Below are 45,250 nucleotides of genomic sequence, written 5' to 3'. Positions count from 1 at the left end.
TCAATTTAAACAATAAATTATCTCCTTAGCGTGGTTTTTTACATGATTGACCGTCAAACCCCACTGAGGACTGCGGCCTATCCATCGAAATCTGTTGGGTAATAAATTATGGGATATGTCTTAAGTAGTAGTTTAGAGCAAGCGGAGTGTCAATGTCGTGCTATATAAAAATTTCTTATGAATCACGGCGAAAGAGGAATCGTTAGATAAGTGGAATGGCAAAAAAAAGGCTTAACGCTGGCGTTAAGCCTTTGGTGGGTTATTGAACCGCAGCGAACGCTTTGGCGACGCGTACGACGTTGCCCGAATTCAGACCTGCAACACTCATTCTGCCGCTGGCGATCAGATAAACACCAAATTCGTCGCGCAGGTGATCTACCTGTAGCGGGCTGAAACCGGTGTAGCTAAACATGCCGCGCTGTGTCAGCAGGTAGTCAAAATTGCGCGTTGGCAATTCTGCTTTCAGAGCATCCACCAGCGCTTTACGCATGGCGAGAATACGTGAACGCATTTCTTCGACTTCCGTTTTCCACTCCGCATTGCGTGCTACATCATTCAGCACGTTAGAAACCACCTGAGCACCGTAATTCGGCGGTGTTGAGTAGTTACGACGCACTGTGGCCTTCAACTGCCCCAACGCGCGCTGTGCGCTTTCGGCATCTTCGCACACCACGGAGAGCCCACCCACGCGTTCACTATAAAGAGAAAAAATCTTGGAGAAGGAGTTGGCTATCAGGGCTGGAACGCCCGCGCTGGCAAGCTTTCCAGTGTGGCAACCATGCCATCGAAATTTACGCCCAGCGTTTGTGCATCAAAATAGGGGTAATTGTGTACCTTAAATCCGGCACCGGCAAAAATAGCGATGTGGTTTTCCCAAGTCGGATCGCTGACCCATACCTCGGATTCAGGGAAATAGTGTTTCAGGAAGTCAGCACCCACTTTCAGTGCGCCGGAACCGCCCAGCGTCTGGATAGTGGCGATGCGGTTTGCAGCCAGCGCCGGGTGTTCTTTGCCAAACAGCAGCGTCTGAATAGCGGAACGATAGGGCTGGAAACCTTCCATGGGCAAATAGGAGGAAGCCGCTTTGGGCTGCGCTTCAAGTACATCAACGGCACTGCTCACGGCGCGCAATTGCGGGATGATATTCTGTTCGTTGTAATAGAGCACGATACTGAGATTGATCTTATCTGCGCGCGGATCCTGCTTGTATTTTTCCATCAGAGACAGGATAGGATCTCCGGCATAGGCGTCGACATGTTGGAACACGGTTTTTCTCCTGAAATAATTATCTGCCACGCTTAACGCGCAGCGCGCAACCCCTGGGCGATCATTTAGACCGTATAACGCCCCGGGCGGTGATTCATCGCAATGATTAAGTTAAGAATCACGGCACCTAATACGGAAACCACCAGCATAGGTATGCTTACCACAAACAGTGAAGCCAGCACAATCACCACATCAACCGCCATTTGTAACTTGCCAGCGCGTATGTCGTACGGATCCTGAAGGTAGAGCGCCAAAATATTCACGCCACCCAGACTGGCCTTGTGGCGAAACAGAACAATAAAGCCTAGCCCAATGATTATGTTGCCAAACAGCGTGGCATAGAAAGGCTGAAGTCTATCGAAGTGAATAAACAGCGGATGCACGTCTGACAGCAGGGAAACCAACCCGACGGCACAGAAGGTCTTGATGGTGAAATGCCAGCCCATGCGGCGAACGGCCAGATAATAAAACAGCAGGTTGATCAGAAAGAAAATGGTGCCAAATGAAATATGCGTGATGTAGTGCAGCAGGAATGCTATCCCTGCTGTGCCGCTGGTGAGTGCGCCAGATTGACGTAACAGGATGATCCCAAAAGACACCATCAATGAGCCAATCAACAGCGCCAGAACATCTTCCAGCAGGGTGTGTTTAAGATTTTCAGTTGCAACAACGTTATCCATGGTGTGCTCAATGGCAGAAAAAATCAAAATGTGACGCAAGCAAAGCAAAAAGTGCACCAAAAATGGCGCTGAAAGTGGAGAGGTTGGCGAATTAACGCGGGTAATAAGTATAAGTTATTGAAATACAGTTATTACCATCTGCATGAAAAGTTCATTAAGCTTAGTTTTTTTGCGTGATATGACGGTGTCCATGCACTAAAAGGAAGCATCTTGCCCTAATAGGGTGCAAGCCTTCAGTTAGGCTGCATCAATCCATTTTCTTTCAGGCGATTCAGCACAACTGAGGTCTTCAGGTGAGAGACGCTTTTATTCTGCGACAAGATGTGACTGCTCAGATCGCTCAGTCCTTGCAGATCGGCTACCGCAACTTTCAGTAAATAGTCGGCATCGCCGGTGGTTTTGTAGGCATCAATGATCGCATCTACCTCTCCTAACATCTGGTGAAAGCGCTCCACGTAGTCGGCGGTATGGTTGATCAGGCGCACTTCGATCAAACCAAGACACTCCAGACCGATGGCATTGGGTGCCAGGCGGGCGTGGTAGCCCAGGATCTGCTTAGCCTGCTCAAGCACAACGCGACGGCGCGAACACTGCGATGCGGATAACCCGATCAGTTCGCTTAACTCCTGATTGGTCAAGCGGCCGTTGGTTTGCAGTAAGGTCAGCATTTTCAAATCATAATCGTCTATCTGGTACATAGTGCTTTATCCGCATGATGTATCGGGAGATAAAACAGACTAACAGCTTTTTATCACTGCGTGCCGCTTCTTTTCACATCCCCGTTCTCGGGGGGATTGCACAACCAATGGGCATGCACCATGTTGGCGCAATATCGTGCGTACAGTGATGCAATTAAGGGCATTTTGTGCATGCGGTTGCCTGTTTATGCATCAATCTGTTTTGTGCTGCCATTGAGTATCCCGCAACGTGATAATAAAAATAATTAATATATTCATGGTATTAGTTTCATTTATGGCCGGAATTCGTCGTGGCCTTGCTGAGGTTGGCCTGATTGTTGCTATGAGATTGCCAACACAACATCTTGTTCGGGGAATGTCATGGATACGTCGCAGACAACGGATCAGCTTAAAAGAGGGTTAAAAAACCGCCATATCCAGTTGATTGCATTAGGGGGCGTGGTAGGCACCGGGCTGTTTTTGAGGATTGCGCAAACCATCAAAATGGCCGGGCCATCGGTATTGTTGGGCTATGCGATTGCCGGGATTATTGCTTTTTTCATTATGCGTCAGTTAGGGAAAATGGTGGTGGAAGAGTCCGTGGCCGGTTCCTTTAGCCATTTCGCCAATAAATACTGGGGCAGCTTTGCCGGTTTTATGTCCGGTTGGAACTACTGGGTGCTCTATGTGCTGGTCAGCATGGCTGAGCTTTCTGCGGTCGGGATTTACATTCAATACTGGTTTCCCGATGTGCCGACCTGGGTTTCGGCGGCCGTTTTCTTCCTGCTGATTAACGCCATCAACCTCACTAACGTGAAGGTTTACGGCGAAATGGAATTCTGGTTTGCCATCATTAAAGTGGCGGCGATTATCGGCATGATTGCGTTCGGCTGCTATCTACTGATAAGCGGGAGTGGCGGGCCGGAGGCCAGCGTGGCTAACCTGTGGCAACACGGTGGGTTTTTCCCCAATGGTTTTGGTGGCATGGTGATGGCGATGGCGGTCATCATGTTCTCCTTTGGAGGTCTTGAACTGGTCGGGATCACTGCCGCTGAGGCCGATCGGCCAGAAAAAAGTATTCCGCGTGCCACCAATCAGGTTATTTATCGCATTCTGCTGTTTTATGTGGGTGCGTTGGCGGTGTTGCTGTCGCTGTACCCCTGGAAGAAAGTGGTGGAAGGCGGCAGCCCGTTTGTGCTGATTTTCCACGCGCTGGATAGCAACGTGGTGGCAACCGTGCTGAATCTGTTGGTGCTGTCTGCGGCGCTCTCGGTGTACAACAGCTGCATCTATTGCAACAGCCGTATGCTGTTTGGCCTGGCTAAACAGGGCAACGCACCTCGCGCACTGTTGAGCATCAACAAACGCGGTATTCTGCTGAACGCGCCGGGCGTATCGGCGCTGACAACCGGGCTGTGCGTGGTGTTGAACTACCTGATGTCGGGCAAAGCGTTTGAGCTGCTGATGGCGCTGGTGGTGTCCGCGTTAGTGATCAACTGGGCGATGATTTGCATTACACACCTTAAGTTCCGCCATGCGATGCAAGTGGCCGCAAAGGAAACGCGTTTCAAAAGCTGGGGCTATCCGGTGACTAACGTAATTTGCCTGCTGTTTCTGGCGGGTACTCTGGTGATCATGGCAATTACGCCCGGTATCCAGATCTCGGTGTGGTTGATTCCTGTGTGGCTGGTGGCAATGACTGTGGCTTATCGGGTGAAGAATCGTAACCGCACGCCAGAAGATATCGTAGTCAGTGACGTGTAATTGATGGGAAGGGCGTACCTTGCGGTACTCCTTTCTTACGCATTAATCGTCGAGGTACTCCAACGCCAGGCGTTGTGTCACACGGGTAATCAGCTCGTAAGCGCTTATCTTGGTGTGTGCGGCGATCCGCTCGACGGGCAGTGCATCTCCCCACAATATCACCTCATCGCCCACCTGCTCCTGTGCATCGGGTCCCAGATCGACCGTCAACATATCCATCGATACGCGTCCCACCAATGGTACTTCACGGCCATTGACCAGTACGGGTGTACCAAACGGTGCTGAGCGCGGATAGCCATCGCCATACCCCATCGCGACCATGCCGAGCAGGGTATCGCGCTCGCTGGTCCAGATACAGCCGTATCCCTCGGCTTCGCCCGCTTTGTGCTCGCGCACCGCGATCAGATGTGAGGTGAGCGTCATGGCCGGTTGCAGTCCAAAATGTGCGGCAGTTTCGGTGGCCAGTGGTGATACGCCGTAGAGAATAATCCCCGGTCGTACCTGATTGCGGTGCGCCTGTGGCCACAGCAGAATACCGCCGGAAGCCGCGATAGATTGCGCGCCCGGTTTTCCCTCAGTGAAGGCATCAAAGCAGGCGATCTGTTTCAGAGTGGTATTGAACTCAGGCTGATCGGCGCGGCAAAAATGGCTCATGATATTCACCGGTTGCACCACATTGCGGCACTGGGTCAGCCGTTGATAAAACGCTTCTGCCTTATCAGGACGGACACCCAAACGGTGCATGCCAGTATCCAGCTTCATCCACACGGTAAGGGGATGCGGTAAATCAGCCTGCTCCAATGCTTCCAACTGTTCGACGCTGTGCACCGCGGTTTCCAATTGATGCTGTGCCAGTAAGGGGAGGTCATCGGCAGAGAAAAACCCTTCCAGTAGCAGGATAGGTTTGGTGATGCCCGCTTGGCGCAGTGCCAACACCTCCGTGAGTCGGGCGACGCCGAAGCAGTCGGCATTATGAAGGGTGGTGGCGCATTCCACTGCGCCGTGGCCGTATGCGTTGGCCTTGACGACGGCGACCAGCCGACTGTTAGGCACTAACTGGCGCACGCGCTGCATATTGTGACGCAATGCGCGGCGACTGATGACGGCGGTTGCCGTTTTCATTTCTACTGTCCTTAGCGCTGCCCGCTCAGGTGCGCTATTTATTCATCATCGTATTGTGGACCGGCGTAATTATCAAAACGCGACCACTGCCCGTTGAAGGTCAACCGAACGGTACCGATAGGGCCGTTACGCTGTTTCCCCAAGATAATCTCAGCGATGCCTTTCAAATCGCTGTTTTCATGATAAACCTCATCACGATAGATAAAGATAATCAGGTCGGCATCCTGCTCGATAGAGCCGGATTCACGCAGGTCGGAGTTGACCGGGCGTTTATCCGCTCGCTGCTCCAGACTACGGTTAAGCTGAGAGAGTGCGACCACAGGTACTTGCAATTCTTTTGCCAATGCTTTGAGAGAACGGGAAATTTCGGCGATTTCAAGGGTTCGGTTATCCGAAAGGGCAGGCACTCGCATCAGTTGCAGGTAGTCGATCATGATCAGGCTGAGGCCATCATGCTCACGGAAAACGCGGCGCGCGCGGGAACGTACTTCCGTGGGCGTCAAGCCGGAAGAGTCATCGATATACATGTTCTTCTTCTCAAGCAGAATGCCCATGGTGCTGGAGATGCGCGCCCAGTCCTCATCATCCAACTGCCCGGTACGGATACGGGTTTGATCCACGCGTGACAGCGAGGCCAGCATACGCATCATGATCTGTTCGCCGGGCATTTCCAGACTGAAGATCAGCACTGGCTTTTCTTGCATCATGGCGGCGTTTTCGCACAGGTTCATGGCGAACGTGGTTTTCCCCATTGAGGGGCGCGCCGCGACGATGATCAAATCCGATTTTTGCAGCCCGGCGGTTTTTTTATCCAGATCCTGATAGCCGCTGGAAACGCCGGTTACCCCGTCGTGAGGACGTTGATACAACTGCTCGATGCGTGAGAAGGTATCTTCCAGAATGCGATCGATACTTTTTGGGCCTTCATCCTTGCTAGCGCGGTTTTCGGCGATCTGAAACACGCGCGATTCTGCCAGATCCAGCAGATCTTCACTGCTGCGACCTTGTGGATCGTAACCCGCATCGGCGATTTCATGGGCAACGGCGATCATCTCACGCACCACCGCCCGTTCGCGCACGATATCGGCGTAGGCACTGATATTGGCGGCGCTGGGGGTGTTCTTCGCCAGTTCTGCCAGATAAGCAAAACCGCCGACCGTGTCCAGTTCGCCTTTTTGCTCCAGCGACTCGGACAGGGTGATGAGATCGATGGGCTTGTTCAATTCCAATAGCCGCTGCATTTCGCTGAAAATCAGACGGTGGGCGCGGTTGTAGAAATCGTTGGCGACGACGCGTTCTGCGACGTTATCCCAGCGCTCGTTGTCGAGCATCAAGCCGCCCAGAACCGACTGTTCCGCTTCCAGCGAGTGGGGCGGAAGCTTTAACCCTTCTACCTGTTGGTCGCGGGGCTGTTTCGATGGGGGGGCGGTGCGCTTTTCTGCCATGGGATTACGTTCTTTATTGGTTGATTTGTCATTCCATAAGGAGGCATTGTATACGAAACTGACGTGATAAAAACGCGCCCGTGTGTTTATCGCACCGGACTGCATCAGGAGAAAACATGGCGAAACGCATTCAATTCAGCGCCCACGGCGGCCCTGAGGTGCTGGAGTACGTTGATTTTACCCCGCGTGAACCGGCTGTGGGTGAAATACAAATTGAAAACCGTGCTGTCGGGATCAACTTTATCGATACCTACGTGCGCAGTGGGCTTTATCCGGTACAGGCCTTCCCATCTGGGCTGGGCACCGAGGCGGCGGGTGCTTGGGCGACCATCAGCTATCGCAGCGAGAACATCGCACAACGGGTACTGGAATTAACCGATGGGCAGAAAGTGCCGGTGGTGTACGACTCGGTGGGTAAAGACACCTGGGAAGCCTCGCTCGATAGCCTGCAACGTCGCGGTTTGATGGTGAGCTTCGGTAACGCTTCCGGCCCGGTGACCGGCGTGAACCTGGGCATTCTGAATCAGAAAGGGTCGCTTTACGTGACGCGTCCGTCGCTGTTTGGCTATGTGACCAATCGTGCAGAACTGGATAAAGCGAGCAGCGAGCTGTTTTCGCTGATTGCCAGCGGTGCAATCAAGGTAGATGTTTCTGCCAATCAGATCTTCGGGCTGTCGGAAGCGCAAAAAGCGCATCGCGCACTGGAGAGTCGTCAGACGTACGGTTCCTGCCTGCTGATCCCAGGACGATAAGTGAGCCGCTGTAGTTTGTCCTAAAATGGTAGGTAAGCGTAAAAAGTAAGGGCCCCAAACGGGGCCCTTGTTGCTGCATTATTTTTGATATTTCATACATGCTGTATGTAGGGTAAAGCGTGGCGAACGTCAGCGCATCGAGGCGTAATTTTTTTGGATGATGATGCTCTGACGCGGATGAAATCATTTTTTATTGATTCGCGCAGGCCGCGTGTCCTGTGCGTGTTACCGGTTACGCAAACCGCCTTGCTACATGGAGGCAGTCATAGTGACCAAGAGCCGCCATCCTAACAGCGGCTTAGGGGAAAAAATATCTGCTGGCGCACAAAATTGGCGTAAATTACTGGGGATCGTGGTGCTCAGAAGCGGTATTTGCAGCTGCCGTCACAACGCGTGGCATCAGCGGTAATCACGCAGCGGTTTTTGCTGCCAGTAACGCCACAACCAGACGATCGCCATCGCCAGCAGCAGCCAGGGCAGCACTTTGATGGCGGTAACAATCAGCCCACCCTCCAGCATGACCACTGCAGCAATGACCAGTACGCCCAGTACGCCAATCAGTGAAATTCCGGTGACCATTAACATCACGAAAAAGCCCACAACGAACAAAAACTCCAGCATGATTTCTCTCATCAATCAGGTGTGCTGTACTAACGGCGCGTTCTGCGGGAGGTATTACAATAAGTATGCCAACCTTCCTCTTCTGATAACGTATTGATTTATCAGAAGGGAATGCCAGTGTGGGCAATAGCTTGTGGCTATTTTGACTAACAGTTGGTGTTTTTTATACTGTGCGATTGCGTACCAGCGCTAGCGCCGCTTCCACCACCGGGATGCCTGCACCGGGTTTATGAGCATTTTCGCTTAAATGACGACGCCATTGGCGCGCGCCGGGAATACTTTGGAACAAGCCCAGCATATGGCGGGTGATATGGCCCAAATAGGTTCCGTTGGTCAGTTCACGTTCCATGTAAGGGTACATTGCTTCCACCACGCTAAACCGGCTGACGGCGGGCGCATCAATACCGAACAGTTGCGAATCGACATCCAGTAGCAGGCCGGGATTTTGATAGGCTTCGCGCCCCATCATCACCCCATCGAGCTGAGCCAAATGGGTTTTTGCCTTTTCCAGCGTTTTTACCCCGCCGTTAATGGCGATGGTCAATGCCGGGAAATCGCGCTTGAGCTGGTAGACGCGCGGATAATCCAGCGGCGGGATCTCGCGATTCTCTTTTGGACTCAGGCCCGAAAGCCAGGCTTTGCGCGCATGGATAATAAAGGTATCGCACTGGCCGCGCTCGGCCACGGTGTGAACAAAATCGCACAGAAAAGCGTAGCTATCCTGATCGTCGATGCCGATACGGGTTTTCACCGTAACGGGGATCGATACCCGATCGCGCATCGCTTTGATGCAATCCGCCACCAGTTCGGCTTCTGCCATCAGACAGGCACCGAAGCGTCCATTCTGCACGCGGTCCGAAGGGCAGCCAACGTTGAGATTGATCTCATCGTAGCCGCGCTGCTCTGCCAACTGCGCGCACTGCGCCAACGCGGCAGGATCGCTGCCGCCCAACTGCAACGACACCGGATGCTCGGTATCACTGTAAGCCAGATAATCTCCCTTGCCGTGAATAATGGCGCCGGTCGTGACCATCTCGGTGTATAACAGCGTTTGACGGGTCAGTTGGCAGTGGAAATAACGGCAATGGCGATCGGTCCAATCGAGCATCGGCGCGATGGAGAAGCGATTCAGGCTAAAACCATCACTGTTCTTAGTTATTACGCTGTTTGTAGGGATTTTTACTTCTGTCATTTTCTCGAGCATTTCTATCGGGTTCTTTTTCTTCTTGTACTCACTGGGCACCATTTTTTTGGTGTCCTGATCGGTGAGGACAATAACGAAATGGCCTGTTTTACCATTGCTGAACGCCCCCGCGCAGATGAGGCTGTTATATACCGCTGCAAAGTGGGAGTGCAGCAGCAGGGTAAACACCTTTACCGTGAAAGTAAAACGTTTGGAAAATGGCGTTGATAAAAACATGGGGTAAACGTCGAGCTGTCGGACGTGAAGGCGTGGTGTCCCGTCCAATTCAGATGCAAGCCAAATACGCGTGCAGCAACCATTGATGACGTATATCAATAATCCGGACTTATGTGGTAAAGCCGGACGAACAAGCTGTTATGTGCACCACATGCTGGTGGACTGTGATCTTGCGAAGATAAAACCGACTGACTTGTCCATCAATGATGTGGTTGAGCATGGGCGCTTGTGGGACGGTGTAGGCTGAACCTGCCAGGTTCCTACTCTTTGAGTTATCTGTCTTTCGCTAAACCCATTTTGGGTATTGATTACACAGAAAACCCAGTATCAGATGCGCGGATTATTCTGGTAAATATGACTATGATTAGCTAATCGCGGCGCCGCATCGTTTAGGCTACTATCAAGAGAAGAGAGAGATTTCAGTGTGATAGTTTGTCAGGTGAAGTATGATCGAATGTAAAGCCCGTACTGCAATTATTGTGGATGATCACCCTCTTGCTCGGATGGCGATTCGTGGTGTGTTGGAGAAACAGCACATAACCGTGATCGACGAATATGAAGATGGTACTGCTGCTCTGAAAACACTTATGAACACGACAGAAAATATTGTCATCATCGACATTGAGATCCCTGGAGTAAACGGCGTTGAGCTTGTTGAGAGGCTCAGGGCACGGCAATTTCCGGGCGTGTTGATTGTTGTGTCAGCGAAGAACGATCGTTATTACAGTAAGCGCTGTGCACAGGTGGGAGCTAATGCGTTTATCAGCAAAAAACAGGATATGGAGAATGTACTGGCCGCCATCAATGCGGTGCAGAATGGCTACAGCTACTTTCCTTTTTTTCTGGAAACACCTTCAAATGTCATCACAGATACGCAACGCTTGGAATCACTCTCTGAGCAAGAGATGAAAGTTATGGGCTATGTTCTGTGCGGCCTCGATAATTCGCAAATTAGTGAACTAATGCATATCAGTAGCAAAACGGTCAGCACTTATAAAACACGATTAATGGAAAAGCTACGCTGCAAAACGTTAATCTAGCTGCTCTCTTTTGCCCACCAAAATAAGCTGATCTGATGATGACGCTGAGGCTCGTACTCATGCTCACGTTTTTGCTAATAACCGGGCATGTTGCCTACGCGCAGGATGAGCCGCCAGTTGAGCTTGAGTTATCAGGGAATAAATACGTTACGTCGGTGCCGGTTTATCTGACTAAGGATGACAAGCGCTGGTTGCAACAGATAAAAACGCTCAGGGTTGCTGTTTATCAATCTGAGGTATCCCCGCTAGCACAGACAACGGTAACTGGACGTTATCGTGGAATGAATGCAGATTATCTGGCGCTTATTCAACATTCTCTTAATATCCGCTTGCGTGTGATGGCATATAAAAACCAGGCAGTTGCGCTTGAGGCGTTAAAAGCGGGTGAGGTTGACATGATGTTGACCGGCCTGGAGAGTAGTCCTCTAAGTGAAGAAGGAATCAATGCCTCGCTGCCACTGGTGCACTCCTGGCCTAATCTAGTGACATCGCTAGCCAATGTTATGTCTCCGTTGCAAAGTGCGCAAAGCACCCGTATTGCGATTGTTAATAACTATCCCGGAGCAGACTTTATTCGCCAGACATTTCCCAATGCGGAGATTGCTAACTATTCCAACTATCAAGAGGCACTAAGCTCCGTAGCCAACGGAAAAGAGCAGTGGTTTATGGGCGATTCGCTTACCACCAGTACATGGCTTTCCCAGGAATTCAGTCTGGCACTAACTACTGTTAAATACTGGACAGAGCCGCAAAAAAAGAGTTTCTTTTTATTTTTGCCCAGCCAGGAACGCCTGCTGACAATTGTGAATAACACGCTTGGCAGGATTGATGAAAATGTTCACGGACAAATTGCCCTGTCGATGATCGACAAAAGCAATCTGTCATTTCTGATTGAACCATTGAATCTGACGCCACGCGAAAAACAGTGGTTGAATGATCATAAAGTGCTACGCGTCATCACAAATCCGTGGTTCGCCCCTTATACAATGGTCGATAGTAATCAGGAAATGCGTGGTATCGCGGATGATATACTGAATTTAATTAGCCTGCAAACCGGTATACGGCTTGAGACTGTTATCGTTAAATCGAATGAAGAAATGATTTCAGAGATTAAGAAAGGCGACTGGCATATTGTGCCAGCCGCGACCTATAATATGAGCCGGAAAAATTACATCTCTTTTGCCCATCCTTTTATTACCACGCAAGTTGTTATTGTTGTCAGAAAAGCGGAGAGCCAGGAGAACACATTACAATCGGGGTCGCATGTGGCGATAAGCGTTGATCATTCGTTACTGGCGAGGCTGAAGTCACAATATCCGGGTATTCATTGGAAAGAGGTGGAAAACGCCAGTGTGGCATTAAATCTTGTGGCTACAGGGAAGGTAGACGCCGCAATTTCGAATCAGTTAACCGCCCGCTACCTAAGCGAGCATTATTACCCTGACCAACTCACTTGGCTTGGGCTTCCTGGCGAAGAACCGGCTGCAATCAGTTTCGCTGTTCCTCGCTCTGAACCAGATTTACGGCAGATACTGGACAAAGCGCTGGCCGATATTCTGCAAAAAGAGATCTTACAGATCGTCAGTAAATGGATACGTCTGCCGGATGTCAAAATAGAGACATGGGAGCTGTATAACAGCCGTTTCTATCTAGTGGCGGCGTTGGCAATATTTTTGGTGGTGAGCACCTCATTGTGGGCTGTGTATCTGGTCTGGGAAGTCCGTAGCAGAAAACGATCTCAACTTCTGTTGGAAGCTGAGCGGAACAGGGCCCGACGAGCCAATGAAGAGAAACGAGAATTTCTCTCCCATATGAGTCATGAAATCCGTACCCCGATCAGCGCCATTATGGGATTTCTGGAATTCCTGCAACTCTCTCCGGCGCGCTTCAGCCACGAAGATAAAGCATCGATTGACCAAGCGGCCCTTGCATCACGCTCACTGTTAAAACTGATTGGCGAAATCCTCGATCTTGAGAAGATTGAATCGGGTCTGTTGGATGTTGTTCCACAGTGGGTGTATGCAGATGTTCTGATAAAAGAAAAGATAACGCTGTTCAACGCGCTAGCCGTACAAAAAGGGATCGTGCTGGATTATGACGCTCATTTAGAGCAGAAAGAAGCAATACGACTGGATCCACAACTGTTGGGACAGGTACTCACCAATCTCATCGGTAATGCGGTGAAATTTACGCAGAACGGATACGTGCAGGTTTCGGCGATAAAGCACAACGATACGTTGATTATCTCTGTGCGTGACTCAGGACCGGGTATAAGTGCCGAAGAGCAGAAACGGTTATTTATGGCCTTCAGCCAAGGGAAAGTAGGTGAGCATCATCATGGTTCGGGCTTGGGACTGGCAATCAGCCGAGCACTAATGACGCAAATGGGCGGAGAGATTGCTCTGCAAAGTGAAGTCAATAATGGAACCATCGTGACGCTGAGCTTGCCAGTGCAGGCTTCCTTTGATGTCATTCCCGATGCTGTTGATGTTAGCCCATCTGCACCTATCTTCCAAGGGACGCTACGGGTGTTGATTGCTGATGATCATCCCTCCAGCCGACTACTCCTGAAACGACAGCTCGCGGTGTTGGGTATCGTGGCGGATGAAGCCGACAACGGGGAAGTGGCGCTACGTTATGTGCGGCGAGGTGATTATAATTTACTCATTACCGATCTTAACATGCCGGTAATGGATGGCCTTGAATTGACCCGGCAGGTGAGGAAATTTAATGGCGCACTTGCCATCTGGGGGCTGACCGCCACCGCGCAGGAGCATGAGCGTGAACGTTGTCTGGAAGCGGGCATGAATGTTTGTCTTTTCAAACCGATTACGCTTACGCAAATCTCTCACTTACTCTCAGGGGTGAGATACAGACAACAACATGTTTGATATCGAAAAACTTGCGATGTTGGCGCAAGGAAATCGGTTGCTAATGCTTACGGTATTGAAAGATGCACAACGAGAAAACCGTCGCGATTTATTGGCGGCCAAACAGGAAGGCGGCGACGGTGATCGGCAAACGGTAAAACACCATATCCATCGCATCAACGGGACCGCTCAGTTACTGGACATTAAGTCTCTCATGGCCGCCGCACAATCGCTGGAAGCTAAGCTATCAGGAACTATTTCTTCTTCAGAGCTTGTAAGGGAGCTTGAACACATGGAAACGTTACTGAATGAACTCGATCAGGCGATTAATAATTTCATTCCATAACCTTCCTACAGATGTAGGCGGTACCTGACAAAAAAATAAGGTACCGCTGATATTTTTTTGTTGTGAACCAAGTAAAATTAGCCTCGTTCTAACGGAAAAGATTTTGTTAATAAATCTTGGTATTTTACCTAAGAAAAATCCGTTTTTTCATTTAATTCAAGTTTTGACTATCAAACCTAGTTAGATCATTAAGCTGAACCTATTTAATGACTCGGTCTTAAATATTGTTTTTGTTTCTACTGTTGGTTTTTAACCCTGATCTAGCCATTTAAAATCGGATTATTATTCTTTTGTCTATAAAAAGACAGGAGAAATGATTATTTTTATTAAGGTGCCCTAAATGTATTACTTCAATGATGCCATTTGGAGTTATTTTCTGTTAATTTTACCGCGGATTTGAGGTGAATCACTGAGGCTAAAAAAATAAAGAAGATATGCCGAAAAAGGAAGCTTTATGGGTTTGTCAGACTCTGTTTTTTCTGATAATAATTTTTTCATCGTCGGCATCCAGGCGTTATTAACGTCGAAGTTGATTGATAAAAATTACTACATAGTGGATGTTGAGGCGATAAATCTTAAACAGATTAGAGAGCATTTCTTCCCGAGTAGAAAGATCATTGCATTTATCACCAATGATCTTGATTATTATGCGTTAAGACATATATATAACATCACATTTATTGATAAGCGATGTCGGTTGAATGAAATTTTGTCTTGTTTGTCAAAGATTCACAGTATAGATATAGGGTGAAATTCAGACTCTCTCTACGAGAAAGTGAAGTGCTCTCGTGTATGCAGAAAGGGCTTGATGCAAATGAGATTGGTCAGCGATTAGGCATGACGGTCAAAACATTCTATACCCATAGGCGCAGTTTGATATTGAAACTGCAACTCGGCAATCGTATCTCTTTATACCGAAATCTTGCACGAGTAAGGATTTATAAAAAACTTGCTGACAATCTACATTGTCGTAATCGAACTCTTTAATTATCCGGGGGGGTGACTTACTGGAGTAAATGAAAAAATTAGTCATAACAGTTAAAAATATTATCACGTAAATATTTATCTAGATGGTTGAATTTATATATGAAAAAAAATGTACTGATCTCTGCGATTTTATCTGTCTCTGTCTCTGTCTCTGTCTCTGTCTCTGTCTCTGCGCTGCAGACTGCCTATGCCGGTGATGGCGCAATTAACTTCACCGGCAATATTACTGGTACAGCATGCGTGGTGGATCCGTCTGCTATTGCTCAACCAGTCGACCTGGGAAATGTTGCAACAACCGCATTTTCAGGAGGTAGCGGCGCTACCGCGGCCTCCAGACGTTTTAATATTGTGCTTAAATCGTGCCCGGAAGGTATCTCCAGCGCCAGCATTCGTTTTGATGGAACGACCAATGGCACTAACTTATCGATTCTGGCACTTACGGCCGGTCAAAACGCGACAAATGTGGGAGTGGCGATTTATAAGCAGGATAATGCGACGCTGATTCCAATTGGTTCACCCTCAGCCAATGTAACGCTGCTGGAAGAGGTCTATAATACGTTGACCTACTTTGCAAAGTACATAACGACTGGCACCGTGGGGGGGCTGGCACAGCAAACGCTTCAACGTCGTTTACCGTGATTTACCAATAAAAGCAGGGCCATGCATGGCCCTGAGTAATTTTTGAGATTCTATTATGTTGCAGAAGGTATATAAATCAGTTGCCGCTGGATTATTATTTATCTCCGTCGCCGCAATCAGCGGTGTGGAAATAGGGGGCACTCGACTTATCTATAATGGTAACTCGAGTCAGGCAGCGATAAGTGTTAACAACCCGGACAATAAGCCATATCTTATTCAGTCATGGGTGAGTAAAAATGAGAACAGTGATGATGACAATGATTTTTCCACAACACCACCGCTGTTTAAGCTAAATCCGCATACGCAAAATTCTGTTCGTGTCATGTTAATTGATAAAAATTTACCAACCGACAGAGAAAGCGTTTACTGGTTGAATATAAAGGCGATTCCCTCATCATCTCCGGACGCGAAAAATGAATTGCTAATCGCGGTGAAGAGTAAGATGAAATTATTTTACCGTCAGCAGGGATTAAAAGATGATCCATCATAGGCATACCAGCAGCTGAAATTCTCGAGTGAAGCTGGAAAGCTGCATATTCATAATCCGTCACCCTTTAGCGTATCGCTTTATGAATTGAAAGTTAATGGAAAAAAGTTATCAAAACCTCCAATGGTTTTGCCATTTCAAACGGTCTCACTATCTCAGCCAACGGTAATGGGTGACGATGTGTCGTGGCGTGCGATCAATGACTTCGGAGGTGTAACGACTGAACAAAAAATCAAAATGTAGGCTAATTATTTATGTTGCATTTCGACACTATTTCAAACTGTGCAAAATTAACGAAATTATCTGCCCTTATTTATCTGTGTACTCATACTCCAGCTCTATTGGCTGAAGACTATTTCTCACCAGACTTTATTGAAACACGTGAAAATATTCCGTGCGATATTGATTTATCTCGTTTTAGCAAGACGGACGGACAGTTGCCTGGGATCTACCATGTCGATGTTTATCTAAACGAAAAATATATCGAGTCACGTGATATCTCCTTCATCGGCAATATGAATGCATTGGCTCCGGTATTGACACCTGCAGATTTCGTGAAGTGGGGCGTTAAGAGCAACGCGAAACCTGACTGGATGACTATGGTAGAAACGGATAACGTAAAAAAATATTAGTGAGTTACTTCCAGATAGCCAACTTAATTTTCAGTTTGATAAAATGAGACTGGATCTTTACGTACCGCAAGAGTATATGCAGCGCGATCCACAGGGGGCTGTACCGCCTGAACAGTGGGATGATGGACTGAATATGCTGTTTATGAATTACAACTTCTCTGCCGCCAATAGCCACGGCAACGGGGACTCGCGTAATGACAGCTATTTGAATCTGCGCAGCGGGATCAACGTTGGTCCTTGGCGGTTACGTAATTATTCAACCTATAACAAAAACGATGGTGCTGCACAGTGGAACACCATTAATACGTCATTAGAACGCGATATTAAGGTCCTGAAAAGCCAGTTCAGTATGGGCGATGGCTATACGCAGGCCGGCGTATTCGACAGCGTCAACTTTCGCGGCGCGCACCTCTATTCGGATGACGCTATGCTGCCGGAAAGCGTACGCGGATTCGCTCCGGTGGTCCGCGGTATTGCGCAGAGCAACGCGCAGGTGACCATTCGTCAGGGTGGCAACATTATCTGGCAATTCTATGTTCCGCCAGGTCCGTTCATCATTAACGATCTCTATCCAACTGCCGCCAGCGGCGATCTGGCGGTTGCGGTGCGCGAAGCGGACGGCTCGATGCATCAGTTTATTCAGCCATTTTCAGCGGTGCCGGTCATGCAGCGTGAAGGTCAGTCGAAGTATTCGCTGGCGGCAGGGAAATATCGCGCGTTAAACAGTAGAGACAAGGAACCGGAATTCCTCTAAGCCACAATGAGCTACGGGTTGCCATGGGATACTACTGTCTACGGCGGTATGCTGGCATCGGGCGATTACCAGGCAGGCGCATTGGGTATCGGCAAAGGGTTTGGTGATTTCGGCTCACTCTCTTTTGATACGACTTTTGCCCATGCGCAGATTCCGGACAAGACAGAAGAAGGTATTTCGTTTCGCGCGCAGTACGCTAAAGATTTTGCGTCGACGGGCACCTCAATGAGTTTGATGGGCTATCGCTATTCCTCTTCCGGCTTTCGCGATTTCCAGGAAGCGAACGGAGACGTGAATAAGTATCGCATTGGAAGCGACAATGTGCAGGAAGGTGGTAACTGGCGGTATGTGCGGAATAAACGCAGTAAAGCGCAGGTAACGCTGAACCAACGCCTCGGCAACTGGGGTAATGTGAATATCTCCGCCTGGCAGCAGGACTACTGGGGCGGCGATACCGAGCGCAACGTCAACCTGGGTTACAACACCAGTCTCAGCCATATTACCTACGGCCTGAATTACAGCTACTCACGTGGCCCCTGGCAAAATGAGAACGATCATGTTGTCTCCTTTATGATGCAGATCCCGTTCTCTCTCTTCCTGCCAGACAGTTGGATGACGATATCCGTAAATAGCAATAAAAAAGGCGATACCACTTCTCAGGTGGGGCTACCCGGTTCAGCGCTGGAAGATAAAAACCTAAGTTGGAACCTACAGCAAGGTCACAACAGCAGAGGTTCGGACGTGATGGGCAGCGCTTCGGCGAATTATAAAGGGCCACACGGAGAGTATCAGTTTGGCTATCACTACTCCCGCGACAACCGTCAGGTATCCGTCGGCACGATGGGCTGAGTGGTGGTCCATCCTTATGGCGTCTCAGCCACTCAGCCCCTTGGCGAAACGATGGCGCTGGTGAAAGCGGACAATGCAGGGGCAGTAAAGGTGGCGAATAACAGCGGTATCTATACCGACAGCAGAGGCTTTGCCGTTGTGCCGTATGTTACGCCATACTGGCAGAACAGCCTGTCTCTTGATACTGCATCGCTGAACAGCAACACCGATGTGCTGAATGACACACTCACTGTCATACCAACCAAAGGGGCGCTGTCGCTTGCTGATTTCCCAACCGTCATTGGCTACAAAGTTATGTTGCAGTTAACCGGGAAGGAGATCCCCTTTGGCGCGACGGCAAGCATCAAAAATCACAGCAATGTTCCTGAAGGCATTGTTGACGATCGCAATTGTGTCTGGCTCAACGGGGCCCCAGAAAACGGATCGGTGGAAGTGAGCTGGGCCGGGGGAAGCTGTCAGGCAACCTATCAGTTAATGCAAATTTCTGACAAAACACATAACGTCTCAGCGCAATGCCATTGAGCCGGAGAGAACGAAAATGTATCGCATTTTATTAAGTTTAGTTTTAGCTGCGCTGGGTCTGTTTTCACAAACAGCGCTGGCGTGGGATTGCACGACAGTGACCCCGTCGACCACCGTATCGCCGCAGAATCTTACCATTTCGCGGGATCTGCCTGTTGGCGCAGTTATTGGCACACAGATTGTGACGCCGACGATTAACGCGTTTAGCTGTTGGAACTCTGACGAGGGCATTATTAACAATCAGACGCTGGGCGTTAAGGCGAGCGGCACATTTGATTCCATGTTGAATGGTCGACGAGTCTATAAAACCAATGTCGATGGTATTGGCTATGCCATTTCCGGCTCAACTACAGCATGTGCAGGGGAGAATGCTGCCGTTACGGGCAGTAATACGATGTTCGGCAACAGTAACACCGCCACACTCTTCCAGAATACAAGCGGAATAATAAGTCCCATGTTGAATGGTTCTGTCACCGTAACGTTTTATAAGACGGCACCAGAAACCGGATCCGGGACGATAGCGGCACAAACGGTTGGGGCGTTGGTGCTGTTGAGCAACAGTGTCTTATGGCAATCTCCGGAGGCTAGCGTCAATATCAACGCCTTCACGATCACTACACCGGCCTGTAAGCTGACGACGGCATCGATTGCTGTTGATATGAAAGATGTGGATAAAAAAGAGTTTAATGGCAAAGGTTCCACACCGGAGGATGCCTATACTCAGTCCTTCAACCTGCCGATGACTTGCAATGCCGGAACCCAGGTCAGCGTTAAGATGGAAGGTGATATATATGATGCCCCCAGAGGTGTGTTCAATACCACCAGCGGGAATAACGTCGCTACAGGCGTTGGGATCCAGTTACTTTATAATAACCAGCCAATGGCGTTGGGTTCCGATGTTACGATCGGCACTTCCTCTGCTGGGGGCGGGTTTACTGTGTCGCTTAAGGCACGCTATTACCAGACTGGCGATCGTATTACCACCGGGACGGCGAATGGGATGTTGTCATTCACTATGACGTATCAGTAGCTCTGGATATTTATGAACTAACACAGCAAAAGAGATGCTCGAACAGTTTTTCCAGTAACGTAAGCCTTTAATCGCTAGCTTAACGATGGCGAAAGGTTGTGTGTGGAAACGGTGCTGAGTATCAGAATATGGGGGCATAGGTCTTACTGTATCTGGTCAATAGTGCTCCCAATGCAGGGAAATCTGAGTACTGTGTATCATTGAAAGCCGGTGTCTTCGACATGGGCTTGATGTTACAGACAACCCCACCTAAAGTCGTCATTCCCACCCATCACCGTCATTCCCGCGCAGGCGGGAATCTCTTGCAGGTGAAACACGTTTCTTCTCTCAGAGATCCCCGGCTTTCGCCGAGGATGACGAGGGGAAAAGTGGCTTGCACGTTGTGAATGCCGCTTACGCAGCGAAGCCGCCGATTTTAACCTGCAAAAAGGCGCGCCACGCATCGATATTTCCCAGAAATTCGACTGTCTGGACAATCTCTCTGTTACCGTCGGCGGTTTCCATCACGAAGGTGGGGAAGCCGTGTCCGCCCACTTTCGCCAACAATGCACGGCTCTCCTTGAAATGTTGCTCCAGTCCATCAGCGTTAACGAAGGCATACTCATTAGCAAAGGCAACTGGGTCCAGCCCGATTTCACTGGCGCACTGTGTCAATACGTCGACATCAGCGATTTTTCTGCCCTGTTCATAATGCGCACGTTGCACATGGTGCAGCACTCATAGCCTTTGTTAGCCATACGCTCTGCCGCGATAACGGCTGCTGTCGGCGGCGCAGAGTCCAGTACGACGCTGGTATCGCGCAGCAGCTTATCGAAGTAAGGCTGGCCAAAAGGCTGGCCGGTCAGTTCTGCGATACGCTGGTCATGAGGCAACACGTAGTCATGCCACTGCGGGGTGACCTGATGGCGGTTGCTGCCCGTCATCATTCCGCCACTGTGCAGCACCACATTGACGCCTGGCATTGGATGCGCTGCCTGCACCAGTGGCGCGGCGCCGTAGCACCAGCCACACAGCGGGTCATAAATATAGTGTAGGGTTACTGCGGCCATTTCATTTCACCTTTAAGCACTTTGGCACCCAGTTCCAGGCTGGACTCTTCGTGCAGGTCGGGGTACTACTTCTTCATGGTATCGATCAGCGCAGCAGAATCTTTACTGGTAGCCAGCGCTTTTTTCAGCGTGTTCAGGTATTGCAGGCTGAACGTGACGCTGCTCAGTCTGTAATCCATCGGCGGCAGGAAGTGACCCGGCACCACTTGTTTCGGTTTTAACTGCTCAATCTGTTGTAACGTCTGACGCCAGTCAGCGCGCGATTGTGGCGTTTGGGTATCGGCAATCCACAGGTGGATATTAGCGGAAACCGGAATCCCTCCCACCACGGTGCTCATCGACGGGATCCACACGAAAGTGCGATCCGGCGTAGGCCCTGTCAGACCTTTCACTTCCAACTTCTGACCGTCAACGGTAAAGCTGTCACCCTTCAATGGCGTTGGCACGATAATTTTTTGCGGCGCATTCTCTTTCATTATCGGGCCCCAGTAGGCCACTTTACCCGCCTGGCTGGCTTCGAGCGCCGCGATAGTTGCTGGGGTGGCAATCACTTTTGCGCCCGGGAAGGCGGCCTTGATCACATCCAGACCGAAGTAATAGTCCGGATCGGAATGGCTGATATAAATGGTTTTCAGCGGCTTGCCAGTGGCTTTAATGCGGCCCACCAACGTTTGTGCATCGTTACGTTGGAATTGGGCGTCAATCAGTGCCACTTCATGTTCACCAACAATCAGCGAGGATGATACCGGGAAAATACTGGCTTCACCGGGGTTAAACACTTCAAGCTTCAACGGAGAGGCGGCGTGAGCCACGGTAGTCATACTCAGGATGGCGGCAGCAACCAGCGTTAAGGTAGATTTTTTCATAGCAGAAATTCCATTCATTATTCGTTAAAAGTTCGATTCGTTTAAAAGTACGCAACGGGGGCTATATTAAGTTGCAATTATCGTAATAAAAATGGCTAAATTGTGGCTTCTCTGTTGCATAAATCGAGCTAATAATGGATCGCATCACTGCTGCTGAAGTGTTTGTCGCTATTGTTGAACGAGGGAGCATGAGCGCTGCCGCTGAGCTATTGGATATGTCGCGCGCTATGGTGAGCCGCTACCTGAATGAAATGGAAACCTGGGTGCAGGCTTGTCTGCTGCATCGCACCACGCGTAAATTGAGTTTAACCGATGCGGGGGAGAAAACCTTGCAACGCTGTCGTGAGATGCTGGCACTGGCGGGAGATATGCGAGTGGAAAATGCCTCGGATGTGGCATCTATCGACGGGCTGCTGCGCGTCAGCTGCTCGCAATCCCTTGGGCAAACGGCGCTGGGCGTGGCGGTCACGGCATTTTTGCAACGCCATCCGCGCGTGGCGGTGGATATGCAGATGAATAACCGTGCGATCAATCTGGTAGAAGATCGCATCGATCTGGCCCTGCGCATCACCAATGCGCTCGATCCCAACCTGATTGCTCGCCCGCTCGGCCAGTGTGCCTCCGTGCTGTGCGCTGCGCCCGCTTATCTGGCAAAACAGGGAATGCCGCGTCAATTGAGCGATCTTTCGCTGCACAACTGCCTGACCTACACCTACTTTGGCAAAAGTCTGTGGAATTTTACCCATGAAAATGAGCCGGTTACTGTACCCGTGAGCGGCAATTTGAGCGGCAACGAATCGCAGGTGTTGTTATCCAGCGCGCTAGAAGGTGCCGGTATCACGCTGCAACCACGCTACTCGGTTCAACGCTATCTTGCCAGCGGTGTGCTGGTGCCGCTGCTGACAGAGTACCGACCGCAGGATATGGGTATCTACGGCATCTACGCGTCTCGTCAACATATGCCGCCCGCGCTGGGTGCGTTGCTGGACTTCTTGGTGCACTGGTTCGCCCATGAGCCGCGCTGGTTGGCTCTGCAAGCGGAATAGTGGGCCACTCATCGTACCAGCACCGCCTCCAACTGCTCGGCAATGCCTGCCGTATAGCGTGTTAGAAGGGTAATGACGGTATCTACCAACACGGAGGCTGGGCGGTGCAGCGGGCGAATCAGGCTGACGGTAAAAGGCACCGCGACGCTGAACGGGCGCACCACCACGCCGGAGGCGGCGTAATCCAAAGCGGTGAGCGGATTGACGATAGAAATGCCGACACCGGCGCGCACCATGGCGCACACTGATGCCGCACTGTGGGTTTCCAGCACCATATCACGCGCTATCCCGGCGCTATCAACAGCTTGTCCAGCAGTTGGTGATAGCTATCGCTGCTTGAAAGGCTGATAAATCGCTCATGGCGAAAATCTTCTGGCGTCAGTATCTGGCGCGCGGCTAAACGGTGCCGTGCGGGAAGCACGCACACTTCGTTCAACGTGAGCAGGGTATGACGCTCTGTGCCCGCAGGCGTCACGCTGTTCTCCGTCAGCCCCAGATCGTGGCGCTGTGCTGACAGCCACTATTCCAGCAGCGGTGATTCCTGAGGTATGACGTGCAGGCTGAGCGAGGGATAGCTGTCCAGCAACGGTTTGCATACGTTGGGCAACAGAGACTGAGAAAACACTGGCAGGCAGGCGATAGAAAGCTGTGCTTGTTCAAAACGCCGAATGTCGCGCGCGGCATTGATGATGCGATCCAATTCGTAGTAGGAACGTTGCACCTCTTCGAACAGTTGCAATCCCTGCGCCGTCGGGTGAAGGCGTTCGCGTACCCGCTCGAACAACGGTATCTGGACCAGATGCTCGAAGCGTGACAACTCACGGCTGACGGTGGGTTGCGAGGTATTGAGCAACGCGGTGGCCTCGGTGAGGTTACCGGTGGTCATGACGGCATGAAAAATTTCAATGTGGCGCAGTGAAATGGTCGGCATCGTGGCCTCGGTCGTGGTTGCCTCGCTAACCAATATCATAAATGAATAGCTTGGCCGGAATTTATTTATTTTTTCACCAAATGCGGAGGGAATCGCGCTTGGTGGCTGCCCAATCAATCGCGAAGCACATTTTCTGCGGTTAATGTCACATGACGGTAATGTTATCGCTGTGGTTCACGGCCTCTGAATGGATGAAGCCATGAGGCTGAACTATCATCGGGTTACTGCACTTCATGCAGGCGTATTTCACCAGAATCAAACACCGATATCGCGCAATGTGCACCATGACGGGGAATATCGTGGCTGGCGCGATGGGTATGCTCTTGCCCCACCTTGCGCTGACATGCGGTTGTCATACACCCGACATATAACTTTCATCCCGCTGTTCTGAATTGGCGTAGTTATTGCTGGCTAAGACCAGCGTCGCGAACCTATAAAATCAGGAGCATCATGATGAAGAAATTGTTGTCTTCCGTGTTAATCAGTAGCGCACTGTTCTCCTCAATCGCCTTTGTTTCCGCCCCGGTGTTGGCACAGGATCTGGCAGCACTGGAAAAAGCCGCACGGGCTGAAGGCGCGGTAAACAGCGTAAGGATGCCGGACAGTTGGGCCAACTGGAAAGACACCTGGCAGGATCTCTCTACCCAATACGGTTTGAAGTACAGTGATACCGATATGTCTTCCGCGCAGGAAATCGCCAAGTTTGCGGCTGAAAAAGAGAATGCCAGCGCCGATATCGGTGACGTAGGTGCCGCGTTTGGCCCGATTGCGGCGCAAAAAGGTGTAATCCAGCCCTACAAACCGACCACCTGGGAACAAGTGCCTGACTGGGCTAAAGATAAAGACGGACACTGGGCGCTGGCTTATACCGGAGCTATCGCCTTTATTATTGATAAACAGCAGGTGAAAGAGATCCCGCACAGTTGGGCCGACCTGCTTAAAGGCAATTACGTCGTGACCATTGGTGACGTTAACTCCGCGTCGCAGGCGGTAAGCGGCGTACTGGCAGCTAACTTTGCGCTGGGTGGTGACGAGAAAAACCTGAAACCGGCGTTGGAGTTCTTCGGCAAGCTGGCGAAAGCCGGGCGTCTTGGCGTTACCGATCCGGTTATTTCAAATATCGAAAAAGGGGAAGTGCAGGTTGGTGTGGTGTGGGATTTCAACGGCCTGAATTACCGCGACAAAATCAACAAAGATCGCTTTGAAGTGCTGATCCCTTCCGATGGTTCGGTGATCTCCGGTTATACCACCATCATCAATAAATACGCCAAAAACCCCAACGCGGCCAAGCTGGCGCGTGAGTACATCTTCTCTGATGCCGGACAGATCAATCTGGCGCGTGGTTATGCGCGCCCGATCCGCGCGCAGCACCACGCTGCCAGATGATCTGAAGGCTAAACTGTTGCCGGAAGAACAGTACAAAAGTGTGCGCCCGATTGCTGACGGCGAGGCCTGGGATAAAACGGTGAAAACGTTGCCGCGTCAGTGGCAAGAGCACGTGATTATCAACATGAAACAGTAAGGCCTGTTCCTGTGCGCCCCCTGTCCGGATACGGTTAGGGGCGTGCAGGGCGTATTGATCCACGCCGCAGAGGGAGGATAACGCGTGAAAAAAACTGGCTGGTCGCAGGGATCCTGTTGCCGTTTTTTGCCGTCTTTTTTGCGTTCCAGATAGCGCCGCTTATCTGGATCCTGGTGAACAGCTTTTACAGCCAAACGGAAGAGGCGTGGGGGTTGGAGAACTATACCGATATCCTTTCTTCTCCTTTTTACCTTCAGGCGATCCGTTTTTCACTGGATATCTCGTTTTGGTCCAGCTTCTACGGCGTCATTATCGCCCTGATTGGCGGCTACTCGTTGCGCCAACTGGGGACGGGGCGTTTGCAACGCTTCGTGTTGTCGTTTGCCAATATGACCAGTAACTTTGCGGGTGTTCCGCTGGACTTTGCCTTCGTGATTATGGTGGGGCTGAACGGCTTTTTTACCTTATTACTGAAAAAATATGGCGTGATCGACGGGTTCAACATCTACTCCCGCGACGGTTTGATCTTGATATACACCTATTTTCAGATCCCTCTGGGGATATTGCTGCTCTATCCTGCATTTGACGGGCTGCACACGGAGTGGCAAGAGTCGGCGGCGTTGCTGGGCGCACCGCGCTGGCGCTTCTGGCTGCATATCGGCATTCCGGTGTTGACCCCTGCGCTGCTCGGCACCTTTGTTATCCTGCTTGCTAATGCGCTCGGGGCTTACGCCACCATTTACGCTCTCACAACGGGTAACTTCAACGTGGTGCCGATACGCATTGCTGCGCTGGTCGCCGGGGATATCACCCTGGATCCTAATCTTGACAGCGCGCTTTCCGTGCTGCTGGTACTGCTGATGACGTTGATTACCGTTGTTCACCAGTGGTTGCTGCGGCGGAGCTATCTCCATGCCGCGCCGTAATCCCCTGACTGGAGGCTGCCATGTCATCCTTTGAACGGCGCTACCATCAGACGGTGGTATTACTGGTGCTGCTGATTTTGCTGTTACCGCTGCTCGCCACCTTGGGCTATGCGCTGGCGACAGAGTGGGGAGCCACCATTCTGCCCAACGGCGTGACGCTGAAGTGGTTTATTGCGCTGTGGGGCGATAGCCGGTTTTTGGTGGCGCTGGGCCACTCACTGCTGATTTGCTTTGGCGCACTGCTGTTTTCGCTGCTGCTGGTGTTGCCCGCGATGTTTGTCATCGCCTGGCGGTTTCCGCGTTTGGACGGGGTAATGAACGTGCTGATTCTGCTGCCGTTCTCGGTGCCGCCGGTGGTCTCTTCCGTTGTATTGTTGCAGCTCTATTCCTCAGGCCCGCTCGCCATTACCGGCACGCCCTGGATTCTGATTGGCTGCTACTTTGCTATCGCCCTTCCTTTTATTTACCGTGCCATTTCCAACAACATTCAGGCGATTAACCTCAAAGAACTGCTCGATGCGGCGCATTTGCTGGGTGCCAGTACCTGGCAGGCGGCGCTGTGGGTAGTGCTGCCTAATCTGCGTAAAGGCGTGATGATCGCGGTGTTGCTCTCGTTCTCTTTCCTGATTGGCTAGTTTGTGTTTGCCAACCAGCTGGTAGGCACCCGCTTTGAAACGTTGTAGGTGTATCTCTACAACAAACGTAATGACAGCGGGCACTTTACCAGTGCGCTGGTGATCTCCTATTTCCTCGTCGTGCTGCTGGTGACCTGGCTGGCCAATATTCTTAACCGGGAGAAATCCTGATATGCCCTATCTCGATGTAAAACAGCTCAATAAACACTACGGGTCGACCAAGGTGTTTCACAATATCGATTTCTCTGTGGCAGAAGGGGAGTTTGTTACCCTGCTGGGGCTGAGCGGCTGCGGCAAATCGACGCTGTTGCGTTGTCTGGCGGGCCTGACGCCCGTGGACAGCGGACAGATCCTGTTATAGGGGCAGGATATCGTGCCGGTGTCTCCGCAAAAGCGCGGCATTGGTATGGTGTTCCAGAACTACGCGCTGTTCCCCAACATGACGGCAGAAGGGAACGTAGCGTTTGGGTTAAAATGCAGAAGCTCGGCGCAGGGGAGATTCGCCAGCGGGTGGCCGAGGTGCTGGTGGAGCTGAATGAATTTGCCCACCGTTACCCACATCAGCTTTCCGGCGGTCAGTGTCAGCGCGTGGCGCTGGCGCGTTCGTTGGTTACGCGCCCACGTTTGCTGTTACTGGACGAGCCGCTTTCCGCGCTGGATGCCCGTATTCGTCGCCACCTGCGTGAACAAATCCGTCGCATTCAGCGTGAACTGAACCTGACGGCCATCTTTGTTACCCACGATCAGGAAGAGGCGTTGACGCTCTCCGATCGTATCGTGCTGATGAACAACGGGGAAATCGTACAGGATGGCGATGCGGTATCGCTGTATACCCAGCCTGCCAATCTGTTTGCCGCCAGCTTTATCGGCAGCTATAACCTGCTGAGTGCCGCGCAGGCGCAACAGTTGACGGGAGAACACTTCACCGGTCAGGTGGCACATCGTCCTGAATCCATCACGCTGGGTACGCCTGAACAGGGCATCGCTGGGAAGATCCTCAACCACAGCCTGTTAGGTAAAGTGGTGCGGTACCGTATCGTGGTTAACGGCGTAGAGCTGGCTGTGGATGTACTGAATCGTGCACCGGGCGATCTGCTTCGTGCAGGAAGCACGATAGAGGTGCATATTACCACCGATGCGCTGCGCGAAGTGGCTTAGTTAAGCCATATCATGGATGAATAGAATATGCGAGAATCGATATTTGTTTAAATCGTTGCAGCCCGTTACCGTGTGGTCATTGCTCCCCTTTTGTTGCACGGAAACCCTATGCCGCACGATCTGAATGACCTTACCCACGCGCTTAACGCGCATAGTCTGCGCGAATTACCCGCTCGTTTTGGATGCCCGGTGTGGGCCTATGATGCGCACACCATCGTGGCGCGTATTGCACAACTCCGTCAGTTTGACACCATCCGTTTCGCGCAAAAAGCCTGCTCTAACACGCATATTCTGCGTCTGATGCGCGCACAAGGTGTAAAAGTGGATTCGGTATCGTTGGGGGAAATTGAGCGCGCCCTGGTGGCCGGGTTTGTACCGGGTACGGCAGATCACGAGATTGTGTTCACCGCCGACATGCTGGATATGCCGACGCTGGCGTGTGTGGTGGAACTGAATATTCCAGTTAATGCTGGTTCCGTGGATATGCTGGCCCAGTTGAGGGCAGCTCAGCCGGGGCACCCGGTGTGGCTGCGCGTCAATCCGGGATTTGGTCACGGCCATAGCCAGAAAACCAACACCGGCGGTGAGAACAGTAAACACGGTATCTGGTATACCGATTTACCGCTGGCGCTGGCGCAAATTCAACGCTACTCCCTGAAGCTGGTCGGCATCCATATGCATATCGGTTCCGGCGTGGACTACGACCATCTGGAGCAGGTGTGTGATGCCATGGTGTGTCAGGTGGTTGAGTTTGGTCTGGATGTTGAAGCCATTTCCGCTGGCGGCGGGCTTTCTATTCCTTATCGCGTGGGCGAGCCAGTGATCGATACCGAGCACTACTTTGGCCTGTGGCACGCAGCGCGTTAGCGTATTGAGACACACCTTGGTCACCCGGTGACACTGGAAATCGAACCGGGACGTTTTCTGGTGGCGGAGTCTGGCGTGTTGGTGGTGCAGGTGAGTGCGGTCAAAAACATGGGCAGCCGCCACTTCGTGTTGGTGGATGCCGGGTTTAACGATCTGATGCGCCCCGCCATGTACGGCAGCTATCACCATATTTCGCTGTTGCCGGCAGATGAGAGTTCTCTTGCTGGCGCACCGTTGCGCGATACCGTAGTGGCAGGGCCATTGTGTGAATCCGGTGATGTGTTTACGCAACAGGCTGGCGGAGGCGTGGAAACCGTGGCGTTACCTGCGGTGCAGGTTGGCGATTATCTGGTGTTCCACGATACCGGGGCTTACGGTGCCTCCATATCCTCTAACTACAACAGCCGCCCACTTCTGCCGGAAGTGTTGTTTGAAAATGGCGAAGCGCGCCTGATTCGCCGCCGTCAAACCATCGAAGAATTACTGGCGCTCGAGGTGCTGTAACCGTTCCTTATGGTTGCAGACAAACAGCCCTACTCCCACCGTCATTCCCGCCAAGGTGGGAATCTCTTGCTGGTGAAACGCGTTTCTTCTGGCTGGGATCCCCGGCTTTCGCCGAGGATGACGAGGTAAAGTGACTTTGTCATCAGTCTGAAGCCGACCCTCCTCCCTGCAATGTGATAAACCTCTCGCTTTCTTGTTCTGCAACACAAAAATATTTATACAAATTCCCAATTTTTTCGTGTTGCAACACATAGGTTATTTTATTGCCAAGTCATAGAATAATTCTCAATTCATAAGAGCATGTGATAAGGAATTATTTATCGATTCTAATTTTTTCCCAAAGAAAGCTATTTAGAACGGAGTGATTTATTACCACATTAAATAATGCAGATTCCACCAGGAATGTATTTGTATTAGCACCCTATTGTCGAAGATATATAAAATATAAGAGGTCTCATTATGCATACCATAGAACCCTTGGCATGGTACGGGGCGTTGATTGGTCTTTTTATTGCCATTGCGTTCATCCTGAAAAAAATTAATCCGGTGTACTCCTTGTTCCTCGGTGCCATTCTCGGCGCGGTGATTGGCGGTGGCAACCTTGAGCAGATCATCGGGCTGCTGACATCAGGCACGCAGAGCGTGATGGGCACGGTGATCCGCGTGTTGGCCGCCGGTGTACTGGCTGGCGTGATGATGGAGTCGGGCGCGGCAGAAACTATCGCTCAGGCCATTGTGAGGAAGATGGGGGAGAGCAAAGCGATTTTAGCGCTGACGCTGGCCACCATGATCATTACCGCAGTGGGTGTATTTATTCCCGTTGCAGTATTAATTGTTGCACCCATTGCGTTATCGGTGGGTAATAAAATGGGGATTTCCAAACTGGCATTATTACTGGCGCTTTCCGGCGGCGGTAAAGCCGGTAATATTGTATCGCCGAACCCCAATACCATTGCCGCAGCAAACGGTTTTCACCTGAATTTAAGTGATGTAATGATCGCTGATTTTATTCCTGCCGTATTCGGTTTGATTATTACTGTCGTTGTCGCTTCGATGTTGAAAAATAAAGGGATCATGGTAAGTGGTGAAGAAGCAGCCGCTGCTTATGGCACCCAGAGCGCTAAAAATGACAAAACCTACCCAACGCTGGGTAAGGCTATCGTCGCGCCAGCGGTTGCCGTTATCTTATTGATGATTAACCCGATTGGTTCTATTTTCCACATCAGCGCGCTGACCCCGTTCAAACTGGATGCGATGTATGTACTGCCGATCGCCGGTATCGTTGGGCTGATTGCCATGGGGCAAAAGCACAAGGTGATTACCTATACCGCTTCAGGTCTGGAAAAAATGACCGCTACCGTACTGATTCTGATTGGTGCGGGTGCGATTGCGGGCCTGATTGCCGCATCTAACCTGTCGGCTCAGGTGGTGCAACTGATTAACGTCATGGGCATTTCCGGCACCTTCCTGGCACCAATCTCCGGTATTTTGATGGCGGCAGCCACGGCTTCCACTTCCACTGGGACCATTCTGGCGACCGGTACCTTCGGTAACGCCATAGCCACTATCGGCATTGCGCCGATTGCCTCTGCGGTCATGGTACACACCGGGGCCACCGTTATCGACTCCTTGCCGCAGGGCAACTATTTCCACGTTACAGTGCAGAGCATGAACATGACCATCAGACAGCGTATGGACTTGCTGCCTTACGAAGCGATTGTCGGCGGCACCATGACCCTCGTCGCTACCGTGCTGTACGGCCTTATTCTTTAGTTTGAGACAATCCACAATGAAAAAAGAAACGTTTGTATTAGCGCCCGATTCATTTAAAGAGAGCATGACGGCGAAAGAAGTGTGTAACGCGATGGAAAAAGGGTTGCGTAAGGTATTCCCCGAAGCGAATTTCGTGCACGTTCCCATGGCAGATGGCGGTGAAGGCACCACCCAATCGCTGATCGATGCCACCGGAGGTACGCTGTATGCGTTGAACGCGACCGGACCGTTGGGAGAAACGGTTGAGGCCAGCTATGGCATCATGGGCAACAGTGAGATTGCCGTGATTGAAATGGCGTCTGTCAGCGGTATTCAATTTGTTAACCGCGACACCAAAAAACCATTGGTGACCACCACCTACGGCACCGGTGAACTGATCCGCGCCTGCCTGGACAAAGGCATCAAGAAAATCATTCTGGGTATCGGTGGCAGCGCAACCAATGATGGCGGCGCGGGCATGGCAGAAGCGCTGGGCGTGCGTTTTTATGATGAAGCGGGCAATACGCTGCCGCGCGGCGGCGGCGCGCTGGATCGTTTGCACCACATCGATCTTTTCGGGCTGGATAGCCGTCTGGCACACGTGGATATTCAGGTGGCCTGTGATGTTACCAACCCATTGTGCGGCGAGCAGGGTGCATCAGCGATTTTCGGCCCGCAGAAAAGGGCAACGCCGGAGATGGTCGCACAGTTGGATAACAATCTGGCGCATTACGCGGCGGTGATCCGCAATCAGTTAGGCAAAGATATTGCCACTGTGCCGGGTGCCGGTGCGGCGGGCGGTCTGGGCGCGGGGCTGATGGCTTTCACCCAATGCACACTGCGTCGTGGTATTGATATTGTTGTCGAATTCAGTGGGCTGAGTGACAAGCTGGTTGGTGCGGATTTTTGCTTTACTGGTGAAGGGCGTATCGACTACCAAACCAAGTTCGGTAAGACCCCTTACGGCGTTGCCAGAACCGCCAAAGCGCAGGGTGTACCGGTTATTGCAGTATCTGGCTGCGTTGGCGAAGGTGTTGAAGTACTCTATGGTGAAGGTATCGACACCATTTTCGGCATTATTCCACGTGCAGACAATATTGAAGCGCTGCTGAAAGATGGCCCGATTAATATGGAACGTGCGTGCGAGAATATTGTCCGCCTGTTGAAAAAAGCGGCAGCATAATTAAGCGCCAGTAATAAAAAGGGAAAGAATATGACTGAAACTATTCGGCGCACCAAGATTGTTGCTACCCTCGGTCCGGCAACCGATCGTTATAATAACCTGGAAAAAATAATTAGCGCAGGCGCTAACGTAGTCCGCTTTAATTTCTCGCACGGTGCGGCAGACGATCATATTGCTCGTGCGGAACAGGTACGCGCAATTGCCCAACGCTTGGGTAAGTCAGTGGCTATTTTGGGTGATTTGCAAGGGCCTAAAATTCGGGTATCAACCTTTAAAGAAGGTAAAGTATTTTTGCACGTCGGAGATACCTTTATTCTGGATGCCTTATTGGAAAAAGGCTTGGGCGATAATACTCAGGTTGGCATCGATTATAAGGTGCTGCCGCGCGATGTGGTGCCGGGTGATATCTGCTGCTGGATGATGGACGTATTCAACTGCGTGTCGTGCGCATTGACGGCGAAAAAATCATCACAGCCGTCACCGTAGGCGGAACCCTCTTCAATAACAAAGGCGTCAACAAACTCGGTGGCGGGCTTTCCGCCGAAGCGCTGACGGAAAAAGACAAGGCAGATATTCTGCTGGCAGCCAGAATGAAGGTAGATTTTCTGGCGGTCTCATTTCCACGCACTGGAGACGATTTACGCTATGTGCGTCGTTTGGCGCGCGAAGCGGGCTGTCAGGCGGCCATTGTTGCCAAAGTGGAGCGCGCGGAAACCGTTGCCACGCCAGAAAACATGGATGACATGATTCTGGCTGCGGATGTCATCATGGTAGCGCGTGGCGATTTAGGCGTAGAAATTGGTGATGCCGCGTTGGTGGGCGTCCAGAAGCGTCTGATCCAGCTCTCGCGTCAGTTGAACCGCTTGGTGATCACCGCTACGCAAATGATGGAATCGATGATTTCCAGCCCGATGCCAACGCGTGCTGAAGTGATGGACGTTGCCAATGCGGTGCTGGACGGCACCGATGCTGTAATGCTATCGGCTGAAACCGCCGCAGGCAGCTATCCGGCGCAAGCGGTAGCGGCGATGGCGAACGTGTGCCTCGGGGCTGAGCGCAGCCCCAGCATCACCACCTCGAAACACCGCCTTGATGTGCAGTTTACCAATGTCGAAGAGATGGCGGCGATGTCTGCGATGTATGCGGCTAACCATTTGCAAGGGGTTAAAGCCGTGATTGCGATGACGGAGTCGTGCCGTACCTCCCGCATTATGTCTCGCATTAGCTCTCGTTTGCCGATTTATGCGCTATCGCGTCATGCCGAAACGTTGAATCAGGTTGCGCTGTATCGCGGCGTTACGCCCCTGCTGTTCAACGGCCGTGCCGAAGGACTGGGCGCGGCGCGATTGCGACCGGTGACAGCGTCATTTTGACGCAGGGTGACAGCATCGGAAAAATTGGCAGTACCAACACCTGTCGTATTTGCGTCGTGGAATAAGCGCGTGATGGTCATCGCCGTCTGTTGGCTATGGCGGCGATGTATCGAGCTAAATTCCTGTGTCTATATTCATGATTTATTTTTTTATCGCTGTTGAAGTCTTTATTTTTAAATAGAAATAAAATACAAGGCACGTTATGAAATAAAGCTGTTCGCCTTTCCCTTTATAATAATCGGATTGGTATAAATAACTTTATTAAATTACAAAATGCAGTGGTTGTTGATGTGGCGTATTTGCATGTGGGGTATTTCCAGTTGGCGAAATATTTTTGAGCTGCACCAGGGGAATAGTAAATGACAGATTATGATTTCGATGCGAAATTAGCTTATTCGATCGTTGAACGCACCATGAAAATTATTGACTGTAATATCAATGTCATGGATGCCAGAGGTCGTATTATTGGCAGCTGCGATCGCGAACGTATTGGTGAAATTCACGATGGGGCGCTATTGGCGCTCAGTCAGCAACGCGTCGTTTCGATTGATGATGCGTCAATGTACGCTGCATGGTGTCAGGCCCGGCCTGAACCTGCCGCTGCGGTTAAATAACCAAATCGTCGGCGTCATTGGCCTGACCGGCGATCCCGATGGTCTGCTGCAATTTGGCGAGCTGGTGTGCATGACGGCGGAAATGATGCTGGAACAGGTTCATTTGCTGCAACTGTTGGCGCAAAATAGCCGTTTGCGTGAAGAGCTGGTGTTAAGTATGGTGCGTAACGACAGCTACTCTGCCACCATGCAGGAGTGGGCGCAACGTTTGGGCGTCGATCTGACATTGCCACGCGTCGCTATGGTAGTGGAACTGGACAGCGGCCAGCTCGGTGTCAGCACGGCAATGAGCGAATTGCAGCAGTTGCAGTCTCTGCTGATGGAAACCGGTAAAGATGATCTGATAGCGATTGTGTCACTTACCGAAATGGTGGTGTTGAAACCCGCTTATCTGCACGCGGAGCGCTGGGAACCCGAAGAGCATAAGCGTCGCATGACACAGCTCTATCAGCGTTTACAGCAGGGTAGCCCGCTAAAAGTACGCCTGGCGCTGGGAAACTTTTTCCCGCATGAAGGGGGCGTGGTGCGCTCTTATCACACAGCAAAAACCACCATCAGTGTAGGCAAACAGCGGATGCCTGACGTGCATTGCTTCTGCTACGAGGACATCAAACTGCCAGTGCTGCTCGATAGCCTGCGCGATGGCTGGCAAGCGGCAGAGCTGGTAAGCCCGTTGCAGCGGCTAAAAACCAATGACGGCAACGGGGTGTTTCGAAAAACATTGCATACCTGATTTCGCCATAATCAGCAGGCCAGTGAGACAATCAAAGCGCTGTTTATTCACAAAAATACGCTTGAATACCGCTTGCGGCGCATTGCTGAACTGACGGGACTGAACCTGGCGAATTTTGAGGATCGCTTTCTGCTCTACGTGGCTGCACAGTTGGATCAAGACTAACGCAACCTGGCGTTATGCTGTTCATGCAGCACCAGCGAACTCTTGGCGCAGCATCACAATCTCTTCAGACAGATCGCGACACAGCATCGCCGTCATCAAATGATCCTTGGCGTGTACCAGGATCAGGTTGACCGGTATCTTTCCTTGCCCTTCATCTTCCCCAATCAGTTGCGTCTGGATCAGATGCGCGGCTCGCACCGCGTCCTGGGCGGCTGCTAATGATGAGGCGGCCAGTTCCCACTTCTTCTGGCGCGCTGCCTGAATGGCCATCAAGGCCTTGTTTATTACCCTGATGCAGGTGATTATCGTCGGTGCCTTTTCGGTGCTGATCTCCAACATGGTGCTCGATCCGAAAAACGGTCTGGCCAGTTTCGCTATGTTTTCTTTTTTGGCACTGCTCAAACCCATCATGAGCGGTATCGACTATGCGAAGCTCAATTTTCTGACCATTGGCGCGGTGTTTCTGATCGGGATCGAACTGGGGCGCATTAACGGCTCACGCAGCCTGTTTCGCGGCCTGCTGGCCGTGATCTGCCTGATTTCGATTACGCCCACCACCATCGATATCGTGGTGAACGGACAAACGGTGCCGGTAAAAGACGTGTTGGCGCGACAGTTCTCGGATACCAAAAGCCTGTTTCTCGGCATGTTTATTGCCATCCTCTCGGTGGAGATCTATAGCAAGCTGGAAAAAGTAGACCGTTTGCGCATCAAAATGCCAGACAGCGTACCGCCTAACGTTGCCGCATCGTTTTCGGCATTGATCCCCGGCATCATTACCGTGACGTTCATTGCTACCCTCGGTTTCACTTTCCACGCGATTACCAGTATGCATCTGTATGACGCCATTTATAAAGTGGTGCAGCAGCCGCTGGTGCAGAGCTTGCCGGGGCTGCTGGTGCTGATGTTTGTCGCGCAACTGTTCTGGGTTATCGGTATTCACGGCAACCAGATGATCAAACCGATCCGCGAACCGCTGCTGCTGGGGGCGATCGCCGTCAACATGACCGCGTTTGAGCAGGGACAAGAGATCCCCAATATCATCACCATGCCATTTTGGGACGTCTATATGAGTATAGGGGGTTCCGGGCTGACCATCGGACTTTTGCTGGCGGTGATGATTGCCTCTAAACGGCTAGAAATGAAAGAGATCGCCAAGATATCCTTTGGCCCCTGCGTGTTCAATATCAATGAGCCGGTGATTTTTGGTATGCCTATCATGCTGAATCCAATTTTGGCAATTCCCTTTATCATCACGCCGTTGGTTACCGGCACTATCGGTTACTTTGCCACCAGCATGGGCTTTGCCGGTAAAGCGGTGGTGATGGTGCCTTGGACCACGCCACCTATTATCAACGCCTGGCTCTCTACCGCTGGCTCCATGGGCGCTGTAGTGACGCAACTGGTGTGCATTCTGACTGCCACCCTGATCTATCTGCCCTTCGTGCAGGTGGCATCACGTCGTGCCGATCTGGCACAGCGGGAAGCGGAGCAGGCGGCACAGCAGGCTAACGCGGCGAGCAAATAACCAGAGTGAGGAGCTGAACGATGAGTAAGGTTACTGTCACCATCCCCGAGGATTTTATCCTGGGTGCTGCGGCATCCGCCTGGCAAACCGAAGGGTGGAGCGGAAAGCGGGCAAGGCAGGATTCCTATCTGGACCTGTGGTACAAGCAGGATCGTCAGGTGTGGCATAACGGCTATGGCCCGGCGCGCGCCACCGAGTTTTATCACCCCTATCGCGAAGACATTGCGTTGATGAAACAGTGCTGATTGACGCACTACCGCACCTCGATCAACTGGTCGCGCTTTATGCTCGATTATGAACGGGGCATCGTCGATGAAACCTATGCCGCCTATGTGGATAGCGTCATCGATGAACTGCTGCGGCAGGGGATTATCCCGATGCTGTGTCTGGAACACTACGAACTGCCCGCTACTCTGATGGAGAAATATCAGGGCTGGGCATCGAAGCAGGTGGTGGAGTGGTTTGTGACCTACGCACAAGCGGTGTTTGCCCGTTATGCACATAAGGTGAAGCGCTGGTTTGTGTTTAATGAGCCGATTGTGGTGCAAACCCGTGTCTATCTGGACGCTGAGCGTTACCCTTATGAGCAAAACACTGGCACCTGGATGCAGTGGAATCATCACAAAAATCTGGCGACAGCGAAAGTCATTGCCTGCTTTCGTGCCAACGGTCACGATCGCGACGGTGGGCGTATCGGCACCATCCTCAACCCGGAAGTGACCTATCCGCGCTCCCACGCCGCGCACGACGTTGAGGCGGCGCGCCTGTACGATCTGTTCTTCAACCGTGTGTTTCTCGATCCAGCGGTGAAGGGCGAATATCCGGCAGAGCTGCTGACACTGCTGGAGAAACATCAGGTGAAATGGGCCTATACCGATGATGAGCTGGCTGTCATCCGTGATAATCGGATGGATGAATTGGGCATCAATCTTTACTTCCCACACCGGGTGAAAGCGCCGGAACGGGCATGGCATCCCGATACGCCGTTTCACCCCGCCTACTACTATGAGCATTTTGCCTTGCCGGGACTCCGTATGAATCCCTCCTGAGGTTGGGAAATCCAGCCCAAAATCATTTATGACATGGCGCAACGCATGACGCAGGAATACGGCAATATTCCCTGGTTTGTGGCAGAAAACGGCATGGGGGTGGAAAATGAGGCGCGCTTTAAAAACAGCGACGGCGTGATTCAGGATCACTACCGCATCGATTTTATTGCCGAACACCTCTACTGGACGCTGAAAGCGCGCGAAGAGGGGGCGAACTGTCAGTGCTATATGCTGTGGGCTTTTACTGATAACGTCTCCCCGATGAATGCGTTTAAAAATCGCTATGGCCTGATTGAGATCGATCTTGAGCATGAACGGGCGCGTCGACCGAAAGCGTCGGCAGGTTGGTTCCGGCAACTGCGCGACACGCGCACGCTCACTGTTATGCTGGATGATGAAGACAAATAGCACCCAAGGAGATTTGCCATGAAACGTATCGTATTGGCCTGCTCGGCGGGCATGTCCACCTCGTTGGTGGTGACAAAAATTGAGAAAGAAGCCACGGCGTGCGGCTTGGAACTGAAAATTTACGCCATTCCTGAACAAAATATGCGTGAGGAACTGCAAGATTACGGTCAGGACATCATCGCGGTATTGCTGGGGCCGCAGGTTCGCTTCAAACTGGCAGAAAATCAAAAGCTGACTGACAGCTACCAGGTGCCGATTGCCGTGATCGACTCCGTCGCCTATGGCACATTAAATGGTGCCAAAGTGCTCGATCAGGTGCTGAGTTTGGTAAACTAGCCGCAATATTCTGACGCGCGGCATGCCGCGCGTTGTTGTTAACCGATGTGTCGTCGTGCTCTGGCACGGTGGCATCTGGTCAACGTGCGCATTATCTGTTGGGCTGCGGTAGCTAGGGTGAATGTGTGGCGAAAGATGTGATTCTGCAAGAAAAGAAACAGTATCAGGAGATTGGCAGCGATCTGCGCCTGAAAATTCAGCAGGGAAAATTCCCTGTTGGGTCGCGCCTGCCGCCGGAAAGAAACATTGCTGAAACCTACGGCGTTAGCCGCACCATTGTGCGTGAAGCGCTGCTGATGCTTGAATTGGAAGGCACCGTTGATATTCGTCAGGGATCGGGTGTCTATGTGCTCTGCATCCCTGATGAGGAAACGCAAGAGAGTCAGGCACATCACCGCATTAGCGCTTTTGAAATGTTGCAGTCTCGCCAACTGTTGGAGAGTAATATTGCGGCGTTTGCCGCACGCATGGCGACCCGCGCTGATATCGAAAATCTGCGCGTTACGCTGGAAAAAGAGCAGGCGGCGATCGCGGCAAACGACTACCTCAGCGATTATGACAAGCTTTTTCACCTGCAAATTGCCGGCGCGACGCAAAACCAGATGCTGCTAAAATCGGTCAGTCATATCTGGATCTGCCGTGACGACAATCCCCTTTGGCAGCAGCTTTATGCTCACGTTGGCAAACACGGTTATCGTCTGAAATGGCTGGCGGATCACCAGACCATCCTGGCAGCACTGCGCCGACGCGACGTACCGGGTTCCTATCAGACGATGTGGGAACATCTGGAAAATGTCAAAAGCACGCTGATGGCGATTTCCGATGCGGATGCGCCGGAATTTGATGGTTATCTTTTCGATTCGGTACCGATTTTTCAGGGAAAACTTGTCTGAATAGACATGTTGGGTGCTCACGTTGCGCCCGTATCAGGATTGCTGGGTTATGGTTGAGATTGTTCCTTTAGCCTTCCATCCGCACCATCAGGCTCAGGTGACGGATTGGCTGTGGCAGGCGTTCGATCGCCACAATGGGCGTGAATTTTTCGCCAGTATTGTACAAAGCAGTGTGCGGCAAGAGGGATTGCCTCTGACCTTTATCGCACTGGATGAAGAGCAACTGGTGGGCACTGTAGGGCTGTGGCTGTGCGATCTGTAAAGTCGCCAGGATCTCTCTCCCTGGCTGGCAGCGCTCTATATTGATGAAAACTATCGGGATAGAGGATTAGGTAAAGCACTGCAACAGCACGTGTTGGCCTATAGTCGTCACGCCGGTTTTTCATCCCTTTACCTTTATGCCTGCTTTAGCGGTTACTACGAAAAAATGGTCTGGCACTATATCGGTGATGGTTTGGAATACCCGGCTAAACCGGTACGGCTCTATCATCAGGCGTTGGTATAAACCCACTGTCATTCCCGCGCACGCGGGAATCTCCTACAGGCTAAACGCGTTGCTTCTGTCAGAGGTCCCCGGCCTACGCCGAGGACGACAAGGGTGTGATAGGCTTTGTCATTAATCTCAGCTCTCCCCTGAAGGCGATCGTAGTCAGGCATCACATCAGAACGATGTCCAATCCCCTTCTTTGTCTGCGGCAGGTTTGCTGACGCCAAGCGCAGGTTTAAGCAGAAGCGCACTCGATGCCGCCGCAGGCATCGATTTAGCTGCTAACGTAGCGCTGTTTTCCCGGTTGCTGAGGCGGAAAATGCTGACGGCACGCGCCAACTGTGCCGCTTGCTGTTGCAGCGATTGCGTTGCCGCCGAAGCCTCGTTCACCAGTGCGGCGTTCTGATGGGTGGTGGTTTCCATCTGGTTGACGGCCACGTTTACCTGCTCAATACCCAGCGTTTGTTCCTGACTGGCGGTGGATTGTGCCAGATGATTAGCCTGTTTGGCGTTGTTGGCGTTTTGACGCACGGTGGAGGCCAGTTGTTCAATGGACGCCGCGGTTTTTTGCAGCGCGCTGGCTTGTTCTTCGGTGCGGCTGGAGATATCTATATTGCCCGCTGCCAGTTGCCCTGACGCCCCGGCAATGGATTCAGATCCTTCACGCACTTCACCCACAATGTTACGCAGGCGCTGGGTCATGTTGTGCAGGGCGTGCAGCAGTTGCGCGGCTTCATCGCGCCCTTTCGGTCGGACGTCATGGGTCAAATCGCCATCGGCTACCGCCTGTGTCGCCTGCACGGCACGCTCTAAAGGATGCACAATACTGCGCGTTAATACCCAGGCAATCAGCACACCGACCACGGCAATCAGCAGACCGATAACCCCGAGAAACAGATAACCATTGTGTGCGCTGTTGTCGATGGCTTTAGCCATCTCATCGATGGCGCTGCGCTGGTGTTCGCTCAACTCCTCTACGCTAGCCAGATAGCAGCGCGATGCGGACATGAATTCGTTTTCGAACAGTTGCTTGGCCTGTTACATATTGCCCGCTTTTTTAGCGGCGGTGATGGCGTTGCGCTTGTCCAGATAGAGCTGACGGAATTCACCGAGCTTATCGAACATGGCTTTCTCTTCGGGTGTCGAAATCAGGCTGGCAAAGGCATCCTGACGCTTGGTGGTTTCTTTGCTCGCGGCGACATTCTTTGCTTCGAACAGTTTTGCCAACGCCGGATCGTCACTCATCGCAACGGCCATATTACGCTGTACGCCAGCCACCAGCGCACCGTGCCAGTCTACGCCCAGACGCTCTTTCTGTAACGGTGCCTGCATCATCCATGCGGTACTGCTTGAGATTTGTTTCAGTTGGTATACCCCGGAGACCAACATGACCAGAGAAAAAAGGATCAGCAAGCCGAATCCCCCAGCGAGCCTGGTGCCAATCTTATAATTCTTCATTATTTTCCATAACCTTTATACGATTTTATGAACTTACCCGATGTAAGCGTGATTGATAGTAGCGCGTGAGTGGGAAACAATTCCGTTGAAAAAAGCGCCTAAATACACGTTATTTGTGTAGTTATTTCTTCCTGTAAAATGCAGTGCTGTTTTCCCTTACGAGGACAACCGCATCCAGAAATCCACCGAGCAACGCCAGATAGCTATCGGCAAACAGGGTCGATCAGCGTGAGATGTATATCACATTTTGGCTCGGAAGGGGATTTTTATCACAAGAGGGGTAGGCTGACTTTACATGACTTGGCAGAAATTTACAGTTGGTTGCACTTAGAGCAGAACTCTTGCGATTGTTCACTGGCCTCATCAGGGGGGAGTCTCTAGAGTAGACTATACCCAAAGGTATTGATTGGTGGTAAATCGATGGACTCTGTCGAGTGAATCGCAGAAGTATATTGAACCATGAAATTGCACCAACCTACGCGGATGCGTAGGTTTTTTTTGCCTGTCGTTTGCACCCCTGCTTTTTCCATTTTCTCTCGTTATTTCTGCATCATGCGTGTGGTGCAGTTGCTCTGACACTCTTGGGCTGGCTATAGTAGTTTATATGTACCGCTGTTTTTATGTTGTCGTTTAACTGTGAAGGGTCAGTTTGCTTCCGGCACGCTGATGGCCTGACTATGGGAGAAGGAATGATATACACCCTGCTGCGCTGGCTGTTCCAGCGCCTGTATCGCATACGAATTGAAGGCGATAGTGCGGTATTTAAACAATCAAAACTGCTGATTACGCCAAATCATCAATCCTTTTTAGACGGTGTGCTGTTGGCGCTGTTTTTGCCGATTAAGCCAGTGTTTGCCGTCTATTCCAGCATCAGAGATCGCTGGTTTATGCGTTTCCTGAAACCCTATATCGATTTTGTGCCGCTCGACCCGACCAAACCGTTGGCAATCAAGGGACTTATCAAAGTGATTGGGCAGGGTCGCCCGGTGGTGGTGTTCCCCGAAGGGCGTATCACCGTTACTGGCTCCCTGATGAAGATCTACAGTGGTGCCGCCTTCGTCGCGGCAAAATCGGGCGCTACGCTGGTACCGGTGCGTATCGAAGGTATTGCGTTCAGCCCGTTTGGTCGCCTTAAAGGTACGTTTAAGCAACGCCTTTTCCCTCAAGTCACCCTCTCTTATTTGCCGCCGACCACATTACCGATGCCGGTAGCGGGTAGCGCGCCTGAACGGCGCGAACTGGCAGGTGAGCACTTGCACCGCATCATGATGGCCGCGCGTATGGAAACTCGCCCGCGCCAGACGCTGTATCAGGCATTTCTCTCTGCCTGCCAACGCTATGGCTACAGCTCGCCGTCCATTGCGGATATCGCCTTCAGTGAAGACAGTTATCAGGAGTTGCTGAAAAAGTCCCTCGGCGTTGGCCGCATCCTGCAACGTTTTACTCGGGAAAAAGAACACGTCGGCCTGCTGCTGCCCAATGCCACGGTGACGGCGGCGGCCATTCTCGGCGCCTCGTTGCGCGCCCACGTGCCTGCCATGCTGAACTACACGGCAGGGGCAAAGGGCATCAAGAGAGCGATGCTGGCGGCGGAAATTAAAACCATCGTCACCTCACGCCAGTTTCTGGAAAAAGGGAAACTGACCCACCTGCCAGAGCAGGTGAAAGAGGCCAACTGGGTTTATCTGGAAGATTTAAAGGGCACGCTAACCCTGGCCGACAAAGCGTGGATTTTATTCCACCTGTTGTTTCCGGTGCGGGCTATGGTGCCGCATCAACCTGATGATGCCGCGATGATCCTGTTTACCTCCGGTTCTGAAGGCAACCCGAAAGGTGTGGTGCATTCTCACGCCAGCCTGCTGGCAAACGTCGAGCAGATTCGCACCGTGGCGGATTTTACCCCGCGCGATCGCTTTATGTCGGCGCTGCCGCTGTTCCACGCCTTTGGCTTGACCGTAGGGTTGTTTACGCCGTTGCTGACCGGCGCGCGGGTTTTCCTTTACCCCAGCCCGCTGCATTACCGCATCGTTCCTGAGCTGGTTTACGATCAGAATTGTACCGTGCTGTTTGGCACCTCCACCTTCCTTGGGCACTACGCGCGCGTGGCGCATCCTTATGATTTTGCTCGCTTGCGCTACGTGGTTGCCGGGGCTGAGAAGCTGTCTGAGAACGTGCGTAACGTCTGGCAGGATAAATTCGGTATCCGCATCCTTGAAGGCTATGGCGTTACCGAATGTGCGCCGGTGGTGGCGATCAACGTTCCCATGGTCGCAAAGGTGCACACTGTAGGGCGCTTGCTGCCGGAGATTGAATCCCGGCTGATTCCGGTGCCGGGCATCGAACGCGGTGGCCGGTTGCAATTGCGTGGTCCCAATGTGATGAAGGGCTACCTGCGGGTAGAAAATCCTGGCGTGTTGGAGCGTCCGGCGGCGGAAAATGCCGAGGGTGAACGGCAGGAGGGGTGGTATGACACCGGCGATATTGTCGATTTGGATGCGCTGGGCTTTTGTACCATAGTGGGCAGGGTGAAGCGCTTTGCCAAGCTGGCCGGAGAAATGGTGTCGTTGGAGAGTGTGGAGCAGTTGGCGCTGCACGTTTCTGCGGATAAACAGCATGCTGTCAGCGCGAAAAACGATAGCAGTAAAGGGGAAGCGCTGGTGCTGTTTACCACTGACAGTACGCTGAGCCGCGAGCGTTTGCTGGCGCAGCAGCGGGGTGCCGGAACTGGCGGTGCCGCGTGATATTCGCGTGCTTAAAGCGCTGCCTCTGTTGGGCAACGGCAAACCGGATTTCGTGACGCTGCGCCAGATGGCAGAGCAGCCGGAGGGCGCAGAATGAGTTCGCAGGAAGGTGCCGTGCCGCCGTTACTGTCGCGCAGTATGAATGCGGTCATCGTTGCGCAGTTTTTCTCTGCCTTTGGCGATAATGCGCTGCTGTTTGCCACGCTGGCGCTGATCAAATCGTTGCTCTATCCCGAGTGGAGTCAGCCGGTGCTGCAGATGGGATTTGTGGCGGCCTATATCGTACTGGCCCCTTTTGTCGGGAAAGTGGCGGACAGCTTTGCCAAAGAGCGAGTGATGATGTTCGCCAACGCTTTGAAGTTGTTGGGGGTCCTGTCGATCTGCGTGGGGGCAATCCATTCCTTGGCTATGCGTTGGTCGGCGCCGGGGCGGCGGCATACTCGCCGGCCAAATACGGCATTCTTGGCGAAATAACCCACGGCGATCAGTTGGTGAAAGCCAACGGATTAATGGAAGCGTCGACCATTGCGGCCATTCTGATTGGTTCGGTCGCTGGCGGCGTGCTGGCTGATTGGAACCTGTATTTGGCGTTGGGTGCCTGTGCGTTGGCCTATGGCATTGCGTTGGCGGCGAACCTGATGATCCCACGCCTGAAAGCTGCGCGACCGGGCACCTCCTGGCACCCGAAACGCATGGCGCAAGGCTTCTTCTCTGCGGCTATCACACTATGGCGTGACGGTTATGCCAGACTCTCTTTGATCGGCACCATCCTGTTTTGGGGCGCGGGCGTAACGCTGCGCTTTCTGCTGGTGCTGTGGGTGCCGTTAGCGCTCGGTATCACGGATAACGCTACGCCGACGCTGCTCAATGTTATGGTAGCGGTGGGGATTGTGTTAGGTGCGGCGCTGGCGGCCAAATTGATTACGCTGAAAACCGTGCGTCGTTGCCTGCCTGCCGGGGTGCTGATTGGTGTCGCGGTGGCCTTTTTCACCTTGCAGACCAACCTGGTATGCGCCTATGGCCTGTTGGTGGTTATCGGTGCGCTGGGAGGCTAATGATATGGTCACCCCCACCCTGTAGCGGTACGCTGACAGGGTGTTTTTCTTTCAGGAGAGGCCATCAT

28 protein-coding genes and 16 pseudogenes are annotated in these 45,250 nt (G+C 51.8%); 30 read left to right on the top strand and 14 right to left on the bottom strand.

The window, feature by feature from the left end:
- Positions 1-259 precede the first annotated feature (259 nt).
- The 3 genes and pseudogenes from CS369_RS21700 to CS369_RS21690 form a co-directional block, all read right to left on the bottom strand.
- Positions 260-1,266 (bottom strand): annotated as a pseudogene (locus CS369_RS21700) (aminotransferase class I/II-fold pyridoxal phosphate-dependent enzyme).
- Between the two features lie 65 nt (positions 1,267-1,331).
- On the bottom strand, positions 1,332-1,946 hold the full coding sequence (locus tag CS369_RS21695; RefSeq protein ID WP_196908650.1) for a YitT family protein: 615 nt from the start codon (positions 1,944-1,946) through the stop codon (positions 1,332-1,334).
- Positions 1,947-2,179: 233 nt separating this feature from the next.
- Complete coding sequence (locus CS369_RS21690; RefSeq protein ID WP_196908649.1) at positions 2,180-2,644, bottom strand: Lrp/AsnC family transcriptional regulator; 465 nt, start codon at positions 2,642-2,644, stop codon at positions 2,180-2,182.
- A gap of 360 nt (positions 2,645-3,004) precedes the next feature.
- Here CS369_RS21690 and CS369_RS21685 point away from each other — a divergent pair, with 360 nt between their 5' ends.
- Positions 3,005-4,387: an amino acid permease gene (locus tag CS369_RS21685; RefSeq protein ID WP_196908648.1), complete on the top strand. Its 1,383-nt coding sequence runs from the start codon at positions 3,005-3,007 to the stop codon at positions 4,385-4,387.
- Positions 4,388-4,429: 42 nt separating this feature from the next.
- Here the strand turns inward: CS369_RS21685 and alr are convergent, their stop codons facing one another.
- On the bottom strand, positions 4,430-5,509 hold the full coding sequence (gene alr, locus CS369_RS21680) for an alanine racemase (protein ID WP_196908647.1): 1,080 nt from the start codon (positions 5,507-5,509) through the stop codon (positions 4,430-4,432).
- A 38-nt stretch (positions 5,510-5,547) separates the two neighbouring features.
- Positions 5,548-6,954, bottom strand: coding sequence for a replicative DNA helicase (gene dnaB / locus CS369_RS21675; protein WP_196908646.1), 1,407 nt, complete (start codon positions 6,952-6,954; stop codon positions 5,548-5,550).
- Positions 6,955-7,070: 116 nt separating this feature from the next.
- Here dnaB and CS369_RS21670 point away from each other — a divergent pair, with 116 nt between their 5' ends.
- Positions 7,071-7,706, top strand: a complete 636-nt coding sequence (locus CS369_RS21670) for a zinc-binding dehydrogenase (RefSeq protein WP_196908645.1) — start codon at positions 7,071-7,073, stop codon at positions 7,704-7,706.
- A 399-nt stretch (positions 7,707-8,105) separates the two neighbouring features.
- Here CS369_RS21670 and pspG read toward each other — a convergent pair whose 3' ends face one another.
- Complete coding sequence (gene pspG, locus CS369_RS21665; RefSeq protein ID WP_196908644.1) at positions 8,106-8,327, bottom strand: envelope stress response protein PspG; 222 nt, start codon at positions 8,325-8,327, stop codon at positions 8,106-8,108.
- Between the two features lie 163 nt (positions 8,328-8,490).
- A complete protein-coding gene (dusA, locus tag CS369_RS21660; RefSeq protein ID WP_196908652.1) occupies positions 8,491-9,519 on the bottom strand; it encodes a tRNA dihydrouridine(20/20a) synthase DusA in 1,029 nt (342 codons plus the stop codon).
- A gap of 674 nt (positions 9,520-10,193) precedes the next feature.
- On the opposite strand from dusA, the gene evgA reads away from it, so the two are divergent.
- The 11 genes and pseudogenes from evgA (at position 10,194) to CS369_RS21625 (ending at position 19,903) form a co-directional block, all read left to right on the top strand.
- Entirely contained in the window at positions 10,194-10,787 is a 594-nt protein-coding gene (evgA, locus tag CS369_RS21655) for an acid-sensing system DNA-binding response regulator EvgA (RefSeq protein ID WP_196908643.1), read from the top strand.
- Between the two features lie 35 nt (positions 10,788-10,822).
- Positions 10,823-13,678 carry a transporter substrate-binding domain-containing protein gene (locus tag CS369_RS21650; RefSeq protein ID WP_244665177.1) on the top strand — a complete coding sequence of 952 codons (2,856 nt, stop codon included), beginning with the start codon at positions 10,823-10,825 and terminating at the stop codon, positions 13,676-13,678.
- Positions 13,671-14,003 (top strand): Hpt domain-containing protein, encoded by a 333-nt coding sequence (locus CS369_RS24280; RefSeq protein WP_244665176.1) that lies wholly within the window; start codon positions 13,671-13,673, stop codon positions 14,001-14,003. The genes CS369_RS21650 and CS369_RS24280 overlap by 8 nt, the downstream gene beginning before the upstream one ends.
- A 792-nt stretch (positions 14,004-14,795) precedes the next feature.
- Positions 14,796-14,990 (top strand): LuxR C-terminal-related transcriptional regulator, encoded by a 195-nt coding sequence (locus CS369_RS24275; RefSeq protein WP_244665175.1) that lies wholly within the window; start codon positions 14,796-14,798, stop codon positions 14,988-14,990.
- Positions 14,991-15,089: 99 nt separating this feature from the next.
- Positions 15,090-15,629: a fimbrial protein gene (locus CS369_RS21640; protein WP_244665174.1), complete on the top strand. Its 540-nt coding sequence runs from the start codon at positions 15,090-15,092 to the stop codon at positions 15,627-15,629.
- A 55-nt stretch (positions 15,630-15,684) separates the two neighbouring features.
- The gene (locus tag CS369_RS24270) at positions 15,685-16,119 is read left to right on the top strand and encodes a molecular chaperone (RefSeq protein ID WP_244665173.1); all 435 of its coding nucleotides are present in this window, start codon (positions 15,685-15,687) and stop codon (positions 16,117-16,119) included.
- Between the two features lie 12 nt (positions 16,120-16,131).
- Complete coding sequence (locus tag CS369_RS24265; protein ID WP_307833742.1) at positions 16,132-16,359, top strand: hypothetical protein; 228 nt, start codon at positions 16,132-16,134, stop codon at positions 16,357-16,359.
- Positions 16,360-16,370: 11 nt separating this feature from the next.
- Positions 16,371-16,748, top strand: a complete 378-nt coding sequence (locus CS369_RS24760) for a FimD/PapC N-terminal domain-containing protein (RefSeq protein ID WP_280514844.1) — start codon at positions 16,371-16,373, stop codon at positions 16,746-16,748.
- A gap of 43 nt (positions 16,749-16,791) precedes the next feature.
- A pseudogene (locus tag CS369_RS21630) lies at positions 16,792-18,561 on the top strand (fimbria/pilus outer membrane usher protein); the annotation flags it as partial.
- An 84-nt stretch (positions 18,562-18,645) separates the two neighbouring features.
- On the top strand, positions 18,646-18,873 hold the full coding sequence (locus CS369_RS24260) for a FimD/PapC C-terminal domain-containing protein (protein ID WP_244665178.1): 228 nt from the start codon (positions 18,646-18,648) through the stop codon (positions 18,871-18,873).
- Positions 18,874-18,889: 16 nt separating this feature from the next.
- A complete protein-coding gene (locus tag CS369_RS21625) occupies positions 18,890-19,903 on the top strand; it encodes a fimbrial protein (protein WP_196908642.1) in 1,014 nt (337 codons plus the stop codon).
- A 393-nt stretch (positions 19,904-20,296) separates the two neighbouring features.
- Here the strand turns inward: CS369_RS21625 and CS369_RS21620 are convergent.
- Together CS369_RS21620 and CS369_RS21615 are read right to left on the bottom strand one after the other, a co-directional pair.
- Positions 20,297-20,952: pseudogene (locus tag CS369_RS21620) on the bottom strand (DsbA family protein).
- Positions 20,940-21,818, bottom strand: a pseudogene (locus CS369_RS21615) (MBL fold metallo-hydrolase). The pseudogenes CS369_RS21620 and CS369_RS21615 overlap by 13 nt, the downstream one beginning before the upstream one ends.
- 134 nt (positions 21,819-21,952) lie before the next feature.
- On the opposite strand from CS369_RS21615, the gene CS369_RS21610 reads away from it, so the two are divergent.
- The gene (locus CS369_RS21610; protein ID WP_196908641.1) at positions 21,953-22,864 is read left to right on the top strand and encodes a LysR family transcriptional regulator; all 912 of its coding nucleotides are present in this window, start codon (positions 21,953-21,955) and stop codon (positions 22,862-22,864) included.
- Positions 22,865-22,872: 8 nt separating this feature from the next.
- On the opposite strand, the pseudogene CS369_RS21605 reads toward CS369_RS21610, so the two are convergent.
- Together CS369_RS21605 and CS369_RS24755 are read right to left on the bottom strand one after the other, a co-directional pair.
- A pseudogene (locus CS369_RS21605) lies at positions 22,873-23,795 on the bottom strand (LysR family transcriptional regulator).
- 221 nt (positions 23,796-24,016) lie between these two features.
- A complete protein-coding gene (locus CS369_RS24755; protein WP_280514843.1) occupies positions 24,017-24,151 on the bottom strand; it encodes a hypothetical protein in 135 nt (44 codons plus the stop codon).
- Between the two features lie 97 nt (positions 24,152-24,248).
- Here CS369_RS24755 and CS369_RS21600 point away from each other — a divergent pair.
- The 9 genes and pseudogenes from CS369_RS21600 to CS369_RS21560 all read left to right on the top strand — a co-directional run bounded on the left by CS369_RS21600 (position 24,249) and on the right by CS369_RS21560 (position 35,227).
- Positions 24,249-25,317: pseudogene (locus tag CS369_RS21600) on the top strand (ABC transporter substrate-binding protein).
- Between the two features lie 110 nt (positions 25,318-25,427).
- A complete protein-coding gene (locus CS369_RS21595) occupies positions 25,428-26,243 on the top strand; it encodes an ABC transporter permease (RefSeq protein WP_374191102.1) in 816 nt (271 codons plus the stop codon).
- 20 nt (positions 26,244-26,263) lie between these two features.
- Positions 26,264-27,049: pseudogene (locus CS369_RS21590) on the top strand (ABC transporter permease).
- Between the two features lies 1 nt (position 27,050).
- Positions 27,051-28,036, top strand: a pseudogene (locus CS369_RS21585) (ABC transporter ATP-binding protein).
- Between the two features lie 108 nt (positions 28,037-28,144).
- A pseudogene (lysA, locus tag CS369_RS21580) lies at positions 28,145-29,407 on the top strand (diaminopimelate decarboxylase).
- A 459-nt stretch (positions 29,408-29,866) separates the two neighbouring features.
- A complete protein-coding gene (locus CS369_RS21575) occupies positions 29,867-31,180 on the top strand; it encodes a GntP family permease (RefSeq protein ID WP_196908640.1) in 1,314 nt (437 codons plus the stop codon).
- Between the two features lie 16 nt (positions 31,181-31,196).
- On the top strand, positions 31,197-32,342 hold the full coding sequence (locus CS369_RS21570; RefSeq protein WP_196908639.1) for a glycerate kinase: 1,146 nt from the start codon (positions 31,197-31,199) through the stop codon (positions 32,340-32,342).
- Positions 32,343-32,372: 30 nt separating this feature from the next.
- A pseudogene (gene pyk / locus CS369_RS21565) lies at positions 32,373-33,780 on the top strand (pyruvate kinase).
- A gap of 294 nt (positions 33,781-34,074) precedes the next feature.
- Positions 34,075-35,227 (top strand): annotated as a pseudogene (locus CS369_RS21560) (CdaR family transcriptional regulator).
- A gap of 21 nt (positions 35,228-35,248) precedes the next feature.
- Here CS369_RS21560 and CS369_RS21555 read toward each other — a convergent pair.
- Positions 35,249-35,566: a PTS lactose/cellobiose transporter subunit IIA gene (locus tag CS369_RS21555; RefSeq protein ID WP_196908638.1), complete on the bottom strand. Its 318-nt coding sequence runs from the start codon at positions 35,564-35,566 to the stop codon at positions 35,249-35,251.
- On the opposite strand from CS369_RS21555, the pseudogene CS369_RS21550 reads away from it, so the two are divergent.
- The 5 genes and pseudogenes from CS369_RS21550 to CS369_RS21530 form a co-directional block, all read left to right on the top strand.
- A pseudogene (locus tag CS369_RS21550) lies at positions 35,490-36,755 on the top strand (PTS sugar transporter subunit IIC); the annotation flags it as partial. The gene CS369_RS21555 and the pseudogene CS369_RS21550 overlap by 77 nt on opposite strands.
- 20 nt (positions 36,756-36,775) lie before the next feature.
- Positions 36,776-38,212, top strand: a pseudogene (locus CS369_RS21545) (glycoside hydrolase family 1 protein).
- Positions 38,213-38,230: 18 nt separating this feature from the next.
- A complete protein-coding gene (locus CS369_RS21540) occupies positions 38,231-38,548 on the top strand; it encodes a PTS sugar transporter subunit IIB (protein WP_196908637.1) in 318 nt (105 codons plus the stop codon).
- Positions 38,549-38,673: 125 nt separating this feature from the next.
- Positions 38,674-39,441, top strand: coding sequence for an FCD domain-containing protein (locus tag CS369_RS21535; protein ID WP_196908636.1), 768 nt, complete (start codon positions 38,674-38,676; stop codon positions 39,439-39,441).
- Between the two features lie 49 nt (positions 39,442-39,490).
- A pseudogene (locus CS369_RS21530) lies at positions 39,491-39,946 on the top strand (GNAT family N-acetyltransferase).
- A 156-nt stretch (positions 39,947-40,102) separates the two neighbouring features.
- On the opposite strand, the gene CS369_RS24255 reads toward CS369_RS21530, so the two are convergent.
- Entirely contained in the window at positions 40,103-40,936 is an 834-nt protein-coding gene (locus CS369_RS24255) for a HAMP domain-containing protein (protein ID WP_244665171.1), read from the bottom strand.
- 30 nt (positions 40,937-40,966) lie between these two features.
- On the bottom strand, positions 40,967-41,386 hold the full coding sequence (locus CS369_RS24250) for an MCP four helix bundle domain-containing protein (protein WP_244665170.1): 420 nt from the start codon (positions 41,384-41,386) through the stop codon (positions 40,967-40,969).
- 689 nt (positions 41,387-42,075) lie between these two features.
- Between CS369_RS24250 and aas the strand changes: the two are divergent.
- Positions 42,076-44,224 (top strand): annotated as a pseudogene (gene aas, locus CS369_RS21520) (bifunctional acyl-ACP--phospholipid O-acyltransferase/long-chain-fatty-acid--ACP ligase).
- Positions 44,221-45,179, top strand: a pseudogene (lplT, locus tag CS369_RS21515) (lysophospholipid transporter LplT); the annotation flags it as partial. The pseudogenes aas and lplT, both read left to right, overlap by 4 nt.
- Positions 45,180-45,250 lie beyond the last annotated feature (71 nt).

It is taken from the genome of Candidatus Symbiopectobacterium sp. 'North America' (assembly GCF_015762685.1).
Taxonomy (GTDB): domain Bacteria; phylum Pseudomonadota; class Gammaproteobacteria; order Enterobacterales; family Enterobacteriaceae; genus Symbiopectobacterium.
The sequence above is the reverse complement of the archived record's forward strand: the minus strand, read 5'-3'. Positions and strand labels throughout refer to the sequence as shown.

Coding starts and splice junctions, on each gene's coding strand:
- CS369_RS21625 (WP_196908642.1), top strand. CDS start 18,890: ATGTATCGCATTTTATTAAGTTTAGTTTTAGCTGCGCTGGGTCTGTTT.
- CS369_RS24270 (WP_244665173.1), top strand. CDS start 15,685: ATGTTGCAGAAGGTATATAAATCAGTTGCCGCTGGATTATTATTTATC.
- CS369_RS21690 (WP_196908649.1), bottom strand. CDS start 2,644: ATGTACCAGATAGACGATTATGATTTGAAAATGCTGACCTTACTGCAA.
- evgA (WP_196908643.1), top strand. CDS start 10,194: ATGATCGAATGTAAAGCCCGTACTGCAATTATTGTGGATGATCACCCT.
- CS369_RS24280 (WP_244665176.1), top strand. CDS start 13,671: ATGTTTGATATCGAAAAACTTGCGATGTTGGCGCAAGGAAATCGGTTG.
- CS369_RS21640 (WP_244665174.1), top strand. CDS start 15,090: ATGAAAAAAAATGTACTGATCTCTGCGATTTTATCTGTCTCTGTCTCT.
- CS369_RS21695 (WP_196908650.1), bottom strand. CDS start 1,946: ATGGATAACGTTGTTGCAACTGAAAATCTTAAACACACCCTGCTGGAA.
- CS369_RS21610 (WP_196908641.1), top strand. CDS start 21,953: ATGGATCGCATCACTGCTGCTGAAGTGTTTGTCGCTATTGTTGAACGA.
- alr (WP_196908647.1), bottom strand. CDS start 5,509: ATGAAAACGGCAACCGCCGTCATCAGTCGCCGCGCATTGCGTCACAAT.
- CS369_RS21685 (WP_196908648.1), top strand. CDS start 3,005: ATGGATACGTCGCAGACAACGGATCAGCTTAAAAGAGGGTTAAAAAAC.
- CS369_RS24255 (WP_244665171.1), bottom strand. CDS start 40,936: ATGTCCGCATCGCGCTGCTATCTGGCTAGCGTAGAGGAGTTGAGCGAA.
- dnaB (WP_196908646.1), bottom strand. CDS start 6,954: ATGGCAGAAAAGCGCACCGCCCCCCCATCGAAACAGCCCCGCGACCAA.
- CS369_RS24250 (WP_244665170.1), bottom strand. CDS start 41,386: ATGAAGAATTATAAGATTGGCACCAGGCTCGCTGGGGGATTCGGCTTG.
- CS369_RS24760 (WP_280514844.1), top strand. CDS start 16,371: ATGTTGCATTTCGACACTATTTCAAACTGTGCAAAATTAACGAAATTA.
- dusA (WP_196908652.1), bottom strand. CDS start 9,519: ATGACAGAAGTAAAAATCCCTACAAACAGCGTAATAACTAAGAACAGT.
- CS369_RS24275 (WP_244665175.1), top strand. CDS start 14,796: ATGCAGAAAGGGCTTGATGCAAATGAGATTGGTCAGCGATTAGGCATG.
- CS369_RS21555 (WP_196908638.1), bottom strand. CDS start 35,566: ATGTTGGAGATCAGCACCGAAAAGGCACCGACGATAATCACCTGCATC.
- CS369_RS21670 (WP_196908645.1), top strand. CDS start 7,071: ATGGCGAAACGCATTCAATTCAGCGCCCACGGCGGCCCTGAGGTGCTG.
- pspG (WP_196908644.1), bottom strand. CDS start 8,327: ATGCTGGAGTTTTTGTTCGTTGTGGGCTTTTTCGTGATGTTAATGGTC.
- CS369_RS24260 (WP_244665178.1), top strand. CDS start 18,646: ATGTTGCAGTTAACCGGGAAGGAGATCCCCTTTGGCGCGACGGCAAGC.
- CS369_RS21650 (WP_244665177.1), top strand. CDS start 10,823: ATGATGACGCTGAGGCTCGTACTCATGCTCACGTTTTTGCTAATAACC.
- CS369_RS21540 (WP_196908637.1), top strand. CDS start 38,231: ATGAAACGTATCGTATTGGCCTGCTCGGCGGGCATGTCCACCTCGTTG.
- CS369_RS21570 (WP_196908639.1), top strand. CDS start 31,197: ATGAAAAAAGAAACGTTTGTATTAGCGCCCGATTCATTTAAAGAGAGC.
- CS369_RS24755 (WP_280514843.1), bottom strand. CDS start 24,151: ATGACAACCGCATGTCAGCGCAAGGTGGGGCAAGAGCATACCCATCGC.
- CS369_RS21575 (WP_196908640.1), top strand. CDS start 29,867: ATGCATACCATAGAACCCTTGGCATGGTACGGGGCGTTGATTGGTCTT.